The sequence below is a fragment of the Bradyrhizobium canariense genome, assembly GCF_019402665.1.
Classification (GTDB): Bacteria; Pseudomonadota; Alphaproteobacteria; order Rhizobiales; family Xanthobacteraceae; genus Bradyrhizobium; species Bradyrhizobium canariense.
Genome location: NZ_VSST01000024.1, coordinates 171,183 through 216,663, shown reverse-complemented (window position 1 = coordinate 216,663; position 45,481 = coordinate 171,183). Strand labels below are relative to the sequence as shown.

At 63.8% G+C, this 45,481-nt stretch carries 45 protein-coding genes, 1 tRNA gene and 1 pseudogene; 26 read left to right on the top strand and 21 right to left on the bottom strand.

The window, feature by feature from the left end; translation table 11 throughout:
• Positions 1–624 (top strand): alpha/beta hydrolase family protein (locus FXB41_RS14795; RefSeq protein ID WP_376707501.1); only part of this gene is annotated, 624 nt, incomplete at its 5' end.
• 10 nt (positions 625–634) lie between these two features.
• Here the strand turns inward: FXB41_RS14795 and FXB41_RS14790 are convergent.
• Entirely contained in the window at positions 635–1,141 is a 507-nt protein-coding gene (locus tag FXB41_RS14790) for a MarR family winged helix-turn-helix transcriptional regulator (RefSeq protein ID WP_007603453.1), read from the bottom strand.
• A gap of 406 nt (positions 1,142–1,547) precedes the next feature.
• Between FXB41_RS14790 and FXB41_RS14785 the strand changes: the two genes are divergently transcribed.
• Positions 1,548–3,104: a porin gene (locus FXB41_RS14785; RefSeq protein WP_219682251.1), complete on the top strand. Its 1,557-nt coding sequence runs from the start codon at positions 1,548–1,550 to the stop codon at positions 3,102–3,104.
• Between the two features lie 294 nt (positions 3,105–3,398).
• Here the strand turns inward: FXB41_RS14785 and FXB41_RS14780 are convergent, their stop codons facing one another.
• The 3 genes from FXB41_RS14780 to FXB41_RS14770 form a co-directional block, all read right to left on the bottom strand.
• The gene (locus FXB41_RS14780) at positions 3,399–3,878 is read right to left on the bottom strand and encodes a GcrA family cell cycle regulator (protein ID WP_007603455.1); all 480 of its coding nucleotides are present in this window, start codon (positions 3,876–3,878) and stop codon (positions 3,399–3,401) included.
• A 72-nt stretch (positions 3,879–3,950) separates the two neighbouring features.
• Positions 3,951–4,148 (bottom strand): hypothetical protein, encoded by a 198-nt coding sequence (locus tag FXB41_RS14775; protein ID WP_007603456.1) that lies wholly within the window; start codon positions 4,146–4,148, stop codon positions 3,951–3,953.
• A 199-nt stretch (positions 4,149–4,347) separates the two neighbouring features.
• Positions 4,348–5,289 (bottom strand): acetamidase/formamidase family protein, encoded by a 942-nt coding sequence (locus tag FXB41_RS14770; RefSeq protein WP_219682250.1) that lies wholly within the window; start codon positions 5,287–5,289, stop codon positions 4,348–4,350.
• A gap of 182 nt (positions 5,290–5,471) precedes the next feature.
• Between FXB41_RS14770 and FXB41_RS14765 the strand changes: the two genes are divergently transcribed.
• From FXB41_RS14765 to FXB41_RS14750, 4 genes are read left to right on the top strand one after another with little or no spacing between them, the layout of a single operon-like run.
• Entirely contained in the window at positions 5,472–6,221 is a 750-nt protein-coding gene (locus tag FXB41_RS14765) for a YdcF family protein (protein WP_246648835.1), read from the top strand.
• A gap of 56 nt (positions 6,222–6,277) precedes the next feature.
• Positions 6,278–7,060, top strand: a complete 783-nt coding sequence (locus FXB41_RS14760; RefSeq protein ID WP_219682248.1) for a DUF169 domain-containing protein — start codon at positions 6,278–6,280, stop codon at positions 7,058–7,060.
• A 14-nt stretch (positions 7,061–7,074) separates the two neighbouring features.
• Positions 7,075–8,253, top strand: a complete 1,179-nt coding sequence (locus FXB41_RS14755) for a saccharopine dehydrogenase family protein (RefSeq protein ID WP_007603461.1) — start codon at positions 7,075–7,077, stop codon at positions 8,251–8,253.
• A gap of 26 nt (positions 8,254–8,279) precedes the next feature.
• Complete coding sequence (locus tag FXB41_RS14750; RefSeq protein WP_007603462.1) at positions 8,280–9,455, top strand: saccharopine dehydrogenase family protein; 1,176 nt, start codon at positions 8,280–8,282, stop codon at positions 9,453–9,455.
• On the opposite strand, the gene FXB41_RS14745 is transcribed toward FXB41_RS14750, so the two are convergent.
• Positions 9,439–9,912 carry a hypothetical protein gene (locus FXB41_RS14745; RefSeq protein ID WP_007603463.1) on the bottom strand — a complete coding sequence of 158 codons (474 nt, stop codon included), beginning with the start codon at positions 9,910–9,912 and terminating at the stop codon, positions 9,439–9,441. The genes FXB41_RS14750 and FXB41_RS14745 overlap by 17 nt on opposite strands.
• A gap of 117 nt (positions 9,913–10,029) precedes the next feature.
• On the opposite strand from FXB41_RS14745, the gene FXB41_RS14740 reads away from it, so the two are divergent.
• Positions 10,030–10,503: a MarR family winged helix-turn-helix transcriptional regulator gene (locus FXB41_RS14740; protein WP_219682247.1), complete on the top strand. Its 474-nt coding sequence runs from the start codon at positions 10,030–10,032 to the stop codon at positions 10,501–10,503.
• A gap of 67 nt (positions 10,504–10,570) precedes the next feature.
• On the opposite strand, the gene FXB41_RS14735 is transcribed toward FXB41_RS14740, so the two are convergent.
• The 3 genes from FXB41_RS14735 to FXB41_RS14725 all read right to left on the bottom strand — a co-directional run bounded on the left by FXB41_RS14735 (position 10,571) and on the right by FXB41_RS14725 (position 13,757).
• Positions 10,571–11,527, bottom strand: coding sequence for a quinone oxidoreductase family protein (locus FXB41_RS14735; protein ID WP_219682246.1), 957 nt, complete (start codon positions 11,525–11,527; stop codon positions 10,571–10,573).
• A gap of 3 nt (positions 11,528–11,530) precedes the next feature.
• Positions 11,531–12,427 (bottom strand): SDR family oxidoreductase, encoded by an 897-nt coding sequence (locus FXB41_RS14730; RefSeq protein WP_219682245.1) that lies wholly within the window; start codon positions 12,425–12,427, stop codon positions 11,531–11,533.
• A gap of 133 nt (positions 12,428–12,560) precedes the next feature.
• Complete coding sequence (locus FXB41_RS14725; RefSeq protein WP_219682244.1) at positions 12,561–13,757, bottom strand: FAD-dependent monooxygenase; 1,197 nt, start codon at positions 13,755–13,757, stop codon at positions 12,561–12,563.
• Between the two features lie 146 nt (positions 13,758–13,903).
• On the opposite strand from FXB41_RS14725, the gene FXB41_RS14720 reads away from it, so the two are divergent.
• Complete coding sequence (locus FXB41_RS14720) at positions 13,904–14,380, top strand: MarR family transcriptional regulator (protein WP_219682261.1); 477 nt, start codon at positions 13,904–13,906, stop codon at positions 14,378–14,380.
• Here the strand turns inward: FXB41_RS14720 and FXB41_RS14715 are convergent.
• The 3 genes from FXB41_RS14715 to FXB41_RS14705 form a co-directional block, all read right to left on the bottom strand.
• Positions 14,349–15,605: an O-antigen ligase family protein gene (locus FXB41_RS14715; protein ID WP_007603470.1), complete on the bottom strand. Its 1,257-nt coding sequence runs from the start codon at positions 15,603–15,605 to the stop codon at positions 14,349–14,351. The genes FXB41_RS14720 and FXB41_RS14715 overlap by 32 nt on opposite strands.
• Positions 15,606–15,765: 160 nt before the next feature.
• Positions 15,766–17,316 carry an undecaprenyl-phosphate glucose phosphotransferase gene (locus FXB41_RS14710; protein WP_007603472.1) on the bottom strand — a complete coding sequence of 517 codons (1,551 nt, stop codon included), beginning with the start codon at positions 17,314–17,316 and terminating at the stop codon, positions 15,766–15,768.
• A 120-nt stretch (positions 17,317–17,436) separates the two neighbouring features.
• Positions 17,437–18,570 (bottom strand): glycosyltransferase family 4 protein, encoded by a 1,134-nt coding sequence (locus FXB41_RS14705; protein WP_219682243.1) that lies wholly within the window; start codon positions 18,568–18,570, stop codon positions 17,437–17,439.
• Positions 18,571–18,772: 202 nt separating this feature from the next.
• On the opposite strand from FXB41_RS14705, the gene FXB41_RS14700 reads away from it, so the two are divergent.
• A complete protein-coding gene (locus tag FXB41_RS14700; protein WP_219682242.1) occupies positions 18,773–21,049 on the top strand; it encodes a GumC family protein in 2,277 nt (758 codons plus the stop codon).
• Between the two features lie 201 nt (positions 21,050–21,250).
• Here the strand turns inward: FXB41_RS14700 and FXB41_RS14695 are convergent, their stop codons facing one another.
• A complete protein-coding gene (locus FXB41_RS14695; RefSeq protein ID WP_007603475.1) occupies positions 21,251–22,432 on the bottom strand; it encodes a GNAT family N-acetyltransferase in 1,182 nt (393 codons plus the stop codon).
• A 122-nt stretch (positions 22,433–22,554) separates the two neighbouring features.
• Here FXB41_RS14695 and FXB41_RS14690 point away from each other — a divergent pair, with 122 nt between their 5' ends.
• On the top strand, positions 22,555–23,598 hold the full coding sequence (locus FXB41_RS14690; protein WP_219682241.1) for a polysaccharide deacetylase family protein: 1,044 nt from the start codon (positions 22,555–22,557) through the stop codon (positions 23,596–23,598).
• 21 nt (positions 23,599–23,619) lie between these two features.
• Here FXB41_RS14690 and FXB41_RS14685 read toward each other — a convergent pair whose 3' ends face one another.
• Entirely contained in the window at positions 23,620–23,841 is a 222-nt protein-coding gene (locus tag FXB41_RS14685) for a DUF2842 domain-containing protein (protein WP_007603477.1), read from the bottom strand.
• A 108-nt stretch (positions 23,842–23,949) separates the two neighbouring features.
• Between FXB41_RS14685 and FXB41_RS14680 the strand changes: the two genes are divergently transcribed.
• Positions 23,950–25,032 (top strand): COX15/CtaA family protein, encoded by a 1,083-nt coding sequence (locus FXB41_RS14680; protein WP_219682240.1) that lies wholly within the window; start codon positions 23,950–23,952, stop codon positions 25,030–25,032.
• 13 nt (positions 25,033–25,045) lie between these two features.
• Here the strand turns inward: FXB41_RS14680 and FXB41_RS14675 are convergent, their stop codons facing one another.
• The 4 genes from FXB41_RS14675 to FXB41_RS14660 form a co-directional block, all read right to left on the bottom strand.
• Complete coding sequence (locus FXB41_RS14675) at positions 25,046–25,390, bottom strand: hypothetical protein (protein ID WP_007603479.1); 345 nt, start codon at positions 25,388–25,390, stop codon at positions 25,046–25,048.
• Positions 25,391–25,571: 181 nt separating this feature from the next.
• On the bottom strand, positions 25,572–26,852 hold the full coding sequence (locus FXB41_RS14670) for an O-acetylhomoserine aminocarboxypropyltransferase (RefSeq protein WP_219682239.1): 1,281 nt from the start codon (positions 26,850–26,852) through the stop codon (positions 25,572–25,574).
• A gap of 138 nt (positions 26,853–26,990) precedes the next feature.
• Positions 26,991–27,575, bottom strand: a complete 585-nt coding sequence (locus tag FXB41_RS14665; RefSeq protein WP_219682238.1) for a CoA-binding protein — start codon at positions 27,573–27,575, stop codon at positions 26,991–26,993.
• A 122-nt stretch (positions 27,576–27,697) separates the two neighbouring features.
• Positions 27,698–28,522: an enoyl-CoA hydratase gene (locus FXB41_RS14660; protein ID WP_007603482.1), complete on the bottom strand. Its 825-nt coding sequence runs from the start codon at positions 28,520–28,522 to the stop codon at positions 27,698–27,700.
• An 86-nt stretch (positions 28,523–28,608) separates the two neighbouring features.
• On the opposite strand from FXB41_RS14660, the gene FXB41_RS14655 reads away from it, so the two are divergent.
• From FXB41_RS14655 to FXB41_RS14630, 6 genes are all read left to right on the top strand, one after another.
• Positions 28,609–29,037, top strand: a complete 429-nt coding sequence (locus FXB41_RS14655) for a PaaI family thioesterase (protein ID WP_007603483.1) — start codon at positions 28,609–28,611, stop codon at positions 29,035–29,037.
• A 156-nt stretch (positions 29,038–29,193) separates the two neighbouring features.
• Entirely contained in the window at positions 29,194–29,658 is a 465-nt protein-coding gene (gene rplM, locus FXB41_RS14650) for a 50S ribosomal protein L13 (protein ID WP_007603484.1), read from the top strand.
• Position 29,659: 1 nt separating this feature from the next.
• Complete coding sequence (rpsI, locus tag FXB41_RS14645; protein WP_007603485.1) at positions 29,660–30,139, top strand: 30S ribosomal protein S9; 480 nt, start codon at positions 29,660–29,662, stop codon at positions 30,137–30,139.
• Between the two features lie 229 nt (positions 30,140–30,368).
• Complete coding sequence (locus tag FXB41_RS14640) at positions 30,369–31,601, top strand: GGDEF domain-containing protein (protein WP_219682237.1); 1,233 nt, start codon at positions 30,369–30,371, stop codon at positions 31,599–31,601.
• A 57-nt stretch (positions 31,602–31,658) separates the two neighbouring features.
• Positions 31,659–31,895 carry a hypothetical protein gene (locus FXB41_RS14635; protein WP_219682236.1) on the top strand — a complete coding sequence of 79 codons (237 nt, stop codon included), beginning with the start codon at positions 31,659–31,661 and terminating at the stop codon, positions 31,893–31,895.
• A 100-nt stretch (positions 31,896–31,995) separates the two neighbouring features.
• Positions 31,996–32,292 carry an antibiotic biosynthesis monooxygenase family protein gene (locus tag FXB41_RS14630; RefSeq protein WP_219682235.1) on the top strand — a complete coding sequence of 99 codons (297 nt, stop codon included), beginning with the start codon at positions 31,996–31,998 and terminating at the stop codon, positions 32,290–32,292.
• Positions 32,293–32,298: 6 nt separating this feature from the next.
• On the opposite strand, the gene FXB41_RS14625 is transcribed toward FXB41_RS14630, so the two are convergent.
• Positions 32,299–33,432 (bottom strand): AI-2E family transporter, encoded by a 1,134-nt coding sequence (locus FXB41_RS14625; protein WP_219682234.1) that lies wholly within the window; start codon positions 33,430–33,432, stop codon positions 32,299–32,301.
• A 256-nt stretch (positions 33,433–33,688) separates the two neighbouring features.
• Between FXB41_RS14625 and FXB41_RS14620 the strand changes: the two genes are divergently transcribed.
• Positions 33,689–34,462 carry a gamma-glutamyl-gamma-aminobutyrate hydrolase family protein gene (locus FXB41_RS14620; protein WP_219682233.1) on the top strand — a complete coding sequence of 258 codons (774 nt, stop codon included), beginning with the start codon at positions 33,689–33,691 and terminating at the stop codon, positions 34,460–34,462.
• A 263-nt stretch (positions 34,463–34,725) separates the two neighbouring features.
• On the opposite strand, the gene glnA is transcribed toward FXB41_RS14620, so the two are convergent.
• The gene (glnA, locus tag FXB41_RS14615; protein WP_007603494.1) at positions 34,726–36,135 is read right to left on the bottom strand and encodes a type I glutamate--ammonia ligase; all 1,410 of its coding nucleotides are present in this window, start codon (positions 36,133–36,135) and stop codon (positions 34,726–34,728) included.
• Between the two features lie 149 nt (positions 36,136–36,284).
• A complete protein-coding gene (locus FXB41_RS14610; RefSeq protein ID WP_007603495.1) occupies positions 36,285–36,623 on the bottom strand; it encodes a P-II family nitrogen regulator in 339 nt (112 codons plus the stop codon).
• 382 nt (positions 36,624–37,005) lie between these two features.
• On the opposite strand from FXB41_RS14610, the gene FXB41_RS14605 reads away from it, so the two are divergent.
• The 4 genes and pseudogenes from FXB41_RS14605 (at position 37,006) to FXB41_RS14590 (ending at position 39,560) form a co-directional block, all read left to right on the top strand.
• Positions 37,006–38,505, top strand: coding sequence for an NAD(P)H-hydrate dehydratase (locus FXB41_RS14605; protein WP_219682232.1), 1,500 nt, complete (start codon positions 37,006–37,008; stop codon positions 38,503–38,505).
• On the top strand, positions 38,505–38,954 hold the full coding sequence (locus FXB41_RS14600) for a GNAT family N-acetyltransferase (RefSeq protein WP_219682231.1): 450 nt from the start codon (positions 38,505–38,507) through the stop codon (positions 38,952–38,954). The genes FXB41_RS14605 and FXB41_RS14600 overlap by 1 nt, the downstream gene beginning before the upstream one ends.
• 32 nt (positions 38,955–38,986) lie before the next feature.
• A pseudogene (locus tag FXB41_RS14595) lies at positions 38,987–39,271 on the top strand (type II toxin-antitoxin system RelE/ParE family toxin); the annotation flags it as partial.
• A 1-nt stretch (position 39,272) separates the two neighbouring features.
• On the top strand, positions 39,273–39,560 hold the full coding sequence (locus tag FXB41_RS14590) for an addiction module antidote protein (protein ID WP_007603498.1): 288 nt from the start codon (positions 39,273–39,275) through the stop codon (positions 39,558–39,560).
• 10 nt (positions 39,561–39,570) lie between these two features.
• On the opposite strand, the gene FXB41_RS14585 is transcribed toward FXB41_RS14590, so the two are convergent.
• Positions 39,571–40,887: a multicopper oxidase family protein gene (locus FXB41_RS14585; protein WP_219682230.1), complete on the bottom strand. Its 1,317-nt coding sequence runs from the start codon at positions 40,885–40,887 to the stop codon at positions 39,571–39,573.
• A 152-nt stretch (positions 40,888–41,039) separates the two neighbouring features.
• On the opposite strand from FXB41_RS14585, the gene FXB41_RS14580 reads away from it, so the two are divergent.
• The 4 genes from FXB41_RS14580 (at position 41,040) to clpX (ending at position 45,326) form a co-directional block, all read left to right on the top strand.
• A tRNA-Leu gene (locus tag FXB41_RS14580) sits at positions 41,040–41,124 on the top strand.
• A 173-nt stretch (positions 41,125–41,297) separates the two neighbouring features.
• Complete coding sequence (gene tig, locus FXB41_RS14575; protein ID WP_219682229.1) at positions 41,298–42,659, top strand: trigger factor; 1,362 nt, start codon at positions 41,298–41,300, stop codon at positions 42,657–42,659.
• A 318-nt stretch (positions 42,660–42,977) separates the two neighbouring features.
• Entirely contained in the window at positions 42,978–43,613 is a 636-nt protein-coding gene (locus FXB41_RS14570) for an ATP-dependent Clp protease proteolytic subunit (protein ID WP_007603501.1), read from the top strand.
• A gap of 441 nt (positions 43,614–44,054) precedes the next feature.
• A complete protein-coding gene (gene clpX, locus FXB41_RS14565) occupies positions 44,055–45,326 on the top strand; it encodes an ATP-dependent Clp protease ATP-binding subunit ClpX (RefSeq protein ID WP_007603503.1) in 1,272 nt (423 codons plus the stop codon).
• The last annotated feature ends 155 nt before the right edge of the window (positions 45,327–45,481 follow it).

Here is a 45,481-nt window from a genome sequence, read left to right as displayed (position 1 = left end):
GAGCCCGGCCACCGCAAGGAGGAATTTCTGTTCAAGCTCGTGCCGCATGCGCGCGAGCGCGGCTTCTCGCTGCTGGCGCTGGACCTGCTCGGCGACCAGCGCGACGACTATCTCGACGCGCTGTTGCGGCGCCGGGATCTCGAGAGTGCGATTCCGTGCGTCATGGACTATCTGGAGACGTGCAGCGAGGTTGATTTCGAGCGCGTCGCGATCGTCGCCGATGGCTGGGGCTCTTCCTTCGTGGCCCGCGCGGTGTTGCAGGAGCCGCGGCTTGCGGCCGCCGTCTGCGATGGCGGCCTGTGGGATCTGCACGAGCGGGCCTTCTTTGCCAGCCGATTCGCGATGAGCGACGTCAGCATCGTTCCGGTGCCGCATGCGCCGCTGATGGCCTCCAGCGCCGATTGTCCGGTGCTGATCACGCTCGGCGAGGACGGCTGGCTCAAGGCCGATCGGGCCCGTCAGATCGTCCAGACGTCCCGGCTCGGCAGTTCGGATGTCATGTTGAAGGTGTTCACCGCGGCCGAAACCGGCGCGGCACAGGCCCATGCGGACAATCCGAGCCTTGCCAATGAATACATCTTCGATTGGCTCGAATCGCGGCTCGGCGCCGCGGGGCGCATCTAGGGACGTTACCTCAGAAGTCGAGGGTCAGGCGGACGCAGGCCTTTTCGAGGCGGGTCTTGAGCATCGCGAGCTTGGTCGTGAATTCCGTCAGTTCCTTCTCGTCGAACTCCTGGAAGACGAATTCCTTGATCGTCTTGTACTGCTCGTTGAGGCTCGCCAGGTGCTTCTGCGTCTTCTCGGTCAGGGACAGCCGGACCACCCTTGCGTCGGTCGGCGAGGGGCGACGGCGCAACAAGCCCTTCTTCTCGAGCAGCTTGGACTGGGTGGTGACGAACGACGGATCGACGTGGAGGAGTTTCGAGACGACGTTGACCGGAATGCCGTCGTCCTTGTCGAGGTCGGAGATCGCCATCAGGATCAGCCATTGCGGACCGCTGATGCCAAGCGTTCTCGCCCAGAACTGACGCAGCTCCTCCAGATACATGTTGATCGACGATATCTCCCAGGTGAAGCGCCTGATGATATCCAGATTGCCGATGGAGCGGAGGCGCGCCCCTTCTTTCCTCGTCGCTGACACAGCGTCACTCCCGTGATCTGATTTGTATGCGGCCGGTGTCGTGCAAGCCATAGTCCACGCAAGCCTGCTCTGACGCAAGTGCAGGGCAGGGTAATTTCGTCACTAAAACTACAAAGATGATCAGCTCACGGAATCGCCTCACTGCGGTGTTGCGTACAGGGCACAGTTTTAGCGAAATAACAAACCTTATTAAATAAGGTATTTTGATTAGTGAACGGCGCAGGCATATTGCGTCGTGACGGTGGGGGGTACTCGATCGTCCCGTTGCCAGGTGGTTTGCTCACGTCCCTCGCTTCGAAAGAGGGTGTGTCCGAAGCGCAAAGCGGCCGAGCGGATTTTGAAAGACGGGGATCTGGGGGGCCTCACGGTCCGGTCTTCGTAACATGAGCAACTTGGAGGTTTTAATATGAAAGTGGTGAAGAGCCTTTTGCTCGGCACTGCGGCGGGTCTGATCGCCGTCGGTGGAGCTCAGGCGGCTGATCTTCCGGTCAAGGCCAAGGCGGTCGAGTACGTGAAGGTCTGCTCGCTCTACGGCGCGGGTTTCTACTACATCCCGGGCAGCGACACCTGCATCAAGCTGGGCGGCTATCTGCGTGCCGAAGTGGCGCTCAATGCCGGCGGCAATTACAGCGCCCAGTACAACAACGTTTTCGCGGCCAACAACCGCCTGACGAACTATTATTCGATGCGCGCTCGTGAAGATCTCAACATCGACACGCGCACCGCGACCGAGTACGGCGTTGTCCGCACCTATTTCGATGCGGTCTTCACCTGGACGACCGGCAACTATGTCGGCGCCGGCTCGGGAACGGGTGCCACCCAGTACAGCAGTACGCTCGGCCTCAATGCCGCGGGCACGGGCCTGATCGGGTCCAGCGGCGGCGCCATCAACGGCACCGACGGCGGCATTTCGGGCGGCGCGCTCGGTGTCTACTACGCCTTCATCCAGTTCGCCGGCTTCACCATGGGTAAGGCCGTGTCGCAGTTCGACGCGCCCTGGATCAACTATCCCGGCAACAACTTCGACCAGCTCGTGGGCGGCAGCGGCACCACCAACGGTGTTGCCCAGTTCACCTACACCGCCGATCTCGGCCAGGGCGTGACGGCGATCGTCTCGGCGCAGGACCAGACGCAGGTCTTCCAGACCGCCCTCTGGAACACTGCCGGCATGTCCACCGCCGGCGTCCTCGGCGGTGCGTACGGCTCCAACGATCTCGGCGGCACCCGCGCCCCCGATCTCGTCGGCACGCTCCGCGTCGACCAGGCCTGGGGCCTGTTCCAGGCCTCGGTCGCGGCGCACGACAACCACGTCGCCTATTACGGCGCGAGCGAAGCCACCGGTCATCCCGAAGACAAGTGGGGCTGGGCCGTCCAGCTGGCTCTGTCGATCAAGAACATCCCGACCGGTGCAGGCGACGTGATCAATATCTCGGGCGTCTACACCGACGGCGCGAGCCGCTACAACTTCCAGGAGCTGGCGGCGACCAACTACTCGATGTTCGGCGGTTCGGGCGGCGCGTATCAGAGCATCGGCTTCGCCGGCGTGTCTGACGCGGTGTTCGCACCCGGCAGCGGCCTCGAGCTGACCAAGACCTACGGCTTCCGTGGTGCCTACACCCACAACTGGAGCCCGTACTGGAACTCGGCGCTGTATGGTGCGTGGGCTGCCGTCAACTACAGCGGCACGGCCAAGGGCATGATCTGCGGCAGCGCCGCGTTCGCGACCCTGACCGGCACCTGCAACCCGGACTTCAACATCGGCCAGATCGGTGTCATCACCCGCTGGACTCCGGTCAAGAACCTGACCTTCTCGGCTGACTTCACCTACAGCCATCTTGACCAGAAGTACTCGGGCGTGATCACGACGCCGGCGCTCACCAGCGTTGCCAAGCCTGCAGCGACCTATGAGCTGAAGGACCAGGACACCTACAGCCTGTTGGTTCGCGCCCAGCGCAACTGGTAAGCCTTGATCTTCGGATATGACGCAGCCCCGGCGGGACACCGCCGGGGCTTTTTTTATGAGATGAGCTTCTTTACGAAGATGGCTTTCGGAAATCCGGCAGCCTGTGCGGGCGACGAAGACGAGCCATGCGATTCGATCGGCCCCAAATTTATTTACTTACCTGAGTTACTAAGCTATATAACTCGAAGCCGATGACGAAAGTTGCGGCTCTGACTTGATGCTAAACCTCCAGAAACCTCCGGCAATGCCCTGCCGGAGGTTTTTCGTTTGAGGACACGGCTCTAGGATATGGTTCTAAGCGCGCATGACGCGCGCGCGGGAATTCGGCCGGTAGGCGAGGCGGCTGTGGCCGGCGCAATAGGACTGGCCGTCGGGCGCGGAGTTGCCGCAGAAGCAGAAATCGTCGGCGCCGGGCGTCGAGATCGGCCAACGGCAGCGGTTCTCGGCAAGTTCGAGTAGCGAGCAGCGATTGGCGTCGTCGATCGGAGCGGCGACCATCGGCGCACTGGTCTCGCCATAGATCGTGGCGAGCATCTCGTATTGCAGCCGCGGCACGGTCCGCGGCGTGCGCGAAGGCGCCAAGCCCCTGTCCTGAACCTTGCGGTCGTCGATGGTCCGGCCGCGCGTCAGATTGAGGCGAGACAGCTTGCCGATCACGGCATTGCGGCTGACGCCGATGTCGGCGGCGATCTCGCGGCAGGAGAGGCCGGCCTCGAAATGCTGCTTCAAAAGTTCAAGTCGTTCGTCGGTCCAGGTTGGTGAGAGAACAGGCATTGGTGCGGTCCCAGGTTGCAGATGTCGGCCATCCGCCTCTCGAGATCCGTCCGCCTCACGTTCGGCGCGCGCTCACGTCCTGCCATTGTCGCGGATCGACAAAAGCCCGTCCTTGATGGCGAGACGGATGCCTTCCTCGATCAAGGTACGTGCGACGCCGGGAACGCTGGTGCCGTGGGTGCCCTGTCTCACCAGCTTCTCCAGATAGGTGATGGTCGAGAGCGCCAAGGTTACGGGAATGCGGTCAGTCTCGGCTTTTTCGGTGGCCATGGACGAACGCTAGCCTCATACGCGGGTACATAAAAGTTACGATTAAGACTCTATTTAGGTTTAGAGGCAGAAGTCAAATGCAGGCTGCGGCCCGTGTTCAGCCTGTTGGAATCGCGAGGGAAATTAGGCATGACAAGGCACGCCGCGCGGCAGGCAGGCGGCGGCGTAGCTTCGACCGGTCAGGCGTGGGCGGGTCGGCTCAGCCGTGCACGATCGCCTTTTCGATCATGCAATGGATGCCCTTGGAGCCGTTGACGGTTTGGGTCACCCGCAGATCAGCCGCCAGGCTGCACAGCGTATAGGCGTCCTCGCGCGTCAAATTGCGCCTTTCGCCGAGCAGCACGATCATGTCGCGCAGCGCCCGCACCACGCACTGGTCGAGGTCGGGGTCCATGGCCATGGTCATGTAGTGCGTCGCCGTCTCGCCACGGGGATAGTCGAGCCTGAGGTCCTTGCGCAGCGTCAGGCGAAAGCGGCCCTGGAGTGCGGTCTCGATCGCGGTGACGCAGACCTCGCCGTCGCCCTGCACGCCATGGCCGTCGCCGCAGGAGAACAGCGCGCCCGGGACGAACACCGGCAGGTACAGCGTCGCCCCGGCGCCAAGCTCCTTGTTGTCGAGATTGCCGCCCATGGCGCGCGGGACCAGCGAGGAGATGCGGCCCCAGGCGGGAGGCGGTGAAACGCCCATGACGCCGAAGAACGGCTTGAGCGGCAGGTCGAGCCCCCACGGCATGCGGGCGACCATCCGCGACCGGTCGAGCGGGATGTTGAGGATGCGCGTCTCGTGGAAATCGTCGGGCAGGGTGCCGGACAGCGGCTTGATCATGTTCCAGCCCCAATCCTGCCGGAGCTGAACGTCGAGGATCTCGACCGCGAGCACGTCGCCAGGCTCGGCCCCCTCGACCGCGATCGGGCCGGTGAGGATATGGCCGGGGAGCATGCGCTCGTTTTCGGCATGAACCTCGTGCATCTCGGGCGGAATGTGAAACTTGCTGCGGTCGGGCAGCATATCCGGACCGCCGCTGATGGTGTCGACCGTGACCTCGTCGCCGCTCGCGATGGTGAGGACGGGCTTGAGCGCAGCCTCGAAGAAGCCCCAATGACAGGTCTCGGGGCTGGAATGCAGGTGGTGATGGGTCATGTGGCGTCCGTCCGTTTCACAGGCCCGGGCTTGACCAGGCAATCGATCCTCTTCCAAGAAGCTTTCTGAAGATCGACGGGCGGGTCAAGCCCGCGCGCAACAGGCACGACCATTCCAGCGAGGCTCCCCTGCTTTTTGTCCTGTCCAAGACCCTCGGCGCCGCGGTGCTGCCGATCAACTTGATGATCGAGCTCGGAATCGTCTCGGTCGTCCTGATGGCGACGCGCTTTGCCGCCTTCGGCCGCAAGCTCGCCGCGGCCACGCTGATCATGCTGGCGCTCGCCGCGTTTTCGCCGCTCGGCAACCTCTTGCTCTATCCGCTGGAGTCGCGTTTTCCGCCGTGGGATCCGTCGCGCGGTGCGCCCGACGGCATCATCGTGCTCGGCGGCTCGGTCGACACCGATCTGTCGGCGGCACACCGCACGCCGGTCGTGGCGCACGCGGCCGATCGCCTGTTTGCGCCGGCCGAGCTCGCGCGCCGCTATCCGAACACGCGCGTTGTTTTCACCGGGGGCACCGCGAACCTGGTTTCGACGGACTCCCGGGAGGCCGACTACTCCGCGCCGATCCTGGAGAATCTGGGCATCGCGAAGCAGCGCCTGATCCTCGAGCGGGACTCTCGCAACACCTACGAGAATGCGATCTTCACCAGGCAATTGGTATCACCGAAACCGGGCGAACGCTGGCTCCTGGTCACCTCGGCCTTTCACATGCCGCGTTCGATGGGGATCTTTCGCAAGGCGGGATTTGACGTCGAAGCCTATCCCGTAGACTGGCGAATGGGCGGCCGTGACGATCTCTTCTCTTTCACCAATGTCGGCACGGACGGGCTCGGCCGAACCGAGGTCGCCGTGCGCGAATGGATCGGGCTCCTCGCCTACCGCCTGATGGGCCGCACTGGCGAGTTGCTCCCGGGACCGGCGAAGGACTAGAACCGTTCAACAAGCAATATCAGCGCCGGCGCGCGACTGCCGGCCGGGAGGACGCCATGCAACAGCAGAGTGCAGACAGCATCGATCTTGCCGGCCTCGTCGCCGATCTCAACAGCCTGTTGCGGCTGAAGACCACGGTGATCGGCATGAAGCTGTTCGCGCGGACCGCGGACATGGAGGCAATCCCGAAGATCCGGCGGCCGAACGCGGTCCACACCACCGACCAGATCGTCAGCATGGCTGCGCGTCTGGGCTGGACTGTCGGCATCACCGCCGACGATCTCGTCGGCGCGCAGTGCCGCGCGGTGATCGGCCTTGCACCGCAGGATGAGAAATGGCTCGCCGGCGAAAACTATGTCGGGGTCTGGCACGGCACGGCCGAGGACGCGCGCAAGCGCCAGGAGGCGCTGGACGTGGTTCCGTTCGGGCAATATCAGGCGCTCGCGGTCAGTCCGCTGGCGAGCGGCCGGCTCGATCCGCCGGACATCTGTCTCGTCTATGCGACGCCGGGGCAGATGATCATCCTGATCAACGGGCTGCAATATACCGGCTACAAGAAGTTCGAATGGGGCGTGGTCGGCGAGACCGCCTGCGCCGATTCCTGGGGCAGGGCGCTCAAAAGCGGCGAGCCCAGCCTGTCCTTGCCATGCTATGCCGAACGGCGCTATGGCGGCGTGCCGGACGAGGAGATGCTGATGGCCTTGAAGCCCGAGCATCTCGCCAAGGCGGTTGTGGGCATGAAGGCGTTGGCCAAGAACGGACTGCGTTATCCGATCCCGCCCTATGGTATCCAAAGCGACGTCCGTGCCGGCATGGGCGTGAGCTACGCGAAGAAGTAAAGCAAAGGCCGACCATGAGCTCTGCGAAATTCGACATCGTCGTCTATGGCGCGACCGGTTTTACCGGCCAGCTCGTCGCCGAATACCTGACCCAGCATTACAAGAGCGACCATTCGCTCAAATGGGCGATGGCGGGCCGCAGCCTCGGCAAGCTGAAATCGGTCCGCGATGCGATCGGCGCGCCCGGGAATACAGAGCTTATTGTCGCGGATGCGTCGGATGCGGCCTCGCTGAAGGCGATGGCGGAACGGACGATGTCGGTGATCACCACCGTCGGGCCGTATCAGCTCTACGGTGAGGAACTGCTCGCGGCCTGCGTGGCCACGGGCACGGATTATTTCGATCTCTGCGGCGAGCCGATCTGGATGCGCCAGATGATCGACAAGTACGAGGCGGCTGCAAAAGAGAGCGGCGCGCGGATCGTGTTTTCCTGCGGCTACGATTCCGTGCCGTTCGAGCTCGGCACGTTCTTCGTCCAGGAAGAAGCCAAACGTGTGTTCGGCGCGCCGGCCTCGCGGGTGAAAGGGCGTGTGCGCGACATGCGCGGCACGCTCTCGGGCGGCACCGCCGCGAGCGCGAAGGCGACCTTCGATGCGGTGGCCAAGGATCTCAGCCTTGTCGCCATTCTCAACGATCATTTTGCGCTGACGCCCGGCTTCACCGGCCCGAAGCAGCCGAAAGGCAACAGGGCCGCCTTCGAGGAGGACCTGCAATCCTGGGCGGCGCCGTTCATGATGGCGCTGATCAACACGCGCAACGTTCACCGCTCCAACATGCTGATGGGATTTCCCTACGGCCAGGACTTCGTCTACGACGAGATGGTCCTGACCGGTCCCGGCGAGAAGGGCGAGGCCAACGCCAAGCTCGTGATGGCTGCCAATGCGGGCAAGACCGGCCCCGACGCACCGAAGCCCGGCGAGGGGCCGTCGAAAGAAGAGCGCGACAACGGTCTGTTCGATCTGCTCTATATCGCGATCGCGCCCGATGGCCGCATGGTTCGCGCCGGCGTCACCGGCGACCGCGATCCCGGCTACGGGTCGACCTCGAAGATGATCTCCGAATGCGCGATCTGCATGCTGCGTGACACGACCGACGTCGCAGCCGGCTTCTGGACCCCGGGCGCGGCGATGCAGCACAAGCTGATCAAGCGGCTGCAGGAGAATGCTGGGCTGACCTTCGCTGTGGAAGCTTAAAGCCCACGATCCCAGGAAGCCGATCCGTGTCCGCAAAATTCGACATCGTCGTCTACGGCGCAACCGGATATACTGGCCAGCTCGTCGCCGAGTACCTGGCCGCGCATTACGTCGGTGACGGCGCGCCGACATGGGCGATGGCGGGTCGCAGCAGTGACAAGCTCGCATTGGTCCGCGATGCGATCGGCGCGCCTGCCGACACGCCGCTCATCGTTGCGGACGCAGCCGATTCTACGTCATTGCGGGCGATGGTCGATCAGGCGAAGCTGGTCGTCACCACGGTCGGTCCATACCAGCTCTATGGCTCCGATCTGCTTGCCGCCTGCGTCGCGTCGGGCACCGACTACATGGATCTCTGCGGCGAGCCGATCTGGCTGAAGCAGATGATCGACAAGCATGAAGCCGCAGCGAAAGCGAGCGCCGCCCGGATCCTGTTCTCCTGCGGATTCGACTCGGTGCCGTTCGAGCTCGGTGCGTTCTTCGTGCAAGAGCAGGCCAAGCGCGCGTTCGGCGCACCGGCACCGCGCGTCAAGGGCCGCGTCCGCGACCTCAGCTGGAAATTCTCCGGCGGCACTTCGGCAAGTGCAAGGGTCACCTTTGAGGCGGTGGCGCAGGACCTCAGCCTGGTGTCGATCCTCAAAGACCCATTTGCCTTCACGCCGGGCTTCGAGGGACCGAAACAGCCGCGCGGCAACAGGCCCATCTTCGAGGAGGACCTGCAATCCTGGTCCGCACCGTTCGCGATGGCGATCCTCAACACGCGCAATGTCCATCGCTCCAACTTGCTGATGGGATTCCCGTATGGCCGGGATTTTGTCTACGACGAAATGGTGCTGACGGGGGCGGGGGAGGAAGGGCAGGCCAACGCCAAGCGCGTCATGGCCGCTAACAGCGAAAAGACCGGTCCTGAAGCGCTCAAGCCCGGCGAAGGCCCCTCAAAGGAGGAGCGCGACAACGGTCATTACGACCTGCTCTATGTCGCGATTGCTTCCGATGGCCGTCAGGTTCGCGCGGCAGTCAAGGGCGATCTCGATCCGGGTTATGCGTCGACGGCGAAGATCATCTCCGAATGCGCAATCTGCCTGTTGCGCGACACGCCGAACGTAGAGGCCGGCCTCTGGACCCCGGGAGCAGCGATGCAGCACAGGCTGATCAAGCGGCTGCAGGAGAATGCAGGGCTGACGTTCACGGTGGAGAAGTAGCTGTCACCTTCCCTTCTCCCAGGCGGCGAAACCGACCTTTCATCCTCAAGCCGTCTCGCGTGTTGAGCACGAGCAAGGTGATGTTCACAGCTCCTGCGGCAAGCTCGACAGCCTGCACCGCATAGAAGACTGCATCAAACTCGGCGGCGCTCGCCTTATGTGCGAGGAACAGTGCGGCGGGGACGAGGACCAGGACGCCATTGCCGGCGATCAGCGGCATTCGCTTGATCTTGGCGCCGACCAGGCCGGCTCGCCGACCCCGTGCCAGCGTAAGGCCCGTGCCCCCCGCCGCCGCCAGCGCCGGGACCAGCAAAAGAAAGCCCCATGGTATGGCGGTCTTGACGGCGGTGATGACGGCTTGGGATGCGAAAAGCTCGCTGAGTGCGGTCGACAACCAAAATGTCGAGATGGTCAGAAGCGCGATTGCGCCAGCAATGGGATGGATCACCTTGATCATGATTGGGTTCCCTTGACCGAAGACGGCCAGCCTGTTCAATGTGACATGATGATGTCGATATTTATGCTGCAGAGAACCATATTGACATTATGATGTCAACTAAGGCATGGTAACAATATGCGCGCTACCAAGCGATCCCCGGCCGGTGATGCTTTGACTGAGCTCATTCTCGATCTGTTCAGGGTCAACAACCTGACCGTGACGTGGGGCGACCGGCTGGTCGCTCCGCTCGGCCTGACCAGCGCGCGCTGGCAAATTCTGGGGGCAATCGTAGCCGCGGACCGCGCCCAGCCGGTCGCCTGGCTCGCCCGCGACCTCGGAGCGAACCGCCAGAACGTTCAGCGCATCGTCAATGACCTGGCCCAGGAAGGGCTCGTTACGTTCGAGCCCAATCCACATCACCGTCGCGCGCACCTTGTGGTGCTGACGGACAAGGGACGGAAGACTTACGACGCTGCCATCCGCCTGTATGACCCCAGAATCAACTCCCTGGTGCAAGGTCTCCCGATGGAAGACCTCAGGATCGCCGGTCGCCTCATGAAGGCGCTGCGCAAGAAGCTTGAAGACGAGGAGAGTGCTACAGGCGCCTGAGCGAATCCTCGTGCCGACGTCCGCTCACGTGGAGCCGAATGATCGGGGATTCGAAGATTGAGCAGGTCTATGGTCGGAAGACAATCCGGTGGTCATCCGCAGCGTCGTTCCAGGCCTCGGCTATCGCCGTGAGGGGCAACGTCTTCACCGGGGTGTCAAAACCGCCGGCTGGCAGAGCCGCCAAAAGTTCTCCGGCCCCCGAGATCAGTTCCGAAATCGAGAGACTGCCGATCCCGCTGCCAAGAATCTCCAGGCCAGAGCTGCGCAGCGCATGCGCCGAAAGTGGGATTGTTTCTCCAGCGATTGAGCCGAGCTGGACGTAACGAATGGCAGGTTCTCCACTGCGAGATCCGCGTCCGTCCGTTGCCGCAGCGATGACTCTGGTTGCGGGCTCCCCCCAGAGATAGTCGAGAACTACATCGATCTTTTCGGAGAACGCGCGTTGCAGCGAAGCGTCCACATTTTCGTCCAGTCGGATTGTCTCGACCGTCTTGGGGAACGCGGCGAGCTTGGTTGCATTTCGCCCGGTCACGATGATCCTGCTGGCGCCCAGATAGGAGGCGATCTGAACCGCCAGGCTTCCCGCCGACCCGGTCGCACCGTTAATCAGCACGGCCTCGCTCCGCACGAACTTCGCACGGCGCGTGAGCGCAACCCACGAAGAGAGCCCGCTGGTTACGACGGCAGCCGCCCGCGCGTCGTCAATACCATCGGGCACAGGCACGGTCGCGCTCGATGCGACCAGCGACTTCTCCGCCATGGAGCCGAACGGGGACTTGGGAAATATGAAATACACCCGTTCACCGGTGGAATTCATCCCAACCCCATCGACACCAGGCACGAAGCCAGCGCTGCCCGAACTGGTATTGCTCGTGTAGTGCTTGCCCGCGGCGAGACTTTTCACGATCGGGCTCAGCGGCGCGGCGAGAACGTCGATGACCGTTTCGCCAGCCTCCGCGCAAGGCTCTGCAAACTCGCCAAAGGTCGGTGAAGAACCAAACGAATGAACAATTGCAGCTCGCATTGACTATCCCTTCACGGCGACAGGCGGTGGCGCTTGGAGGGCCACCGCTGCAAGTGCATCGGAGACCGCCGCGCGCAACGGCGTCGTCGGACGACCAATAAGGTCGCTCAAGTCGCGCCGATCGTCGAACAGATCGCCCTTTGCCGCTGCGATGTCGAACCCGACGAGCATGCGCGCCACCGGCTCGGGAAGGTCCGCGCCAATGAGCGCCTCACCAAACCCTGCTTCCGACATGTTCCTGTAGACGATTGGTTTGCCTGTCTGGCGCGCAACTTCGGCCGCCAGTTCGGCAAGCGTGTAGGGCTCGTCGCCCGCCAATTCGTAAACCTTGCCCGATTGATCCTCCCGCGACGTCAGGACTGCGGCGGCGGCATCCGCGTAGTCGAGGCGGCTCGCCGACGCGATGCGCGCTTCGCCGGCGCAGCCGACAAACGCACCATGCGCAAGCGCCATTGGCAACGCGCCGAGATAGTTTTCGGTGTACCAGCCGTTGCGCAGCAACACATATGGCACGCCGCTCGCCTTCAGCAGCGTCTCGGTCGCCCGATGATCGGCGGCAAGCTCCAGTGTCGAAATGTCTGCATGCAGCAAGCTGGTATAGGCGATTAGCTCAACCCCAGATTCCTTCGCCGCGGTGATCGCGTTCTCATGCTGGCGAACCCGCTTGCCGGGCTCGCCGGCCGAGATCAGCAACAGCTTCCTTACGCCGGCGAAAGCACGTTCCAGGCCCGTGGGATCGTCGTAGTCGCCTGGGCGGACGGCAGCACCTTCAGCCTTGAAGGCCTCTGCTTTGGCTGGATCTCGGACGACGGCTGTAATCTGCTGTGCTGGCACAGCCTTCAACAAGGAATGGATGACAAGCCGGCCGAGTTGGCCAGTGGCACCGGTCACTGCAATCATGGGATGGTCTTTCCAATATGGTTATGCAGCTTATGGATGTGACATTGGTTATAATGACTATGTTTCAACGCTCTGCGACTGGTTCTTCTTGCGCCGTCCATGACGCGGCCGAGTACGGTTCGACCTGATGCGCTTACACCGCCCGCGCGTCGTACGCGTACATGAACTCCATGCTCTTTGCGCCCAGGGGCAGCAGCCACTTCATCACTTGATTTCGCATCCACGCGCCGGTGGCGCTGAACTCGCGCTTGCTGTTGCCGTTGCGGCGGGCCATGGCGACGATCTTTTCCGTGCGAGGGCGTCGTTCGGCCTCGAAGGCCTGGAAGGTGACGCCGAGCTCCTGGCCTTGCTGCATCAACCGGGCGAGGCGCATCGCATCTTCCAGCGCGAGCGAGGCGCCCTGGCCGGCATGCGGGCTGGTCGCATGGGCGGCATCGCCGATCAGCAGCGAGCGCTTGCGCGACCAGGTCGGCAGGGTGGCGACGTCGAGCGTGTCGGTGACCACGATGTTCTCGGCTGCATCGATGATGCCAGGGATCGGGTCGTGCCAGCCGCGGTGGAAACCGCGCAGGTGCTGCTTCAGCGTTGCATCGTCGAGCGCGCGAAACATCGCCGCGTCCATGCCGTGCGCCGGCTGCGTGCTCCACCACATCACGCCGTCGTTCGGATCGGGACTGCAATAGCCATAGCCGAAGAAGCCGCTCTGCCCGAACGTGGTCTCGACGTGCCGACCGATCGGTCGGCCACCGAGGACGGCGTGCGGCACGAAGCCGCCGAAGCCGATCAGGCCGGTGTCGAACGGTTGCGGCCCGTCCGGCACCACTTGGCGGCGCGTCACTGAGTGCACGCCGTCGGCGCCGATCAGGAAGTCGCCTTCGGCCGTGGTGCCGTCGGCGAAGTAGGCGATGATCGGCTGGTCGCCGCGATCCTCGATCTTGATCAGGCGCTTCTCGAAATAGAGTGAAACGCACGCGCACCAGGCCTTGTCGATCAGCATCTCGTTCAGCGTGGCGCGGCAGACATTGACCGCGGGCTGGCCGAAACGCCGCGCCATGTCGCGATTGATCGAGCCGAGCCTCTCTCCGGCTTGCGAATAGAAGTCGAACGATTCCGCGATCGAGCCGCGGCTGATCAGCTCGTTCGAAAGGCCGATCTCGTCCATGATCTGCATGCCGTTCGGTGCGATCTGAAGGCCGCCGCCGATGCCTTTCGAATAGGGCCAGGCCTCGTAGATCGCGGACTCGATGCCGGCGCGGCGCAGCAGGATGGCTGCCACGGGCCCGGCGATGCCGGCGCCGATGATCAGGGCCTTGCGGGGAGGATAGGACATGGCTTGCTCCCGACGTTTCCGTGGTGCTAGGAGAATTATGGTCGCTAAATATCTTAGTGACTAAGATATATATTGACTAAGATACGAGGTCTGCCTTGTCAAGGACGAAGGCGCGCGCCGCGCTGCTGCAGGAACTCGAGGAGGCGATGCGCAGGTCGTCCGCGCAGGGCGTGCTCTATGGCCAGACCGTTGCGAACGTTGCCGGAATTGCCAATTCCGACCTCGAATGCATGGACATCCTGTATCTGGAAGGCCGTGTCACCGCCGGCCGGCTCGCCGAAGTCACGGGCCTGACGACGGGGGCCATTACCGGCGTGGTCGACCGGCTCGAAAAGGCAGGCCTGGTCCGTCGTGAGCGCGACGATGCCGACCGTCGCAAGGTCTTCATTGCCGTCGTGCCGGAGGCGATAGAAAGGCTCGGCCAGTTCTACGTGCCGATGCAGCAGGCGATGGAGAGGGTTTTTGGCGGCTATTCCGACCAGGAATTGCGCCTGCTGCTGCACTTCGCCAATGAGGGCTACAAGGGCGTGCTGGCGGCGACTGCGGCGCTGAAGGGCCTGCTCGATACGCCGCCGGAGAAACGCCCCGATCTCAAGCTGAAGAAGCTTCGTCGCCAGCCCTAGCCTTGTAGATCTGCGCGGCCGCGATCATGCCCCACATCGCGCCCAGCATCATCCAGAAGTGCCGCCAGTGGTCGGTGTCGATCACGAAGCTTTCGCCGACGGTGCCGACGAAGGCGGAGAACACCGCGAGATAAGCGCGCTGCCACGGCACAGGCACGAAGATGTGCCTGACACCCATGATGACAGTCGTGAAGACCAGCGCGGGATAGCAGATGCCGGACAGCCAGCCGCCGGACATGAAGGCGTTGAGATAGGAGTTGTGGGTGTCCTCGGGGAAGAAGCGGTGAAATTGCAGAGGGCCGATCCCGAACGGCAGGTCGAGCGCCATCTCCGCTCCCAGGATGTGCCGGCCGAACCGGCCGAACCTGCCTTCGTCATAGCTCTGGTCGAAGCTCGCGCGCTGCTTGAACATCTCGGCGGTGGAATCGAACGACATCAACACCGCGATCAGCGCGAGGCCCAGCACCGCGGCGAGGATCGCCATGACGATGATGCGCGAGCGCTGCGCGTTGGTGCGGCTGGTCAGCACCATCAGCGCCAGCATGAAGGCGGATGTCAGCACCAGCCCGCCCCAGGCGGCGCGGGAGAACGCGAGCAGGATCGCCAGCGACATGATGCCGAAGGCGATGACGTTGCGAAACGCCTTGCCGGCCTTGTCGGAAACCACGCTCTGCAGCGAGAACAGTGCCGGCAGGATCAGGAAGGCGCCGAGCACGTTCGGATCCTTGAAGGTGCCGCGCGCGCGTCCATACAGCGTGAGGAGATCGTCGCCGCCGGGAACCAGGTGGAAGTAGCCGGCGACGGCCGAGAGCGAGGCGACCATCGCGCCGACCACGAGCCCGCGGCGGAGCATGTCAAGCCGGGCCGCGGTGTCCTCCGACGTGACCATGGCGAAGAACACGACTGTCACCGCCATGTACCAGGAGGTCGCAATCCAGCTCACCACCTCGGACTGCTCGAACAGCGGGATCGCGCTGATCGTGTAGCCGACATTGAGCAGGATCAGCATCAGCACCAGCGGCATCAAAGCGAGCCGCAGACGCAGGCCGGTGGCGAAGAAGGTGACGGTGGCCAGCAGCGTCACGATCTCGTAGGGGCTCGGCTCGATGAAGACGATCGCGCCGGAGGCGCCGACCAGCCATACCAGCGCGCGCTGGAGCGCCAGCACGCCGGGCGCAGCGCGAACGGCTGCATTCATCTCCCCGGCTGTTGCCGCATACGCCATCACATGCTCACGCTATTCTTACCACACAACTTCCGCCGTCATGCCCCGCGAAGGCGGGGCATCCAGCACTCCGAGCCCTTCGTGGCAGTTTCCACTGCCGGTGATTACTGGATCGCCCGGTCAAGCCGGGCGATGACAGCGTGGCTCCGGCACGACAAACTCAATACGCGTTCTCGTTCTTGGTCAGCAGCGAGATCGGCGTCTTCAGCAGAATGACGAGATCGAACAGCACCGACCAGTTCTCGATGTAATAGAGGTCGAACTCGACGCGTTTCTGGATCTTCTCTTCATTATCGATCTCGCCGCGCCAGCCGTTGATCTGGGCCCAGCCGGTGATGCCGGGCTTGACCCGATGGCGGGCGAAATAGCCGTCGACGGCTTCGTCGAACAGGCGGCTCTGCAGCTTGCCCTGCACCGCATGTGGACGCGGGCCGACCAAAGAGAGATCGCCGGAGAAGACCACGTTGAAGAGCTGCGGCAACTCGTCGAGGCTGGTCTTGCGGATGAAGCGGCCGACGCGGGTGACGCGCGAGTCGTTCTTGGTCACGACCTTCGAGGCCGTCGGATCAGCCTGGTGATGGTACATCGAGCGAAACTTGTAGACGTCGATGCGCTCGTTGTTGAAGCCGAAGCGCTTTTGTCGGAACAGCACGGGGCCGGGGCTGTCGAGCTTCACGGCCAGCGCCACCAATCCCATTACCGGCAAGGCCACGAGCAGCGCGAGGGTGCCGACCACGCGGTCGAACAGCCATTTCATCACCAGGTCCCAGTCGGTGATCGGCGCCTCGAACACGTCCAGCGTCGGCACCTCGCCGATATAGGAATAGGAGCGGGGGCGGAAGCGCAGCTTGTTGGTGTGTGCGGAGAGGCGGATATCCACCGGCAGCACCCAGAGTTTCTTCAGCATCTCCAGGATGCGCGTCTCGGCGGAGATCGGCAGCGCGAACAGCACGAGATCGACGCGGGTGCGGCGGGCGAACTCGACGATGTCGTCGACCTTGCCGAGCTTGCGCGCGCCGGCACAGGTGTCGAGCGCGCGGCTGTCGTTGCGGTCGTCGAACACGCCGAGCACGTGGATGTCGGAATCCTCCTGCCCTTTCAGGGCCTCGACCAATTGTTCGCCGTTGCGGTCGGAGCCGACGATGATAGTGCGTCGGTCGAGCCGGCCCTCGCGCCCCCAGGCGCGCACCAGCGAGCGCAGCACCAGACGCTCGCAGAGGAGCGCGGCAAGCCCGAGGACGTAAAAGGCGGCAAGCCACAGCCGCGATATTTCGCTGCCGAACTTGGCGAAGAAGGAGATGCCGATGAACAGCAGGAAGACGAACGACCAGGACGAGATCATCCGTGTCATCTGCCGGAGCTGACCACGGAACAGCTGCACCTGATAGATGTCGGCGGCCTGGAAGCAGACCACGGCGGAGATCGCGACGGCGATGATCTGCGCGGGATAGATCCAACTGAAGGAGCCGGCGTGCGGCATGACATAGCCGAGATAGAGTACGATGCCGACGAGGCTCAGCAGCGCGAAATCGGCGAGGCGTACGAAGCCGGTGATCACGATCGGCGAATAGGCGCGGGCGACCTTCTGGTTGACGACGTCAAGCGCGGCGAGCGAGAGCCGCTGGCGGCGCTCCACAAAGGGCTGGTCAGCCGGCTTCGCCGCGGCGCTGGTCGCGGCATCGAGCATCGAGCGTGCGTTGAGCGGTTCCACGGGAGTCCACGTCCATTCCAAAAACCCGCGGGCCGCGTCCTTGCGCCCCAGGCGAGCATCCCCTGGGCCTTGGATTATCGGACAAATCGGAAGATTCTCTAAAGCGGGTCTTAAGAATGGTTAGTGATTGGTAAATGCGTCGCGATAGCCCGCGAGCACGCCCTCGACCATCGCCTGCTGGGAGAAATGCGCGGAGATGCGCTCGCGAAGCGACGAGGCGCGCTGCGCTGTTCCCAGCGGATTATCGAGCGCGGCGGCAATCGCTTCCGCCATGGCCTCCGCGTTGCTCGGCGCAAACAGCGCCGGGTTCTCCGCTCCGAAAATCTCGGGAATGCCGCCGATCTTGGACGCGATCATCGGAATGCCGGCGGCACCGGCCTCGATCACGACATAGGGCATGGAATCGCCACGCGAGGGAACGACCAACAGCCGCCCCTTGGAGAAGCCGTAGCGTGCCTTGACGTGACCGATGAAGCGGATAGCGCTGGAGAGGCCGAGCCGCTCGACTTGCGCTTTCAGCGCTGCGGTCTCCTCGCCGTCGCCGCCGAGCGTCAGTGTGACCTTCTTGCCGCCCTCGTGCAGGCGCGCCACCGCTTCGACCAGCAGATCGGCGCCCTTGATGTGCCTGAACTCACCGACATAAGCGAGGTCGGTGGCGTCGTCGGCCATGACGACAGGTTCGAATTCCTCCGGCGTCACGCCATTGAAGACGCAATGCACCACGCCCTTCGGCTTGCCGACGATGCGCTGATAGGTGTCGCGGGCAAACGCGCTTTCGAACAGGAACAGGTCGGTCGCGTCCATCAGCGCACGCTCGAGCCGCGCGTAAAACTCGCCCTTGAAAGTGTTGAGGGGATAATGCAACGAGCCGCCATGCGGGGTGTAGATGCGGATGGTGTCGTCGGATCGCCGCCGCATTCGGATGAAAGCGCCGGCCTTGGCGCCGTGGCCATGCATCACGTCGGGCTTGAGCCTGGCGATCAGGCGCCGCAAGCGAAACCAGACCAGGACATCGTCAGGCGACGGTTCGCGGCGGATCGCCATCCGGTGCACGCCGAGTTTCAGCCGCGGTGCGAGCTCGACAAGGGCCTTGTCGGCGCGTTCACCGCCGGTGAGACTGTCGGCGAGGATGCCGACATGGTGGCCACGATCGACCTGACCGTTGGCGACGTCGAGGATGTGGCGGAAGATGCCGCCGACCGGAGCGCGCACGGCGTGCAGGATGCGAAGCGGCTGGTCGGGAGAGGGGGGCATGATCAAAACCAGCGCTCGACGGCGAATGCTCGAACAATCTGACGAAATATCGAGACGATTAAGAGCCCTCGTGGTTAACAAACTGTGACGGAAGTACCCGCGTGAGTTGCCGGGCGCTGCGATTAACCCAGCGGCAACCTTAATGGAGTGTAATCGCCTCGGTTGAGGTAGGTTCGTGGCGTTGCGCCTGCGGGAGTGTTCGATGCGTTTAGCGTTCTGGCGTGCCGGCAAGGACAAGGCGGTGGTCGAGCGGGCTGTCGCGAAGGCCGCAGCCAAGCGGGCCGAGCTCGAGCCCCCGATTGAAGCAAAGCCTGCGCCCATCGCACCGAGGCCCGCGCCAGTCGAGTCCGGCGACATCGACCTGCACGCGCTCGGCGCGGCATTGGCGCGCAAGCGGGGTTGGATCATCGTGCCGACGGTGCTGGCACTCGTCACGTCCGTCGCGATCGTCAATCTCATCACGCCGCGCTACAAGTCGGAATCCCGTATCCTGATCGACGGCCGCGAGAACGTGTTTCTGCGCCCCAACAGCGATCGCGCCGAGGAACGGCAGGCGCTCGACGCCGAAGCCGTCACCAGCCAGGTGCAGCTCGTGCTGTCGCGCGATCTCGCGCGCGAGATCATCAAGAAGAACAAGCTTGCGGAGCGGCCCGAGTTCGATCCGGTGCTGCAAGGCATTTCGCCACTGAAGTCGCTTGCGGCGCTGATCGGCATCGGCCGCGATCCGTTCTCGATGACGCCCGAAGAGCGCGTGCTGGACGCCTATTACGAGCGCCTCCAGGCCTACGCCGTCGACAAGTCACGCGTGATCGTGATCGAATTCCAGTCTGCCGATCCCGATCTCGCCGTGCGCGTCGCCAATTCGATCGCCGACGGCTATCTCGTGCTCCAGCAGGATGCGCGTCAGGATCAGGCCCGAAACGCCAGTCAGTGGTATGCCGGCAGGATCGACGAGCTGCGACGGAACGTCTCCGAGGCCGAAGCGAAGGCCGAGGACTTCCGCTCCAAGTCGAGCCTGTTCGTCGGCACCAACAACACGACCTTGTCGAACCAGCAGATGGGCGAGGTCAACACCCAGCTCAACAATGCGCGCGCGCTCAAGGCCGATGCCGAGTCCAAGGCGCGCCTGATCCGCGAGATGATCCAGAGCGGCAAGCCGATCGAATCGTCGGAAGTGCTGAACTCGGAATCGATGCGCACGCCCTCCCAGCAGCGCGTGGCGTTGCGGGCCCAGCTGGCCGAGCAATCCTCGACGTTGCTCGGCAACCATCCGCGCATCAAGGAATTGAAGGCGCAGCTCGCCGACCTGGACACCCAGATCCGCGACGAGGCCGCCAAGCTCGCCCGCACGCTCGAAAACGATGCGCGGGCCGCCAGCGGGCGCGTCCAGGAATTGTCCGCAAGCCTCGAGCAGCTCAAGAAGCAGGCGACGGCCACCAACGGCCAGGACGTGCAGCTCCGCGCCCTCGAGCGTGAGGCCAAGGCACAGCGCGACCTGCTCGAAACCTATCTCGCGAAATACCGTGAAGCCAACACCCGCGAGACCATCGACACCGCGCCGACGGATGGCCGCATCATCTCGCGCGCCATCGTCTCGAACACGCCGGCCTATCCGAAGAAGCTGCCGATCGTGCTGATCGCGACGATCGCGACACTGCTGCTTTCGTCCGGCGTCGTCGTCACCGGAGAGTTGTTGCGCCAGACTGCGCCCCGGGCGGTCGCGGTGTTCGCGCCAACGCTGACGCGGGCGTCGGCTCGCCAGGAACAAATCGTCCAGCCGGCGGTCGTCGAGCCCTTCGTCGAGCCGGTCGTCGATCCAGTCATGGCAGAACCCGCGCCGCTCCAGCCGGAGATGACGGCCGATGCCGATGTCACCGCATTCGCGGAGATCGAGCATCTGGCCGACAGCCTCCGCGCCGCCGGAGCCATGGCGAAGAAGGTTACGGTACTCGGCACTGCCAGCGGCGAAGCCATCACGCTGTCGACGCTGACCTTGGCCCGGCACCTGGCGCGCGATGCGCGGGTCGTCGTGGTCGATCTTGCCGCGTCCTCGCCGACCATGGCCGCCGTGTCCGTCGATGCCTCGGCCCCCGGTCTTGCCGAACTGATGCAGGGCGAGGCGTCGTTCGCGCAGATCATCACCCGGGACAAGCTTTCGCTGCTGCATCTGGTCATGGCCGGCCGTCCCGGCTTCGATCGCAGCCTGTTGCAGTCGCCGCGCGTGACGCTCGCGATCGACGCGCTGCTGCGCGCCTACGACCACGTGCTGCTCGATGCCGGCAGTGCCTCCGACCTTCCGGCTGAGCTCCTGACGGCGAATGCCCGCGCCGTCGTGGTGCCCGACGCGTCGATGGCGCCGGATGCGCGCGCGCTGATGCGCGAGCAGCTCAGCGCCGTCGGCTTCAGCGAAGTGACGATGCTGAGCAGGCCGGTGCAGCCGTCGGATGCGAGGGATGCGCCGCGGGTCGTGGCGGCGTGATGTCCTTGCCTCTCCGTGGGGACCGAGCGAGCGCCTCGTCCTTCGAGACGACCGCTTCGCGGTCTCCTCAGGATGAGGCTTGGCTAAATCGGAATCCGTTGAAGCTGCTGCCGCGAACTCTGTCCTTGTCCTGAGGGCCCGCCAGAGGCGGGCGTCTCGAAGGATGGGCCGCAGGGGAGCGTTTCCCAACCGCAGAATTTCTTACCCGAACGCTCGCCGCAGCCGCTGCGCCAGGTCGAACAGCATCTGGTTCTGTTTCACCAGCCGCTTGCCGTGGCTCAGCGAGGACATCGCCATTGCCGCGAGTTTTCCACGTGACGTTAGCGGAACAAAACTGTCGAAGATGTCCTGGTCGTCCTTGCAGAACATCCGCTTGTACTCGTCCGAGCCGATGCCGAGGTCGAGCGAGCGGTGGCCGCGCTCGGCGCAGCGGTCGATGATGTAGCGCATCAGGATCAGCCCGGGGCTGTAGCGGGCGTGCTCGGACATCGTGTAGGTGTTGAACATCATCGAGAAGCGCTGGCCGTCGGCGACGCCGGCGAAGATCGCAATCACCTCGTCGTCGCATTCGAGCGCATGGATGTCGATGACGCGGCCGTCACCGCGTGACGCAAGACAGGCGCTGCGGACGAATTGCTCGACGCCGGGTTCGGCGAAGACATTGGGAAGCTTCTGCTCGGCCATCCGCGCCGGCTTGACGCGGAAGAACCAGTCGAGCAGGCGGGTGATGTCCGCGTCGGTGGTCGCCAAATGATAGCGATAGCCGGCGAGCGCCTGGAGCTTCTTCTCCTTGCTCTTGAGGCGGCGGCGGAAGGAGTTGCTGATCCGCGATGCCGGGGGGCCGCCCGGTTCCATCGTGAGCAGCGGGCAGCCGTTGATCGCGCTCTGGCGCGGCAAATGCGCGAACGGGTTCTGCTGGTCGTTCCAGCGCAGAGGCTGCTGCGTCAATGCGAGCACGTCGGCATGCTCGCCAAGCGGCGCAAACAGCGCGTCGAGATCGCCGATGCCGACCTGCGCTGCAAATTCGGCGTTCCACAGGCCCATGTTGAAGGTCGTATGCTTGCCGCCCATGAAGCAGGCCGTGCGCACGCCGTGGTTCTGGCGCAGCGAGAGCGGCAGCAGCAGCAGCGGCTGATGCTCGGCGTCGCGGGCAATGACGATGAAAGGGCGGGCGCGTTCGTGCTCCCCGACCAGACGCTGCCAGGGACTGAGCAGATCAAACCGCTGATAGGGCGTGAAGAGGTGACCGGGTTGCTCGAAGGCGCGCCAGACGGCCTCGGCCGCGCCGAGATCGGTCACGATATCGACATGCGCGATACGGCCCGCTTTCGACCGCGCTGGCAATTCCGCCGTCCGGCTTTGCATCGCCGCAGCCATGGTCATTCGCGAACCTGTCGAGAAAAAATATGCGTAATTCGGCTGTGGCCGACCTTTGCAAAGAAATGTCAACAAAGGGTAATGACTATAAGAGGGGGAACGGTCGCCGACGGGCGCGAGGTGGGACATTGGCATCCGACGACAGATGGCTGGAACGGCTGCGCCTTGAGCTGACCTGGTTCACAGGCCAGGCTGCGCTGCGCAGTCGTGGTGCCGGCGCCATCCTGCGCTTTGCGCATGTGCGGCCGCGGCGGCGCGGCGGGTTTCAGCCGTCGCGCGAGAACGAGATCACGCCGCATTTCCTCGATCGCGCCATTCGCGCGCTGAAGCGGTGGAAGTATGATTTTATCGGCATGGACGAGGTCTGCCGGCGCGCGGTGACGCTGTCGGAACACCGCCGCTTCGTGGCGCTCACTTTCGACGGCGCCGGCAAGGATCTGATCGACTTTGCCTATCCGGTGCTGGCGCGCCACGCCGTGCCCTTCACGATCTACGTGCCCACGGCGTTTCCCGATGGCGTCGGCGAGGCCTGGTGGCTCGGCCTCGAACAGGTGATCGCGCGCGAGAGCCGTGTCAGCCTGATGATGGGCGAGAAGGAGCAGCGCTTCACTGTCGCTGATAACGCCGGGAAGCAGGCGCTGTTTTCGTTCGTCGAGGCCTGGCTGCACTCGCTGCCGCCGGCGGATGTGTCGGCTGCGATCGCTGACCTCTGCACGCGCTACCGGGTCGACCTTGCCGCGCTCTCACGCGAGGCATCGATGAATTGGGAGGATCTGGCGAGGCTTGCGGCCGATCCGCTGGTGACGATCGGCAGTGCGACCGTGAACTATCCCGTTCTCGCCAACATGAAGGATGCGGCCGCGCTGCGCGAGATGACGATGGGCAAGGCGGTGGCGGAGGCGGCCTTCGCTCGCGACATCCGGCATCTCGCCTTTCCGTTCGGCGATCGCGCCTCGTTCCGGCGCAGCCATGTCATCATGGCGGAGGAGGCCGGCTTTGCCAGTGCTGTGACGACGATCCCGGGCGTCGTGGACGCGGAGGGCCGCACCAATCTGCGCGCGTTGCCGCGCATTTGCTGGGATGGCCGGGTGCGCTCGCTGCGCATGATGCGGGTGCTGGTGTCGGGCACGGCCTTTGCGCCGGTGAAGCCGACGGGCACTGCGACACCCTAAAAGCGCTACGAACTGGAAGCGCTACGAGCTCGACTTGGCCCGGTCGGGCCGCTGCATCCAGCTCACGATCGGCATCGCCGGCAGCACCCAGCCCATGCCGACCACCACGTAGTAGATTGCCTGCCGCCAGCCGGACTCGGCGATCCACGGCATCTGCGCCAGCGCCATGCCGAGCAGGGCCCAGACGGTGGCGAGCACCAGGAGCAGGATGGTGCCGAGGAACTTGCGGGTGCGGATCGTCATGACGGAGTATCGCGGCTTTCGCGTAACTTGCGCTGCGGGAGCGGGGGACTATAAGGGGCACGCAGTTTGGTTCAAGCCTTGCCGGTTCAAGCTCTGGTTTTGCCTCGAATGACGACGATTTCCGCCCCGTCCGAGCCGCATCGCGCCGTGCGCTGGTGGCTGATCTCAGTGGCTGCGCTGATTGCGCTGATGGTGCTGGTCGGCGGTGCGACGCGGCTGACGGAATCCGGGCTCTCGATCGTCGAATGGAAGCCGGTCACGGGCAGCGTGCCGCCACTCTCGGAAACGCAGTGGACGGCGGCCTTCGAGGCCTACAAGAAGATCCCGCAATATCGCGAGCTCAACGCCGGCATGAGCCTGTCCGAGTTCAAGGAGATCTTCTGGTGGGAATGGAGCCACCGGTTGCTCGGCCGTTTCATCGGCGTCGCCTATCTGTTGCCGTTCCTGTTCTTCCTCTGGCGCGGCGGCCTGTCCGGTGATTTGAAGCGGCGGCTGTGGCTGTTGTTCGGGCTCGGCGGGCTCCAGGGCGCGGTCGGCTGGTGGATGGTGGCCTCGGGGCTGTCTGAACGCGTCGAGGTGTCGCAATATCGGCTGGCGACGCATCTTGTGCTCGCGCTCATCATCTTCGCCGGCATCGTCTGGACGGTGCGGCGGCTCGCAGAACGGCCGCAGATCGCGGCATCGTCGCGGCTGCGCTTCACGAGCGGCTTGCTCCTCGTCGTGACCTTTATCCAGATCTATTTCGGTGCGCTGGTTGCCGGCCTGCGCGCCGGTCGCGCCTACAACACCTGGCCGCAGATCGACGGCGCGTTCATTCCCTCAGGCGAGCGGCTGTGGTTCGAGACGCCGTGGTGGCGCAACATGTTCGACAATGTGCTGACGGTGCAGTTCGAGCACCGCATGACGGCCTATGCGCTGTTGGCGCTGGCGGCGTTGCACGCGTTCGATGCGGTGCGTTCACGCGCGGGATCCGCGGCGCGCGGCGCGCTCTTGCTGCTGGGCGCGATAAGCCTGCAAGCATTGCTCGGCATCCTCACGCTGCTCAACCAGGTGCCGATTGATCTCGCGCTCGCACATCAGGCGGTCGCGATCGTGGTGCTGACGCTTGCGGTGACGCAGATGGAGCGGCTCGCTCCACGGCATTCAACCGAAGCGCAGCCGCGCGCGGTTCCCGTCGGTCAGGCCGGCTGATCGGATCTGCTCTTCAGCAATAGCCGTAGATGCCGCACGAGTAGGGCAGGCGCCAGAAATAATCGACCTGCTTCCCGCCGTAATACGAGCCCTGGTAATCGTAGTCCCAGGGACGGCCGTAATAGCCCGGCAGCGTGTGCGAGCCCGGCAGCAGTGGTGTACCCGGCAAATTGCGGATGTAGCTGCCGATGCCGTAGGCCGGCGAGATCAGCGCATCCGGATCGGTCTCGACATAGACCTGCGGCGGCTCCTGTGGCGGAGCGGCAGCCCGTCGCCTCGGCGTGGCCGGCAAATCGGCGGCAATCGCAGCTGAGACCGTCAGCATCGCCGCAAGGGCAGGCACCATCCAGCGCAGCATCGTCGGCTCCGAATCAAAGGGGCGATCCAGTGACGATGTATGCGGCAGATATGGTTAATGACTGTTAACGGCGAACGTCATTCCGGGGCGGTGCGAAGCACCGAACCCGGAATCCACAGCTTATGATGCGACGTCGAGATTCCGGGTTCGCGCTGTCGCGCGCCCCGGAATGACGGTGATGCTACGTACCCAGCGCCTGTTCCAGATCGGCGATCAAATCTTCCTTGTCCTCGATGCCGATCGAAAGCCGCACCACGTCGGGGCCGGCGCCGGACTTGATCTTGGCAGCGTCGTCGAGCTGGCTGTGCGTGGTCGAGGCCGGATGGATGACGAGCGAGCGGGTGTCACCGACATTGGCCAGATGCGAGAACAGCTGCAACTTCGACACCAGGCTGACGCCGGCATCGTAGCCGCCCTTCAGGCTGAAGGTGAACACGGCGCCGGCGCCCTTCGGTGCGTATTTGCGCGCGAGCTGGTTGTACTTGTCGCTTGCAAGCCCCGCATAGTTCACCGCGGCCACCGCCGGATGGCCGGCGAGGAATTCGGCGACCGCTTTGGCATTGTCGCAGTGCTTCTGCATGCGCAGCGGCAATGTCTCGATGCCGGTGAGGATCATGAAGGCGTTGAACGGCGACAGCGCGGGTCCGAGGTCGCGCAGGCCGAGTACGCGGCAGGCGATCGCGAAGGCGAAATTGCCAAACGTCTCCTGCAGCCGGATGCCGTGATATTCGGGCCGCGGCTCGGAGAGCATCGGATATTTGCCGCCGGTCGACCAGTCGAAGGTGCCGGCATCGACGATGATGCCGCCGATCGAATTGCCGTGGCCGCCGAGAAACTTCGTCAGCGAGTGCACGACGATGTCGGCACCATGATCGATGGGACGGATCAGATAGGGCGAGGCCAGCGTGTTGTCGACGATCAGCGGGACGCCTGCCTTGCGCGCCACCGTCGAGATCGCCTCGATGTCGGTGATGCTGCCGGCGGGATTGGCGATGGACTCGATGAAGATTGCTTTCGTGCGCGGCGTGACCGCGCGCTCGAAGCTCGCGATGTCGTCGGGATCGGCCCACACCACGTTCCAGCCGAAGCTCTTGAACGCGTGCGTGAACTGGTTGATCGAGCCGCCATAGAGCTTTCGCGCGGCGATGAACTCGTCGCCGGGCTGGAGCAATTGCTGCAGCACCACGACCTGCGCGGCATGGCCCGAGGCCACCGCAAGCGCGGCAGTGCCGCCTTCGAGGGCCGCGACGCGCTCTTCCAGCACCGCATTGGTGGGATTGCCGATGCGGGTATAGATGTTGCCGAACGCCTGCAGGCCGAACAGCGAGGCGGCATGGTCGGCGTCGTTGAAGACGAATGACGTCGTTTGATAGATCGGAGTCGCGCGCGCACCGGTGGTGGGATCGGGCTGTGCACCGGCATGCACGGCGAGGGTCGAAAATCCCGGAAGGCGATCGCTCATTGAGGGCGTCCTGTTCTCGTGGTCTGAAATCGCGCGGCATGCTGATTGGCGCCGCGGCTGCCGTCAAGGCGGGGCTTCACATCGGAACGATCGTGCTACGCATTGTCGCGTTCGCGAAATGAAACCTTCGCAACTGCGTCAGCTTTGCTCAGTCTTGTTTTTGGCGGCGCGGTCCGAGGCCGCGGTTTCGCCGCCGCCAACACTCATCCGATTGAGGGATAGCCGCATGCCCTGCGTCGGCGCCGGCGCGCGCTTGGAGCTCAGCGTGCGCGAATTGACGCCCATCCAGGAGATCTCCGAGGACAGGCGGCCATATTCGATCTTGGGGCAGCGGTTCATCACCACCTTGATACCAACCGATTCCGCCTTCAGCGCCGCCGCATCGTCGCGCGCCCCCAACTGCATCCAGATCACCATCGGCAGCGGATCAAGCGTGAGGGCTTCCTCGACCACCGGCATGATGTGACTGGAGTTGCGGAAAATGTCGATCATGTCGACGGGACGGTCAATGTCGGACAGCGAGGCGACGAAGGGTTTTCCGAGCAGCTCCTTTCCGACATGGCCGGGATTAACCGGAATCATGTCGTAGCCGCGCTGGGCCAGATATTTGAACGCGAAATAGCTCGGCCGCACGTTGGCCGGCGAGGCACCGACCATCGCGATCGATTTCACGTTGTTGAGGATGCCCCGGATGTAATTGTCGGGATAGGCGTCGTGGTTCATCTTCTTCTTTCTCTGACCTCATGGTGAGGAGCGCGGCACGCGCGTCTCGAACCATGAAGCCGCAGTCGGGCCTCTATCCTTCGAGACGCCGCGTTCCGCGGCTCCTCAGGATGAGGAGTTGACTATTCATCCCGCCATGTCGGCGTACGCTTCTCGATGAAGGCGCCGATGCCTTCCTCGGCGTCTCGCGCCATCATGTTCTCGGTCATCACCTCTGCCGCATAGCGATAGGCGTCTGCAAGGCTCATCTCGGCCTGGCGGTAGAACGCCTCCTTGCCGAGCTTGACGGTATAGGCGGATTTCAGCGCGACCTGTTCGGCGAGCGCAATGGCGGCGGCGCGCTCGGTGCCGGCGGCGACGACACGATTGACGAGGCCGATCTCGCGGGCGCGTACGGCCGGGATCGGCTCGCCCGTCAGCAACATCTCCATCGCCTGCTTGCGCGGCACGTTGCGCGACAGCGCCACCATCGGCGTCGAGCAGAACAGGCCGATGTCGACGCCGGGGGTAGCGAAGTGTGCTGCTTCCGAGGCGATCGCGAGATCGCAGCTTGCCACGAGCTGACAGCCCGCGGCGGTCGCGATGCCCTGGACGGATGCGACCACGGGCTTGGGCAGGTGCACGATCGCCTGCATCATCGCGCTGCAGGCGGTCATCATCTCGGCGAAGAAGGCACGGCCGCGATCCGGGTCGGCGCGGCGCGCGGTCAGCTCCTTCATGTCGTGGCCGGCGGAGAAGGCGGGACCGTTGGCCGCGATTACGACGCCGCGGATGGCCTTGTCGTCGCGGATCTCGTTGAGCGCGGCGTGCAGGCTTGCGATCATCGTCGCCGACAGGCTGTTGCGGGCGGCCGGGCGGTTGAGGGTCAGGACCGCGATGGGGCCCACGGTCTCGCGCAGCAGGATAGGTGGTTGCGGGGAAGGGGCGCGGGCGGCCTGGACGGACATCAAAGCGTTTCCGGTTGGATTATTGCGATTGGATGACGCAGATAACTTAATGTAACAGGGGACGTGAAGCGAGGGTGAGGGGTAGCATGGCGTTAGCGAAAATGAGCGTGGCGGAGCTCGAGCAGTTCCTCCGCAACGAGTTTCCCCAGGCCTTCAGCGGCGACGACATCACGATCGAGAGCGCGGACGGTCAGGCCTGCCTTTTGCGTCAGCGCTATAGCGAAAAGATGCTGCGGCCAGGCGGAACCGTGTCCGGCCCGACATTGATGGCGCTCGCCGACTTCGCGATGTACGTGGTGCTGTTGTCCGCGATCGGGCCGATCGGGCTCGCCGTGACCACCAATCTCAACATCAACTTCCTGCGCAAGGGGCAGCCCGGGCAGGACGTGCTGGCGGAGGCGCGGCTGCTCAAGCTCGGCAAGCGCCTCGCGGTCGGCGAGGTGAAGCTGTTGTCCGGTACCTCGCCCGATCCGATTGCGCATGTCACCTCGACTTATTCCATTCCAAACGTTTGAGCTTTTTGCGGGTACCTTAATACCTTAATTCTAAGTCACTGATATTAAACACGTAAATTACGCCTTTGGGCATTGACCGCAGCGCCCCTGTTCTCTAGAAAACCGCCAGTCCGGTGCGGTGTTCGCGCCGATGCTCCCGTCCACGGAAACTCTGACATGAAAACCTTTTCGGCAAAGCCGGCTGAGGTGACGAAGAAGTGGGTATTGATCGACGCCAAGGGTCTGGTCGTCGGCCGTCTCGCCACCATCGTCGCCATGCGCCTGCGCGGCAAGCACCTCCCGACCTACACCCCGCACGTTGATTGCGGCGACAACATCATCATCATCAACGCGCAGTATGCGGTTCTCACCGGCCGCAAGCGCGAGCAGAAGACCTATTACAAGCACACCGGTTACGTCGGCCACATCAAGGAGCGCACCGCGCGCCAGATCCTCGAGGGCAAGCATCCCGAGCGCGTGCTCGAGAAGGCCGTCGAGCGCATGATCCCGCGCGGTCCGCTCGGTCGGGTCCAGATGGGCAACCTCCGCGTCTATGGCGGCGCCGATCATCCGCACGAGGCCCAGACGCCCGAGAAGATCGACATCGCCAAGTTGAACCGCAAGAACACGAGGGCCGCATAACATGGCCGAATCCATTCAGTCGCTCGACCAGCTCTCGCAGCTCAAGACGGCAGCCGCGCCCGACGCGCCCAAGCACGAGAAGAAGGTCGACAAGTTCAACCGCGCCTACGCCACCGGCAAGCGCAAGGACGCGGTCGCCCGCGTCTGGATCAAGCCGGGCGCCGGCAAGGTCACGGTCAACGCGCGCGAGGTCGAGGTCTATTTCGCCCGTCCCGTGCTGCGCATGATGATCGAGCAGCCCTTCTCCGTGGCCGCGCGGTCCGGCCAGTATGACGTGATCTGCACCGTCGCCGGCGGCGGTCTGTCCGGCCAGGCCGGTGCCGTTCGTCACGGCATCTCCAAGGCGCTGACCTATTTCGAGCCGGAGCTGCGCACCGTGCTGAAGAAGGGCGGCTTCCTCACCCGCGACTCCCGCGTGGTCGAGCGCAAGAAGTACGGCAAGGCCAAGGCCCGCCGGTCCTTCCAGTTCTCGAAGCGTTAATCGCTTCGGTCGCATTCGCCGCGAAAGCGGCTTCAATGAGATGCAAAAGGGCGCTGATTTCAGCGCCCTTTTTGCTGTTCGTTTGTATGCAAATTGATGGCGTGTTTCCTGAAAACTTGGGCCCGCATGAAAACCTGAATGGAACCCGCGAGACATAGCGTCGCATTTGGAAGGGCGCGCAAATCGGCTGAGCCGATCGCGTAACTGCTATGTCTAAGAGGGGGCCGACATGATGTCGCTCGATAGCATCACGCTCTATTTGGTCGCGACCATGGTCGCCGCACTGCTCGGCGCCATGATGGTATTTTTCGGAAGGCAGGAGAACAGCCCTGCGCTGAAATGGTGGGGCACCGCGTATCTGCTCGGCGCCGCATCGGTCGCGCTCTGGACGGCGGCCGGCGACAGACTGGGGCCGCATCTTTACCTTGCGCTGAACGCGGTCGGCTTCGTCGCCTGCGGCATGGTGTGGAATGCGGCGCGCGTCTTCCACGGCCGCAAGCCGAACTGGCCGGGACTCCTGGTCGGCGCGCTCGCCTGGGCCGCTGCCGCCACACTGCTCGATCCCACCGCGTCCATGCTGCGCATGATCGTCGGCGCCGGCATCGTCTCGGTCTATGCGGCGCTGACCGCGAGCGAGCTCTGGGTCGAGCGGCGCAAGAGCCTGCAACGGCGCTGGCCGGCCTTCGTGGTTCCGGTAATGCACGGCTGTGTCTTGATGCTGCCGATCCTGCTCGGCAGTTTCCTGCGCCCGAACGATGCCGGCTTCTCCACCAGCATCTGGGTCACTGTGTTCGCGGTCGAGCTCGTGCTCTATGCCGTCGGCACCGTGTTCGTGATCTTCATGCTGGTGTCCGAGCGCACCGTCACCGCGCACCGGACCGCCGCCTCCACCGATCCCCTGACCGGCATGCTCAACCGCCGCGGCTTCTCGGAAGCCTGCGGACGCGTGATCGAGCGCGAGGCCAAGGCCGGCCGTCCCGTGACCGTGATGATCTTCGACATCGATCATTTCAAGTCGATCAACGACCGCTTCGGCCATCCCGCCGGCGACGAGATGCTGAAACTGTTCTCGACCGTCGTCGTCAGCAATCTGCGCATCAGCGACATGTCGGGTCGCATCGGCGGCGAGGAGTTCGCGGCTCTGCTGCCATGCTCGCTGGAGGAGGGCGTGCTGGTCGCCGAGCGCGTGCGTGAGGCCTTCGAGACCTCCGGCGTCGTCGTCGACGAGGGCCCGGTCGACACCACCGTCAGCATCGGCGTCGCCGGCGGTCCGGCCGGCACCGAGCTCGAAGTGCTGCTGGCCTCGGCCGACACCGCGCTCTACCAGGCCAAGCGCGGCGGCCGAAACCGCGTCGAATCGGCGGAGGAGCTGCCACTGTCGCTGGAGAACTGGCGCCGCCAGAGCGCCGCTCGGATCGGCGTGCCCAACACGCAATCCAAGACACAACCGGCGACGGCCTAGGCAAAGGAGGCCTCGCGGTAATCCCCTGTTTACCATTCGATCCCTACCATTGCGGTCATGGAATCGATCCGTCGACAGAATCCGCAGACCGCCCTGATGTCGCTCGAAGCCGCGGCGACTTCGGCACGCGGCGGCTTCGCCTGCCTGTTTTCGACCGCGGACGAATACGAGAGCGCGCTGATCACCGAGCGCCGCGCCCAGGGGCGTTACACGCAAGGCCGCAATTACTGGCCGCTCGCGCTGTTCGCCGGTTGTGCGCTGACAGTGGCGGGCACCGTTTTGCTGTTCGCCTGAGTGATCTGCATTTTTGGACCGGGCAGGCGCCGTTTCGGCGCCTTTTTCTTTGTCGCGGGCTGCGGTAGACACGCCCATCAAACAAAATGGGTGGAAACAGATGATCACCGAGATCGCGCAAATCGAGGTCAAGCCGGGCAGCGAGAAGGACTTTGAGGCCGCCGTCGCCAAGGCCAAGGCCGCTTTCGGCCGCTCCAAGGGTTTTCACGGTTTCGAGCTGCACAAGTCGATCGAGAAGCCGCAGCGCTATCGTCTGATGGTGAAGTGGGAAACGCTCGAGAGCCATACCGTCGATTTCCGCGGCTCCGAGAATTTCACCGAATGGCGCGGCCTCGTCGGCCAGTATTTTGCGGCACCCCCTGAGGTCGAGCACACCGAGACGATGCTGACGACCTGAGCTGCGTCAGGCCGCCTCTGCCAGAGGCGGCGCTTCATACGTCTTGAAATGGTCGATCATCACCTTGGCGATGGCGACCAGTGGCAGCGCCAGCGCCAGGCCCCAGATTCCGAACACGACGCCGAGCAGAATCTGGAACGCGAACAGCGTGGCCGGCGGAATGTCCAGTGCCTGCCGCTGAAGGATCGGCGTCAGCACATAGCTCTCCATGGCGTGCACGCCCATGAAGAGGAGAAAGGCCGACAGCGCCGGAATCCATCCTGAGGCGAGGCTCGCCAGCACGACCACGACGCCGGCTATGATGGCGCCCACCGTCGGAATGAAGGCGAGCAGGCCTGCCTGAATCCCCAGGATGAACGAGCCGGGAATGCCGATGAGGACGAGCCCGATCCAGGTCACCACGCCGACCGCAAGCATCACGATGATCTGCGCGATCAGCCAGCGCTCCAGCGTCTCGCCGATACCGTCGATGATCAGGGTGATGCGGGCGCGATGCCTGGCCGGCGCGAGAAACAACAGGCCGTCATGATAGACCGCGGGTTGGGCGGCGAAGGCGAGCCCCAGGAACAGCACGATGAAGATGTTGCCGACCGCGCTGATGGTGCCGAGCAGCAGCTTGAAGGTCTGGCTCACGATCGCCCCGCCGCTCGAGGCCAGCGCGCCTGCGCCCGGCAATCCGCCGTGCGAGCCCGGGGTCGGGGCGGGCGTCGGCGTCGCATCGGTGGAGGCAGCGGGTGCGGCGTTGCCGAGATCGAAGAAGCTGGTGTCGATCCCATGGTTTTCGAGGAAGGACCGGACGTTGGTGATCTGCGACTTGATTGTCTTGCTCAGCAGCGAGGCCTGCTCGGCAATGGTGGCGCCGCCGAGATAAGCAACGCCTGCGAGCATTACCGCCAGCGCGGCACAGACGATCGCGAGCCGGACCGCGTGGGGCAGGTGCACGCGGCGGCCAAGCGCGTTGGTCAGCGCGTTGAGGCCGACGCCGAGCAGCATTCCGGTGAAGATCAGGAGCAGGGTAGCTGCAAAATACCAGGTGAAGACCAGCATTGCCGCGAACAGCACGATTCCGATGCCCCCGACGGAGATCGCCCAGGCCAGATCGGTGCGGGTCCGGGGCCGTTCATCTGCGGGAATGGTCACATCGGCTCCTATGCGAAGGCGGCAGGCGGGCACTCTTTCGCGAAATCCCGCCTCGGATCAAGCCAGGCTCTGGCGCGATTGACGCGTCCTTGGCCCTGCGGGCCACGGACGCCGGCGAGAGAGGGGGCCATGCCCATCCTCCGCCCGGCCATTTGCGCGAAAATAGCATTGCCGTCCCGCGTACCCTTCTGTTGAATTTGTTCCATCCCAGGGGCATGTTTGGAGAATCGTCTTCGGCGAAAGGTCTGAACGGGAGATGAGAAAGCCGGTCGTCGGCGTGATCGGGAACGCCCATCGCGTTGAAAATCGATTTCAGGTCCAGATGGTCGGCGAGCGTAATCTGCGCGCCGTGGCCGAGGTGTCCGGCGGCCTGCCGGTGATGTTCGCGGGCTCGCCCGATATCACCGATATCGGCGCGCTGCTCGACACTGTCGACGGCATCGTGCTCACCGGTGCTCGCGCCAATGTCCACCCAACCCGTTTCAACGTCGATCCGTGTGAGGCGCACGAGCCCTACGACATCCACCGCGACGAGGTGGCGCTGGCGCTCTCGGTCGCATGCGTTGCCCGCGGCATCCCGCTGTTCGGCATCTGCCGGGGCCTCCAGGAGATGAACGTCGCCTTCGGCGGCTCGCTGCATCCCGAGATCCGCGAAATCCCGGGCCGCATGAACCACCGCATGCCGAGGCTCGAGAACGGCGAGATCCATCCCGATCCGACCGTGGTGTTCGCCGATCGTCACGACGTCGATCTGACGCCGGGCGGCGCGTTCGCAGACTTGCTCGGCTGTAACAAGATCAGGGTCAATTCGCTGCACGGCCAGGGCATCCTCGATCCCGGCAAGCGCGTGCTGATCGAGGGCATCGCCGAGGACGGCACCATCGAGGCAATCCGCATCGCGGAAGCCAAGGCCTTTGCACTCGGGGTGCAATGGCACGCCGAATACGACCCGCAGCACAATCCGATCAATCGAAAACTGTTCGAGGCTTTTGGCGAAGCCATGGTGGCGAAGCAGCGCGCGGCGGCGTAGCTGCGAGCGCGCCGAGGCCCATAACCATCGTCATCGTGAGCGCAGCGAAGCAAATCCAGTCGCTGTCGGGTGACGGCGTGAAGGCGGCCTCGATCTCTCGGGCGTAATAAACCAGTTATCAAGAAATGGTGCGCGCCGGTTTTCTCGATTCCGATTCGTTCTTTGAGAACGAAGTGGAGTCAGACACAGAACGAAAGTCGAGGACCACAATCAAAAAGGCGCCCCGAGGGGCGCCTTTCGTGTGTCGCGGTCGTTCGGGCCGTTTAGCCCGAATAGTACATTTCGAACTCGACCGGATGCGGGGTCATTTCGAAGCGGGCGACTTCGGTCATCTTCAGCTCGATGTAAGCGTCGATGAAGTCGTCGTCGAACACGCCGCCGTTCTTGAGGAAGCCGCGGTCCTTGTCGAGGTTTTCCAGCGCCTCGCGCAAGCTGCCGCACACGGTCGGGATCTGCTTCAGCTCTTCCTTCGGCAGATCGTAGAGGTCCTTGTCCATTGCCGGACCCGGATCGATCTTGTTCTTGATACCGTCGAGGCCGGCCATCAGCATCGCGGCGAAGCCGAGATAGGGATTGGCGAGCGGATCTGGGAAACGCACCTCGACGCGCTTGGCCTTCGGCGAAGCGGTGTAGGGGATGCGGCAGGAGGCCGAGCGGTTGCGCGCGGAATAGGCGAGCAGCACGGGAGCCTCGTAGCCCGGGACCAGACGCTTGTAGGAGTTGGTCGACGGGTTGGTGAAGGCGTTGATCGCCTTGGCGTGCTTGATGATGCCGCCGATGTAATGGAGGCAGGTCTCCGACAGGTCGGCGTATTTGTTGCCGGCGAACACCGGCTTGCCGTCCTTCCAGATCGACTGGTGCACGTGCATGCCCGAGCCGTTGTCGCCGAAGACCGGCTTCGGCATGAAGGTGGCGGTCTTGCCGTAGATGTGCGCGACCTGGTGGATGCAGTATTTGTAGATCTGCATGTGGTCGGCCATCAAGGTCAGCGTGTCGAACTTCATGCCGAGCTCGTGCTGGGCGGAGGCGACTTCGTGATGGTGCTTCTCGACCTTGACGCCCATCTTGGCCATGGCGCCGAGCATCTCCGAGCGCATGTCCTGCACGGAATCCTGCGGCGGCACCGGGAAGTAGCCGCCCTTGGTACGGACGCGGTGGCCGAGGTTGCCGCCTTCATATTCGGTGTCAGAGTTGGTCGGCAGCTCCGAGGAGTCGAGACGGAAGCCGGTGCTGTAGGGGTTGGCGGAGAAGCGCACGTCGTCGAACACGAAGAACTCGGCTTCGGGGCCGACGAACACGGTGTCGCCGACGCCCATCGACTTCACCATCGCCTCGGCCTTCTTGGCGATGCCGCGGGGGTCTCGGTTGTAGGGCTCGCCGGTGGTCGGCTCAAGCACGTCGCAGGTGATGACCATGGTGGTCTCGGCGAAGAACGGATCGATCGTCGCGGTCACCGGATCGGGCATCAGGCACATGTCGGACTCGTTGATCGCCTTCCAGCCGGCGATCGAGGAGCCGTCGAACATCGTTCCTTCGGCGAAAATGTCTTCATCGATCATGCTGATGTCGAAGGTGACGTGCTGCCACTTGCCGCGCGGATCGGTGAAGCGCAGGTCGACGTATTTGACGTCGTTGTCCTTGATCGATTTCAGGACGTCTTTGGCGGTCTTCATGCATACCCCTTTTGGCTCTGCGGGTCGGTTTCCAAGCTTCAAGCGACCGTGTTCACGCTTCTTGAGGCGCGCGAGGCACAAACAAAATGAGGCCGCCGAAGCAGCCTATTTCTTGTCAGAATGTCGCAAAATGCGGGATAGCACCCGGCTCAGATAGCGTCCAGCCCGGATTCGCCGGTTCGGATGCGGATCGCCTCTTCGATGTTGGAGACGAAAATCTTGCCATCGCCGATGCGCCCGGTTTGCGCTGCGCGGCGGATTGCGTCGATGGCGCGCTCGACCAGATCGTCGCCGATCACGATCTCGATCTTCACCTTGGGCAGGAAGTCGACGATGTATTCTGCGCCGCGGTACAGCTCGGCGTGACCCTTCTGCCGGCCGAAGCCCTTGGCTTCGGTGACGGTGATGCCCTGAAGGCCGACTTCCTGAAGCGCTTCCTTCACCTCGTCGAGCTTGAATGGCTTGATGATGGCTTCGATCTTCTTCACTGCGCGCCTCCCGGCCTTTCGAACAAATAGCAACGTCTTCGTCAGGATGCGCTTTTCTTAACGCACGATCCTGTCTTCGCTATGCCGGGATCCCTGACCAGTCCGGCAACAACGGCCGGCCACACCCTGATAAATGCCAGTGAGCACGACGAACCGAAGCGACTTCCGCGAAAGCAGGGTCTATGCCAAGTTGCAAATGCCCTGATTATTGGAGCGTTATCAGCCTTTTAACGTGCAGCTCTGATAGGTGGCGCCGACCCGCACAAAATACCGCAGACTATGGAATAGGCAAACGGGTCCAATATTTGTGCAGATCGTTGTTCCGTCGGATCGCCCGACGCAGAACGTGCCTCTTGAAAAGGCTTTTGGACAGGGAAGTGGCATGGAAGTTCTGACCAACGCCGAAATGCAGCGTGCCGACCAGCTCAGCATTGCGGCAGGCACCCCCGGCTTCAAGCTGATGCTCAGTGCTGGCCAGGCGGTCGCCGAGGCCGCCAACGCGCTGGTGGAGGAGGGGCCGATCCTGATCGTGGCCGGCCCCGGCAACAACGGTGGGGACGGTTTTGTCGCAGCCGCCGAGCTCGCCGCGCAAGGCCGCGAGGTCTCGGTCATCCTGATGTGCGAGCGGGACCAGCTCCAGGGCGATGCGGCCTCGGCGGCACGGGGCTGGAAACACCCGGTGCTCCCGTTCAACCCGCAGGCGATCGGGCGACCGGCGCTGATCATCGATGCGCTGTTCGGCGCGGGCCTCAGCCGTCCGGTCGACGGCGAGGCACGTGAGATGATCGAGGCGATCAACGCCAACGGTGCGCCGGTGCTCGCGGTCGATCTGCCAAGCGGCATCAACGGCACCAGCGCGGCCGTGCTGGGCGTGGCGGTGAACGCCACCGAGACCGTCACCTTCTTCCGCAAGAAGCCGGCGCATCTGCTGCTGCCGGGGCGCATGCATTGCGGCCAGGTCCGCGTCGCCGACATCGGCATCGAGGCGCAGGTGCTGGACGAGATCGCGCCGCAGATTTTCGAGAACGATCCGGACTTCTGGGGCGCAGCCTTTCCGGTGCCGCGCATCGACGGCCATAAATACGCGCGAGGCCATGTGCTGGCGGTGTCGGGCGATGCGGCGGCGACCGGTGCGGCGCGGCTCGCCGCGCGCGGGGCGTTGCGCGCCGGGGCGGGCCTGGTGACTCTGGCCACGCCGCGTGATGCGCTGGCGATCAATGCGGCTGCGCTCACCGCGGTGATGGTTCGCCCCGTCGATACCGCCATCGAGTTCGGCGAGCTGCTCGGTGACAAGCGCTACAACACCTGCATGATCGGCCCCGGCGCGGGGGTCGGCGAGCGCACCTGCGATCTCGTCCACACAGCGCTTAGCGCGCAGCGGCGCCTGGTGCTCGACGCGGATGCGCTGACGAGCTTTGCCGCCAATCCCGAGCGCCTGTTCGAATCGATCAAGACGTCGCAGGACAAGGCGGTAGTGCTGACGCCGCACGAGGGCGAGTTCCCGCGGCTGTTCTCCGACCTCAGCAATAAACATCCGGGGCGCTCGAAGATCGAGCGCGTGCGCGCCGCCGCCGAACGCTCCGGCGCGGTCGTGCTGCTGAAGGGCGCGGACACCACGATTGCCGCGCCCGACGGCCGCGCCACCATCGCCGCCAACGCGCCGCCCTGGCTCGCCACCGCGGGTGCCGGCGACGTGCTCGCCGGCATCATCGCAGGGCTGCTGGCGCAAGGCGTGCCGGCATTCGAAGCCGCCAGCATCGCTGTGTGGATGCATGGCGAAGCGGCGAGCGAGGCGGGACCGGGCCTGATAGCAGAGGATCTCACCGAGACGCTGCCGGCCGTGCACCGGCGGATCTATAATGCGCTGGGGATTGAATATTGATGCTCAGGCAGCTCGCGCTCACCGATATGGGCGCGGCGGCGCAGGTTCACCGGGCTGCATTCGACCATGCGATGCCCTGGCTCGCTGGGCTGCATACGCCGGACGAGGATCACTGGTTCTACCGCGAGCATGTGTTCGCGACGTGCCGCGTGTGGGGACGCTTCAACGGCGATGTACTGAGCGGGATCATCGCTTTCCGTGACGGCTGGATCGAGCAGCTTTACGTGCTTCCCGCTGTTCAAGGGCGGGGGACTGGCGCCGAACTTCTCGACGTCGCCAAGCATGCCAACGAACGGCTGGAGCTCTGGACCTTCCAGTGCAATGCGCGCGCAAGGCGCTTCTATGAAGCGCGCGGGTTTACGTTGATCGAGCAGACCAACGGGACCCGAAACGAGGAGAAAGAACCCGACGCTCGGTACCTCTGGATGCGTAGGCCACTTCATTTGTGAACAATTGTAGTCTAAAAACTACATGTGATTGAAAGCAGACTGAGACGTTTCGGAAGTGGCGATCACGTCTCAAGGATGAGCGTGCCAGAGCGCTGATTGCTTCGCGATTGGATCGGTTGGCTCATGGGCACGCAGGCGACGTCGAACCGGTGGGCGACCGTGTGAGCGAGCTGCGTATTCATCACGGGCCCGGATATCGCATCTATTTTCGGAAGCGGGGCAACGCGACCATCGTTTTGCTGTGCGGGGGCGACAAGAGCACGCAGGTGAAAGACATCAAGGCGGCGAAGCGCCTTGCCGAGATGTGGAGCGAATGAGATGGGCGAGAAGCTGACGACCTATGACCCGGCCGAAGACCTGCAGTCCGACGAGGCCATTGCCGTGTTCATGGAAGAGGCGTTCAAGACCGAGGATGCGGCCTATATCGCCCATGCACTTGGGGTCGTCGCCCGCGCCAAGGGGATGACGCAGATCGCCAAAGAGACTGGTCTTTCTCGCGAGCAGCTCTATCGCTCGTTCAGCACCAACGGCAATCCGACGCTGAAAACGACTATTGCGGTGATGAAGGCGCTCGGGATCGAACTCACAGCCAAGCCGCACGCCTAGTCGGAGCCCCTCACTCCACCCCGTACCAGCGCACCAGCCGCGGGGCGGCCCATTCGGTTACGACGGTTTCGATCAGCCATCGCCCGGGGGAGGCCGCAGCGAACGCGATGCGCTGAGTCTGGCCGGGTTCGATCGCGAGCGTGTCGAGCCAATAGGGCTTCCAACCGTCGTCGAGCTTGTCGAGCAGGCGGAAATGGTGGCCGTGCAGATGGACGACGATGGCGACGGGTGCGGGGTTCTTGAGCGCCAGCACGACGGTGCGGCCGGCCTTGGTGCGAAAAGCGGGGGCGGAGGACGTCGAGAAATTTGCGGGCAGTACCCACCCGGCGTCGGCTGCCCCGAGCGCGACATCGAACCGCAGGGCGCCTTTCAGATCGAGTCGCTCGGGCAGGTCATTCGGAGGGAGCGGCTGCGGCGGCAACAGCGGCGCGCGCCGCTCAAGCTTGCCGGAGACCGTCAGGCGGCCGACCTGGCGCGCCTCATTGCCGTCATGCAGCAGGAATGGGGCCGATGTGGCCGCATCCACGAAGGCGTCGGCGCGTGCGCCGGGAGCCAGCACCAGGGCGCCGTTGCGAGCCGGGAACGGCTCAGCCGGCTGTCCGTCCAAGGCCAGCACCTGGACCTCGTGACTTTCCAATTTGATCGCCAGAACAGAACGTTGCGAGCCGTTGATAAAGCGCAGCCGCAGCCGCTCATTCGCCGAAGCTGAGAGTTCGAATGAAGTCGTTCCGTTGATTGTATAGAGCGGGGACGTGTCCTTCGGGTCCCGGCCCGGGAGAAGCGCGGTCCCATCCGGCCGCAGCCGCCATTCCTCGATCAAGAGGACCACGTCGCGATCGGCGGCGACCGCGTTGGTCTCGGTGGCGATGATCGGAAGCGGGCGCGCGGGCTGCTTCAGGCTGTCCTCGAACAGGCGAAAGTCGGCCAGCAGGGTTCCTGCGTTTGGCACTGAAATAATTGATGTTTCCGTCGCGTCCGGGGCCGTCGGGGCGCGTCCTCGAAGCGGGTCGGCCGCGTCCGGGCCATTGAGGCCGTACCAGACTGGTGCAAGCGGTACGGGCAGGCCGTTGCGAAAGACCACCTCGCAGCGGTCGCCACGTTTGAGACGGACATCCCCGAGGTGGCTTACGGCGGCCAGCTCCCAGATCGGTGTAGCCGGCTGACCCGGCCTCAGAGCCAACGTCGCCGGCCTTGCCTGAAGGGCGAGTTGGGCGGTCATGGCCGGGACTGCGCCGCCCGCCATCAGCCCGGCCGCAGAGGCGCCCAGTCCCGCTCCAAGCCCGGCCAAAACCTCGCGCCTCGTCGGGTCGAAAATCCGCGTTCTCATGGCCGATCCCGACCACGCCGTGCTGGATAAGTCCAGCCGTCGTGCCTAGTTGAAGCCTGCCTCTATCGGGCCATTTTTTTGCTGCGAACAGGCGGGCACATGCTATAAGCCCGCCGCCCGCGGCATCGCGGCCGGTCTTGATGCAAATTTACGCGGGCGTGGCGGAACTGGTAGACGCGCTGGATTTAGGTTCCAGTGACGAAAGTTGTGGGGGTTCGAGTCCCTCCGCCCGCACCAAGCGCTTTCAGCGTTTGCACGGATTACGCGATCTGCTCCCGCGCGGATGTTTGTCCGCCGGAAGCCGGTCCGATGAACCACCGGCGTTGAGGCGCTCGCCTCGCGCCGGATCGATTAATGACAGCGTCCCGACGCATGCGCGCCGGGACCGAACGAGAAGAAGATTGGACACCATGCAGGTCACAGAAACCCTCTCGGAAGGTTTGAAGCGCGAGTTCAAGATCAGCGTTCCCGCGTCTGATCTCGACGCCAAGGCCGGTGCCAAGCTCGTCGACCTCAAGGACAAGGTTCGCATCAACGGCTTCCGTCCCGGCAAGGTGCCGGTCACGCACCTCAAGAAGGTCTATGGCCGCTCGGTGATGGCCGAGACCATCGACCAGACCATTCGTGACACCAACACGCAGCTGTTCTCCGAGCGCGGCTTCCGCCTTGCGACCGAACCCAAGATCACCATGCCGACCGAGCAGGCCGAGGTCGAGGAGCTGCTCAACGGCAAAACCGACCTGACCTATACGGTTGCGATCGAGGTGGTGCCGTCGATCGCGCTCGCCGACTTCAAGACCTTCGAGGTCGAGAAGCCCGTCGCCGAAGTCACCGACGCCGACGTCGACGAGGCGATCAAGCGCATCGCCGATTCGAACCGCGGCTATGCCGCGAAGGGCGAGGGCGCCAAGGCCGAGTCGGGCGATCGCGTCACCGTCGCCTTCAAGGGCACCATCAACGGCGAGCCCTTCGAGGGCGGCGCCGGCGAGGGCATCCAGGTGGTGATCGGATCCAACACCTTCATCCCCGGCTTCGAAGAGCAGCTCATCGGGATCGGCGCGGGCGAGACCCGCACGCTGAAGGTGGCGTTCCCCAAGAACTACATGAACGATAAGCTCGCCGGCCAGCCGGCCGAGTTCGAGACCACCGCGACGCTGATCGAGGCGCCGCAGGATCTCGCGATCGACGACGAGTTCGCCAAGACGCTCGGCCTCGAATCGCTGGACAAGCTGAAGGAAGCGGCGCGCGAGCGGCTGGTCGCCGAGTTCGCGACCGCGACGCGCCAGCGCGTCAAGCGCGCGCTGCTCGACCGCCTCGACGAGGCCCATCGCTTCGAGGCTCCGCCCTCGCTGGTCGACGAGGAGTTCAATCTGATGTGGAACTCGGTGAAGGCCGAGATGGACTCCGCCGGCAAGACCTTCGCCGACGAGGACACCACTGAAGACGCCGCCAAGGAAGAGTACCGTAAGATCGCCGACCGCCGCGTGCGGCTGGGGCTCGTGCTCTCCGAGATCGGCGAGAAGAACAAGATCTCCGTGACCGACGACGAGGTCGGCCGCGCCGTGATCGAGCGGGCGCGCTCGATGCCGGGCCGCGAGAAGGAGGTCTGGGACTATTACCGCAGCAACGCCCAAGCGTTGGCCCAGCTTCGTGCACCGATCTATGAGGACAAGGTCGTCGACTTCATCCTCGAGCTTGCCAAGGTGACTGAGAAGAAGGTCTCGCGCGACGATCTCTACAAGGACGACGAGGCGGAAAAGACCGCCGCCTGAGGGCTCCAGAAGAGCCTTTAGGAGAGCCTTTGGGATAGCCTTGCATTAAGGATGATCAGCGAAGAGGTCGAGCTAGCCAGGTGGCCGGCTGGGCCTCTTTGTACGAATCAGCTTCAACTGCCTCACGGATTAAGCCTTAATTCGCTCCGCACTTGTCAGGCGCGAATTGGGCTATATCTGTCGCTACGCCTTCTGCTTCTACCAAGTTCTTCTACCAAGTTCCTGCATCACGGGACGTCCATCGGCCTTCCGGCAGATCCAGCCCCGACTGGCAGCCGGGCCTGGCGATGTCCGCCTCTTCAAAACCCTAGGTGACTCATGCGCGATCCGGTTGAAACCTACATGAACCTCGTGCCCATGGTGGTCGAGCAGACCAACCGTGGCGAGCGCGCCTACGACATTTTCTCGCGCCTTCTGAAAGAGCGCATCATCTTCCTGACCGGGCCGGTCGAGGACGGCATGTCGACGCTGATCGTCGCGCAGCTGTTGTTCCTTGAGGCGGAAAATCCGAAGAAGGAAATCTCGATGTACATCAACTCGCCGGGCGGCGTGGTGACGTCGGGCCTCGCGATCTACGACACCATGCAGTTCATTCGTCCGCCGGTCTCGACGCTGTGCACGGGCCAGGCCGCCTCGATGGGCTCGCTGCTGCTCTGCGCCGGCGAGAAGGACATGCGCTTCTCGCTGCCGAACGCGCGCATCATGGTGCATCAACCTTCCGGCGGCTTCCAGGGCCAGGCCACCGACATCATGCTGCACGCACAGGAAATCCTGAACCTGAAGAAGCGGCTCAACGAGATCTACGTGAAGCACACCGGCCAGACCTACAAGGCGATCGAGGACGCGCTGGAACGCGACAAGTTCCTTACTGCGAGCGACGCCAAGGAGTTCGGTTTGGTCGACAGGGTCATCGACAAGCGCGCCGAGGAAACCGCGGCGCCGAAGACTCCGTAGCACTACGGTGCCGGCAATCCCTCTGGGATCGCCGGCACCGTCAGGGAGCGTTCACGTTAAGGACACGTGCGCGCGTCGCAAAACGCAGTTTTGCGCCCTGCGACAGGCAGAAAGTTCCGCTTTCGTGCTTGTTTTTCGTGGCAATCCAGCAACGCCGGGGTGATTTCGATCACTTCGCCCGTGCCAAGACCGGAAATCACGGTATTGTCACGGGTAGCCGGCGCTCCCCGATTAGCGAATTCTTGATAGTCGGGTGACAGCATGGTTCGCTACGACTGATCGGCTATGATCGCGGAGAATCGAGTGACCGTGATTCGCACGGCATGCAACGCGTAGGGTCTTTTTTGGTACGGAATTTGCTCTATTTGAAGGACTGTACCGGCTGTCGTGCCGGAATAGGGCGATCGAGCGGACGGGATCGAACCGCGGACGGAGACATGAATGAGTAAGGTCGGCACGAGCGACTCCAAGAACACGCTGTATTGCTCGTTCTGCGGCAAGAGCCAGCACGAAGTTCGCAAACTGATCGCGGGTCCCACGGTCTTCATTTGCGACGAGTGCGTCGAGCTCTGCATGGACATCATTCGCGAGGAGAACAAATCCTCGCTGGTGAAGTCGCGCGACGGGATTCCGACGCCGAAGGAAATCTGCAAGGTGCTGGACGATTACGTAATCGGACAGAACCATGCGAAGAAGGTCCTCTCGGTCGCGGTGCACAATCACTACAAGCGCCTCAACCACCAGACCAAGCACAACGACGTCGAGCTTGCGAAGTCGAACATCCTGCTGATCGGTCCGACCGGTTCGGGCAAGACGCTGCTCGCGCAGACGCTCGCCCGCATCCTGGACGTGCCGTTCACGATGGCGGATGCGACGACGCTGACCGAAGCCGGCTATGTCGGCGAGGACGTCGAGAACATCATCCTGAAGCTGCTCCAGGCCGCCGACTACAATGTCGAGCGTGCCCAGCGCGGCATCGTCTATATCGACGAAATCGACAAGATCAGCCGCAAGTCCGACAATCCCTCGATCACGCGGGACGTGTCGGGTGAGGGCGTGCAGCAGGCACTGCTCAAGATCATGGAAGGCACGGTGGCTTCGGTCCCGCCGCAGGGCGGCCGCAAGCATCCGCAGCAGGAGTTCCTGCAGGTGGACACCACCAATATCCTGTTCATCTGCGGTGGTGCGTTCTCGGGCCTCGAAAAGATCATCTCGGCACGCGGACGGTCGACCTCGATCGGTTTCGCCGCCCAGGTGCTCGCGCCGGAAGACCGCCGCACCGGCGAAATCTTCCGTCACGTCGAGCCGGAGGATCTCCTGAAGTATGGCCTGATCCCGGAATTCGTCGGCCGTCTGCCCGTCGTGGCGACGCTGGAGGATCTGGACGAGGCTTCGCTCAAGAAGATCCTGGTCGAGCCGAAGAACGCGCTGGTGAAGCAGTACCAGCGGCTGTTCGAGATGGAGAACATCGAGCTGACCTTCGCCGACGAGGCGCTTGGCGCGGTGGCCCGCAGGGCGATCGAGCGCAAGACCGGTGCGCGCGGGCTGCGTTCGATCCTCGAGGCGATCCTGCTCGAGACCATGTTCGACCTGCCGGGCCTCGAAGGTGTGGAAGAAGTCGTGATTTCCCGCGAAGTCGTGGAAGGAACGGCGCGCCCGCTCTACATCTACGCCGATCGGTCCGATCGCGCCGTCGAGAACGCCAGCGCCTGATTTCGGCGCTGGAACGCTCCAATCGTCTCATCAAGCAAGGGGCTGCGGAAAATATCTCCGCAGCCGGTGTTGTGTCGCTTGTTCGCGTGCGTAAGCGCCTGATGGCGCGCGTCTTTCAATGACTTGACACCCCCCGGGTCGATAGCCACCTAATG

Excerpts from the sequence above, each read along its gene's own strand:
- FXB41_RS14775 (WP_007603456.1), bottom strand. The coding sequence starts at position 4,148 with ATGGCCACCGAAAAAGCCGAGACTGACCGCATTCCCGTAACCTTGGCG.
- FXB41_RS14715 (WP_007603470.1), bottom strand. The coding sequence starts at position 15,605 with ATGGCGTATGCGGCAACAGCCGGGGAGATGAATGCAGCCGTTCGCGCT.
- FXB41_RS14785 (WP_219682251.1), top strand. The coding sequence starts at position 1,548 with ATGAAAGTGGTGAAGAGCCTTTTGCTCGGCACTGCGGCGGGTCTGATC.
- FXB41_RS14675 (WP_007603479.1), bottom strand. The coding sequence starts at position 25,390 with ATGCTGCGCTGGATGGTGCCTGCCCTTGCGGCGATGCTGACGGTCTCA.
- FXB41_RS14700 (WP_219682242.1), top strand. The coding sequence starts at position 18,773 with ATGCGTTTAGCGTTCTGGCGTGCCGGCAAGGACAAGGCGGTGGTCGAG.
- FXB41_RS14735 (WP_219682246.1), bottom strand. The coding sequence starts at position 11,527 with ATGCGAGCTGCAATTGTTCATTCGTTTGGTTCTTCACCGACCTTTGGC.
- FXB41_RS14670 (WP_219682239.1), bottom strand. The coding sequence starts at position 26,852 with ATGAGCGATCGCCTTCCGGGATTTTCGACCCTCGCCGTGCATGCCGGT.
- rpsI (WP_007603485.1), top strand. The coding sequence starts at position 29,660 with ATGGCCGAATCCATTCAGTCGCTCGACCAGCTCTCGCAGCTCAAGACG.
- FXB41_RS14755 (WP_007603461.1), top strand. The coding sequence starts at position 7,075 with ATGAGCTCTGCGAAATTCGACATCGTCGTCTATGGCGCGACCGGTTTT.
- FXB41_RS14600 (WP_219682231.1), top strand. The coding sequence starts at position 38,505 with ATGCTCAGGCAGCTCGCGCTCACCGATATGGGCGCGGCGGCGCAGGTT.
- FXB41_RS14570 (WP_007603501.1), top strand. The coding sequence starts at position 42,978 with ATGCGCGATCCGGTTGAAACCTACATGAACCTCGTGCCCATGGTGGTC.
- FXB41_RS14640 (WP_219682237.1), top strand. The coding sequence starts at position 30,369 with ATGATGTCGCTCGATAGCATCACGCTCTATTTGGTCGCGACCATGGTC.
- FXB41_RS14770 (WP_219682250.1), bottom strand. The coding sequence starts at position 5,289 with ATGACCCATCACCACCTGCATTCCAGCCCCGAGACCTGTCATTGGGGC.
- FXB41_RS14630 (WP_219682235.1), top strand. The coding sequence starts at position 31,996 with ATGATCACCGAGATCGCGCAAATCGAGGTCAAGCCGGGCAGCGAGAAG.
- FXB41_RS14705 (WP_219682243.1), bottom strand. The coding sequence starts at position 18,570 with ATGCCCCCCTCTCCCGACCAGCCGCTTCGCATCCTGCACGCCGTGCGC.
- FXB41_RS14585 (WP_219682230.1), bottom strand. The coding sequence starts at position 40,887 with ATGAGAACGCGGATTTTCGACCCGACGAGGCGCGAGGTTTTGGCCGGG.
- FXB41_RS14725 (WP_219682244.1), bottom strand. The coding sequence starts at position 13,757 with ATGTCCTATCCTCCCCGCAAGGCCCTGATCATCGGCGCCGGCATCGCC.
- FXB41_RS14680 (WP_219682240.1), top strand. The coding sequence starts at position 23,950 with ATGACGACGATTTCCGCCCCGTCCGAGCCGCATCGCGCCGTGCGCTGG.
- FXB41_RS14765 (WP_246648835.1), top strand. The coding sequence starts at position 5,472 with ATGATCGAGCTCGGAATCGTCTCGGTCGTCCTGATGGCGACGCGCTTT.
- FXB41_RS14740 (WP_219682247.1), top strand. The coding sequence starts at position 10,030 with ATGCGCGCTACCAAGCGATCCCCGGCCGGTGATGCTTTGACTGAGCTC.
- FXB41_RS14780 (WP_007603455.1), bottom strand. The coding sequence starts at position 3,878 with ATGCCTGTTCTCTCACCAACCTGGACCGACGAACGACTTGAACTTTTG.
- FXB41_RS14695 (WP_007603475.1), bottom strand. The coding sequence starts at position 22,432 with ATGACCATGGCTGCGGCGATGCAAAGCCGGACGGCGGAATTGCCAGCG.
- rplM (WP_007603484.1), top strand. The coding sequence starts at position 29,194 with ATGAAAACCTTTTCGGCAAAGCCGGCTGAGGTGACGAAGAAGTGGGTA.
- FXB41_RS14620 (WP_219682233.1), top strand. The coding sequence starts at position 33,689 with ATGAGAAAGCCGGTCGTCGGCGTGATCGGGAACGCCCATCGCGTTGAA.
- FXB41_RS14745 (WP_007603463.1), bottom strand. The coding sequence starts at position 9,912 with ATGATCAAGGTGATCCATCCCATTGCTGGCGCAATCGCGCTTCTGACC.
- FXB41_RS14635 (WP_219682236.1), top strand. The coding sequence starts at position 31,659 with ATGGAATCGATCCGTCGACAGAATCCGCAGACCGCCCTGATGTCGCTC.
- FXB41_RS14590 (WP_007603498.1), top strand. The coding sequence starts at position 39,273 with ATGGGCGAGAAGCTGACGACCTATGACCCGGCCGAAGACCTGCAGTCC.
- FXB41_RS14660 (WP_007603482.1), bottom strand. The coding sequence starts at position 28,522 with ATGTCCGTCCAGGCCGCCCGCGCCCCTTCCCCGCAACCACCTATCCTG.
- FXB41_RS14605 (WP_219682232.1), top strand. The coding sequence starts at position 37,006 with ATGGAAGTTCTGACCAACGCCGAAATGCAGCGTGCCGACCAGCTCAGC.
- FXB41_RS14655 (WP_007603483.1), top strand. The coding sequence starts at position 28,609 with ATGGCGTTAGCGAAAATGAGCGTGGCGGAGCTCGAGCAGTTCCTCCGC.
- FXB41_RS14730 (WP_219682245.1), bottom strand. The coding sequence starts at position 12,427 with ATGATTGCAGTGACCGGTGCCACTGGCCAACTCGGCCGGCTTGTCATC.
- glnA (WP_007603494.1), bottom strand. The coding sequence starts at position 36,135 with ATGAAGACCGCCAAAGACGTCCTGAAATCGATCAAGGACAACGACGTC.
- FXB41_RS14685 (WP_007603477.1), bottom strand. The coding sequence starts at position 23,841 with ATGACGATCCGCACCCGCAAGTTCCTCGGCACCATCCTGCTCCTGGTG.
- FXB41_RS14665 (WP_219682238.1), bottom strand. The coding sequence starts at position 27,575 with ATGAACCACGACGCCTATCCCGACAATTACATCCGGGGCATCCTCAAC.
- FXB41_RS14720 (WP_219682261.1), top strand. The coding sequence starts at position 13,904 with ATGCGCAGGTCGTCCGCGCAGGGCGTGCTCTATGGCCAGACCGTTGCG.
- tig (WP_219682229.1), top strand. The coding sequence starts at position 41,298 with ATGCAGGTCACAGAAACCCTCTCGGAAGGTTTGAAGCGCGAGTTCAAG.
- clpX (WP_007603503.1), top strand. The coding sequence starts at position 44,055 with ATGAGTAAGGTCGGCACGAGCGACTCCAAGAACACGCTGTATTGCTCG.
- FXB41_RS14760 (WP_219682248.1), top strand. The coding sequence starts at position 6,278 with ATGCAACAGCAGAGTGCAGACAGCATCGATCTTGCCGGCCTCGTCGCC.